56 protein-coding genes and 1 pseudogene (2 of these 57 running past the window's edge) are annotated in these 57,671 nt (G+C 38.4%); 46 read left to right on the forward strand and 11 right to left on the reverse strand.

Translation table 11 applies throughout. The annotated features are described in order from the left end of the window. From asnS to GCWU000282_RS08875, 4 genes are all read left to right on the forward strand, one after another. On the forward strand, positions 1-744 hold the 3' portion of the coding sequence (gene asnS / locus GCWU000282_RS08860) for an asparagine--tRNA ligase (protein WP_023354754.1). 648 nt of this gene lie to the left of the window's left edge; only the last 744 of its 1,392 coding nucleotides appear in the window; its start codon lies beyond the left edge, outside the window; the stop codon is at positions 742-744. A 362-nt stretch (positions 745-1,106) separates the two neighbouring features. Further along, positions 1,107-2,378, forward strand: coding sequence for a double-cubane-cluster-containing anaerobic reductase (locus GCWU000282_RS08865; protein WP_023354755.1), 1,272 nt, complete (start codon positions 1,107-1,109; stop codon positions 2,376-2,378). Between the two features lie 4 nt (positions 2,379-2,382). Next, positions 2,383-2,643, forward strand: coding sequence for a DUF3343 domain-containing protein (locus GCWU000282_RS08870; RefSeq protein ID WP_023354756.1), 261 nt, complete (start codon positions 2,383-2,385; stop codon positions 2,641-2,643). A gap of 274 nt (positions 2,644-2,917) precedes the next feature. Then, the gene (locus GCWU000282_RS08875) at positions 2,918-3,685 is read left to right on the forward strand and encodes an acyl-CoA dehydratase activase (RefSeq protein ID WP_023354757.1); all 768 of its coding nucleotides are present in this window, start codon (positions 2,918-2,920) and stop codon (positions 3,683-3,685) included. A 128-nt stretch (positions 3,686-3,813) separates the two neighbouring features. Here GCWU000282_RS08875 and GCWU000282_RS08880 read toward each other — a convergent pair whose 3' ends face one another. After that, the gene (locus GCWU000282_RS08880) at positions 3,814-4,362 is read right to left on the reverse strand and encodes a QueT transporter family protein (protein WP_023354758.1); all 549 of its coding nucleotides are present in this window, start codon (positions 4,360-4,362) and stop codon (positions 3,814-3,816) included. Positions 4,363-4,580: 218 nt separating this feature from the next. Between GCWU000282_RS08880 and GCWU000282_RS08885 the strand changes: the two genes are divergently transcribed. Further along, positions 4,581-6,929 (forward strand): transglycosylase domain-containing protein, encoded by a 2,349-nt coding sequence (locus tag GCWU000282_RS08885; RefSeq protein WP_023354759.1) that lies wholly within the window; start codon positions 4,581-4,583, stop codon positions 6,927-6,929. A gap of 103 nt (positions 6,930-7,032) precedes the next feature. Next, complete coding sequence (locus GCWU000282_RS08890) at positions 7,033-7,236, forward strand: DUF1858 domain-containing protein (RefSeq protein ID WP_023354760.1); 204 nt, start codon at positions 7,033-7,035, stop codon at positions 7,234-7,236. Positions 7,237-7,427: 191 nt separating this feature from the next. Here GCWU000282_RS08890 and GCWU000282_RS08895 read toward each other — a convergent pair whose 3' ends face one another. Beyond that, positions 7,428-8,144: an adaptor protein MecA gene (locus GCWU000282_RS08895; protein ID WP_023354761.1), complete on the reverse strand. Its 717-nt coding sequence runs from the start codon at positions 8,142-8,144 to the stop codon at positions 7,428-7,430. Positions 8,145-8,408: 264 nt separating this feature from the next. On the opposite strand from GCWU000282_RS08895, the gene GCWU000282_RS08900 reads away from it, so the two are divergent. From GCWU000282_RS08900 to GCWU000282_RS09015, 24 genes are all read left to right on the forward strand, one after another. Continuing rightward, positions 8,409-9,707 (forward strand): protein kinase domain-containing protein, encoded by a 1,299-nt coding sequence (locus GCWU000282_RS08900; RefSeq protein WP_023354762.1) that lies wholly within the window; start codon positions 8,409-8,411, stop codon positions 9,705-9,707. 14 nt (positions 9,708-9,721) lie between these two features. Then, positions 9,722-10,504: a hypothetical protein gene (locus GCWU000282_RS08905; RefSeq protein ID WP_023354763.1), complete on the forward strand. Its 783-nt coding sequence runs from the start codon at positions 9,722-9,724 to the stop codon at positions 10,502-10,504. A gap of 78 nt (positions 10,505-10,582) precedes the next feature. Beyond that, a complete protein-coding gene (locus GCWU000282_RS08910) occupies positions 10,583-10,783 on the forward strand; it encodes a hypothetical protein (RefSeq protein ID WP_023354764.1) in 201 nt (66 codons plus the stop codon). Between the two features lie 68 nt (positions 10,784-10,851). Next, positions 10,852-12,558: a glycosyl hydrolase family 18 protein gene (locus GCWU000282_RS08915; RefSeq protein WP_023354765.1), complete on the forward strand. Its 1,707-nt coding sequence runs from the start codon at positions 10,852-10,854 to the stop codon at positions 12,556-12,558. A gap of 163 nt (positions 12,559-12,721) precedes the next feature. Further along, positions 12,722-13,141, forward strand: coding sequence for a DUF4418 family protein (locus tag GCWU000282_RS08920; protein ID WP_051384165.1), 420 nt, complete (start codon positions 12,722-12,724; stop codon positions 13,139-13,141). A 39-nt stretch (positions 13,142-13,180) separates the two neighbouring features. Next, positions 13,181-14,386, forward strand: coding sequence for an ABC transporter permease (locus tag GCWU000282_RS08925; RefSeq protein WP_023354767.1), 1,206 nt, complete (start codon positions 13,181-13,183; stop codon positions 14,384-14,386). Then, positions 14,386-15,075 carry an ABC transporter ATP-binding protein gene (locus tag GCWU000282_RS08930; RefSeq protein ID WP_023354768.1) on the forward strand — a complete coding sequence of 230 codons (690 nt, stop codon included), beginning with the start codon at positions 14,386-14,388 and terminating at the stop codon, positions 15,073-15,075. Before GCWU000282_RS08925 ends, GCWU000282_RS08930 begins: the two co-directional genes overlap by 1 nt. 58 nt (positions 15,076-15,133) lie before the next feature. After that, entirely contained in the window at positions 15,134-16,663 is a 1,530-nt protein-coding gene (locus tag GCWU000282_RS08935; RefSeq protein ID WP_023354769.1) for an FTR1 family iron permease, read from the forward strand. 85 nt (positions 16,664-16,748) lie between these two features. Then, positions 16,749-17,465, forward strand: coding sequence for an iron transporter (locus GCWU000282_RS08940; protein WP_023354770.1), 717 nt, complete (start codon positions 16,749-16,751; stop codon positions 17,463-17,465). Between the two features lie 192 nt (positions 17,466-17,657). Then, a complete protein-coding gene (locus GCWU000282_RS08945; RefSeq protein ID WP_035040135.1) occupies positions 17,658-18,905 on the forward strand; it encodes a Fe-S-containing protein in 1,248 nt (415 codons plus the stop codon). A gap of 11 nt (positions 18,906-18,916) precedes the next feature. After that, complete coding sequence (locus tag GCWU000282_RS08950) at positions 18,917-20,206, forward strand: ABC transporter permease (RefSeq protein WP_023354772.1); 1,290 nt, start codon at positions 18,917-18,919, stop codon at positions 20,204-20,206. Between the two features lie 2 nt (positions 20,207-20,208). Continuing rightward, positions 20,209-21,351, forward strand: a complete 1,143-nt coding sequence (locus tag GCWU000282_RS08955) for an ABC transporter permease (protein WP_023354773.1) — start codon at positions 20,209-20,211, stop codon at positions 21,349-21,351. A gap of 2 nt (positions 21,352-21,353) precedes the next feature. Beyond that, positions 21,354-22,046 (forward strand): ABC transporter ATP-binding protein, encoded by a 693-nt coding sequence (locus GCWU000282_RS08960; protein ID WP_023354774.1) that lies wholly within the window; start codon positions 21,354-21,356, stop codon positions 22,044-22,046. A 72-nt stretch (positions 22,047-22,118) separates the two neighbouring features. Beyond that, the gene (locus GCWU000282_RS08965) at positions 22,119-22,562 is read left to right on the forward strand and encodes an FMN-binding protein (RefSeq protein WP_035040136.1); all 444 of its coding nucleotides are present in this window, start codon (positions 22,119-22,121) and stop codon (positions 22,560-22,562) included. A gap of 78 nt (positions 22,563-22,640) precedes the next feature. Continuing rightward, a complete protein-coding gene (locus GCWU000282_RS08970; protein WP_035040137.1) occupies positions 22,641-23,084 on the forward strand; it encodes a hypothetical protein in 444 nt (147 codons plus the stop codon). Beyond that, positions 23,081-23,635: a hypothetical protein gene (locus GCWU000282_RS08975; RefSeq protein ID WP_023354777.1), complete on the forward strand. Its 555-nt coding sequence runs from the start codon at positions 23,081-23,083 to the stop codon at positions 23,633-23,635. Before GCWU000282_RS08970 ends, GCWU000282_RS08975 begins: the two co-directional genes overlap by 4 nt. Positions 23,636-23,638: 3 nt before the next feature. Then, positions 23,639-25,255: an FAD-binding protein gene (locus GCWU000282_RS08980; RefSeq protein WP_023354778.1), complete on the forward strand. Its 1,617-nt coding sequence runs from the start codon at positions 23,639-23,641 to the stop codon at positions 25,253-25,255. Beyond that, on the forward strand, positions 25,239-25,955 hold the full coding sequence (locus tag GCWU000282_RS08985; RefSeq protein WP_023354779.1) for a succinate dehydrogenase/fumarate reductase iron-sulfur subunit: 717 nt from the start codon (positions 25,239-25,241) through the stop codon (positions 25,953-25,955). The genes GCWU000282_RS08980 and GCWU000282_RS08985 overlap by 17 nt, the downstream gene beginning before the upstream one ends. Positions 25,956-25,968: 13 nt before the next feature. Then, positions 25,969-26,574: a bifunctional phosphoserine phosphatase/homoserine phosphotransferase ThrH gene (thrH, locus tag GCWU000282_RS08990; RefSeq protein ID WP_023354780.1), complete on the forward strand. Its 606-nt coding sequence runs from the start codon at positions 25,969-25,971 to the stop codon at positions 26,572-26,574. Positions 26,575-26,650: 76 nt separating this feature from the next. Next, positions 26,651-27,778, forward strand: coding sequence for a hypothetical protein (locus GCWU000282_RS08995; protein WP_035040139.1), 1,128 nt, complete (start codon positions 26,651-26,653; stop codon positions 27,776-27,778). Positions 27,779-28,102: 324 nt separating this feature from the next. Then, positions 28,103-28,570: a glutathione peroxidase gene (locus GCWU000282_RS09000; protein ID WP_023354782.1), complete on the forward strand. Its 468-nt coding sequence runs from the start codon at positions 28,103-28,105 to the stop codon at positions 28,568-28,570. A gap of 20 nt (positions 28,571-28,590) precedes the next feature. Further along, positions 28,591-29,451, forward strand: a complete 861-nt coding sequence (locus GCWU000282_RS09005; protein WP_023354783.1) for an NAD(P)/FAD-dependent oxidoreductase — start codon at positions 28,591-28,593, stop codon at positions 29,449-29,451. Between the two features lie 173 nt (positions 29,452-29,624). Continuing rightward, positions 29,625-29,939, forward strand: coding sequence for a thioredoxin (gene trxA / locus GCWU000282_RS09010; protein WP_023354784.1), 315 nt, complete (start codon positions 29,625-29,627; stop codon positions 29,937-29,939). A gap of 25 nt (positions 29,940-29,964) precedes the next feature. Continuing rightward, positions 29,965-30,402, forward strand: coding sequence for a MarR family winged helix-turn-helix transcriptional regulator (locus tag GCWU000282_RS09015; protein ID WP_023354785.1), 438 nt, complete (start codon positions 29,965-29,967; stop codon positions 30,400-30,402). Positions 30,403-30,606: 204 nt separating this feature from the next. Here GCWU000282_RS09015 and GCWU000282_RS09020 read toward each other — a convergent pair whose 3' ends face one another. Further along, entirely contained in the window at positions 30,607-30,975 is a 369-nt protein-coding gene (locus GCWU000282_RS09020; RefSeq protein WP_023354786.1) for a metal-dependent transcriptional regulator, read from the reverse strand. A gap of 475 nt (positions 30,976-31,450) precedes the next feature. Between GCWU000282_RS09020 and GCWU000282_RS09025 the strand changes: the two genes are divergently transcribed. After that, positions 31,451-32,155, forward strand: coding sequence for a hypothetical protein (locus tag GCWU000282_RS09025; protein ID WP_023354787.1), 705 nt, complete (start codon positions 31,451-31,453; stop codon positions 32,153-32,155). A gap of 517 nt (positions 32,156-32,672) precedes the next feature. Next, positions 32,673-34,664 (forward strand): excinuclease ABC subunit UvrB, encoded by a 1,992-nt coding sequence (uvrB, locus tag GCWU000282_RS09030; protein WP_023354788.1) that lies wholly within the window; start codon positions 32,673-32,675, stop codon positions 34,662-34,664. Positions 34,665-34,794: 130 nt separating this feature from the next. Here the strand turns inward: uvrB and GCWU000282_RS09035 are convergent, their stop codons facing one another. Then, the gene (locus GCWU000282_RS09035) at positions 34,795-36,159 is read right to left on the reverse strand and encodes an MATE family efflux transporter (protein ID WP_023354789.1); all 1,365 of its coding nucleotides are present in this window, start codon (positions 36,157-36,159) and stop codon (positions 34,795-34,797) included. A 4-nt stretch (positions 36,160-36,163) separates the two neighbouring features. Next, the gene (locus GCWU000282_RS09040; RefSeq protein WP_023354790.1) at positions 36,164-37,510 is read right to left on the reverse strand and encodes an MATE family efflux transporter; all 1,347 of its coding nucleotides are present in this window, start codon (positions 37,508-37,510) and stop codon (positions 36,164-36,166) included. Positions 37,511-37,783: 273 nt separating this feature from the next. Between GCWU000282_RS09040 and GCWU000282_RS09045 the strand changes: the two genes are divergently transcribed. From GCWU000282_RS09045 to purD, 5 genes are all read left to right on the forward strand, one after another. Continuing rightward, the gene (locus tag GCWU000282_RS09045) at positions 37,784-38,353 is read left to right on the forward strand and encodes a YgjV family protein (RefSeq protein ID WP_023354792.1); all 570 of its coding nucleotides are present in this window, start codon (positions 37,784-37,786) and stop codon (positions 38,351-38,353) included. Positions 38,354-38,473: 120 nt separating this feature from the next. Then, the gene (purE, locus tag GCWU000282_RS09050; protein WP_023354793.1) at positions 38,474-38,986 is read left to right on the forward strand and encodes a 5-(carboxyamino)imidazole ribonucleotide mutase; all 513 of its coding nucleotides are present in this window, start codon (positions 38,474-38,476) and stop codon (positions 38,984-38,986) included. 17 nt (positions 38,987-39,003) lie between these two features. Then, a complete protein-coding gene (gene purM, locus GCWU000282_RS09055) occupies positions 39,004-40,029 on the forward strand; it encodes a phosphoribosylformylglycinamidine cyclo-ligase (RefSeq protein WP_023354794.1) in 1,026 nt (341 codons plus the stop codon). 2 nt (positions 40,030-40,031) lie between these two features. Next, the gene (purN, locus tag GCWU000282_RS09060) at positions 40,032-40,661 is read left to right on the forward strand and encodes a phosphoribosylglycinamide formyltransferase (protein WP_023354795.1); all 630 of its coding nucleotides are present in this window, start codon (positions 40,032-40,034) and stop codon (positions 40,659-40,661) included. Positions 40,662-40,730: 69 nt separating this feature from the next. Then, entirely contained in the window at positions 40,731-41,999 is a 1,269-nt protein-coding gene (gene purD, locus GCWU000282_RS09065) for a phosphoribosylamine--glycine ligase (RefSeq protein WP_023354796.1), read from the forward strand. A gap of 44 nt (positions 42,000-42,043) precedes the next feature. Here the strand turns inward: purD and GCWU000282_RS09070 are convergent, their stop codons facing one another. Next, entirely contained in the window at positions 42,044-42,322 is a 279-nt protein-coding gene (locus GCWU000282_RS09070; protein ID WP_084295367.1) for a helix-turn-helix domain-containing protein, read from the reverse strand. A gap of 265 nt (positions 42,323-42,587) precedes the next feature. Between GCWU000282_RS09070 and gpmI the strand changes: the two genes are divergently transcribed. From gpmI to GCWU000282_RS09110, 8 genes and pseudogenes are all read left to right on the forward strand, one after another. Next, a complete protein-coding gene (gene gpmI / locus GCWU000282_RS09075) occupies positions 42,588-44,129 on the forward strand; it encodes a 2,3-bisphosphoglycerate-independent phosphoglycerate mutase (RefSeq protein WP_035040140.1) in 1,542 nt (513 codons plus the stop codon). 420 nt (positions 44,130-44,549) lie between these two features. Further along, complete coding sequence (gene ppdK / locus GCWU000282_RS09080; RefSeq protein WP_023354799.1) at positions 44,550-47,186, forward strand: pyruvate, phosphate dikinase; 2,637 nt, start codon at positions 44,550-44,552, stop codon at positions 47,184-47,186. Positions 47,187-47,370: 184 nt separating this feature from the next. Next, positions 47,371-47,841, forward strand: coding sequence for an IS200/IS605 family transposase (gene tnpA / locus GCWU000282_RS09085; protein ID WP_035040144.1), 471 nt, complete (start codon positions 47,371-47,373; stop codon positions 47,839-47,841). Positions 47,842-48,276: 435 nt separating this feature from the next. Next, positions 48,277-48,780: an HD domain-containing protein gene (locus GCWU000282_RS09090; protein WP_023354801.1), complete on the forward strand. Its 504-nt coding sequence runs from the start codon at positions 48,277-48,279 to the stop codon at positions 48,778-48,780. 499 nt (positions 48,781-49,279) lie between these two features. Continuing rightward, a pseudogene (locus tag GCWU000282_RS16315) lies at positions 49,280-49,759 on the forward strand (DDE-type integrase/transposase/recombinase); the annotation flags it as partial. A 192-nt stretch (positions 49,760-49,951) separates the two neighbouring features. After that, entirely contained in the window at positions 49,952-50,461 is a 510-nt protein-coding gene (locus GCWU000282_RS09100; protein WP_035040145.1) for a helix-turn-helix domain-containing protein, read from the forward strand. Next, positions 50,431-51,102, forward strand: a complete 672-nt coding sequence (locus tag GCWU000282_RS09105; RefSeq protein WP_156913131.1) for an IS630 family transposase — start codon at positions 50,431-50,433, stop codon at positions 51,100-51,102. Before GCWU000282_RS09100 ends, GCWU000282_RS09105 begins: the two co-directional genes overlap by 31 nt. A 52-nt stretch (positions 51,103-51,154) precedes the next feature. Beyond that, on the forward strand, positions 51,155-52,774 hold the full coding sequence (locus tag GCWU000282_RS09110) for an alpha-amylase family glycosyl hydrolase (protein ID WP_023354806.1): 1,620 nt from the start codon (positions 51,155-51,157) through the stop codon (positions 52,772-52,774). Here the strand turns inward: GCWU000282_RS09110 and GCWU000282_RS09115 are convergent. After that, complete coding sequence (locus GCWU000282_RS09115) at positions 52,764-53,336, reverse strand: biotin transporter BioY (RefSeq protein ID WP_023354807.1); 573 nt, start codon at positions 53,334-53,336, stop codon at positions 52,764-52,766. The two genes, GCWU000282_RS09110 and GCWU000282_RS09115, sit on opposite strands and share 11 nt — an antisense overlap. Positions 53,337-53,702: 366 nt before the next feature. On the opposite strand from GCWU000282_RS09115, the gene GCWU000282_RS09120 reads away from it, so the two are divergent. Next, entirely contained in the window at positions 53,703-54,947 is a 1,245-nt protein-coding gene (locus GCWU000282_RS09120) for a hypothetical protein (RefSeq protein WP_023354808.1), read from the forward strand. Positions 54,948-55,148: 201 nt separating this feature from the next. Here GCWU000282_RS09120 and GCWU000282_RS09125 read toward each other — a convergent pair whose 3' ends face one another. The 4 genes from GCWU000282_RS09125 to GCWU000282_RS09140 all read right to left on the reverse strand — a co-directional run. Further along, complete coding sequence (locus tag GCWU000282_RS09125; RefSeq protein ID WP_035040147.1) at positions 55,149-56,150, reverse strand: hypothetical protein; 1,002 nt, start codon at positions 56,148-56,150, stop codon at positions 55,149-55,151. Positions 56,151-56,217: 67 nt separating this feature from the next. Next, the gene (locus tag GCWU000282_RS09130; protein ID WP_023354810.1) at positions 56,218-56,931 is read right to left on the reverse strand and encodes a tRNA threonylcarbamoyladenosine dehydratase; all 714 of its coding nucleotides are present in this window, start codon (positions 56,929-56,931) and stop codon (positions 56,218-56,220) included. 27 nt (positions 56,932-56,958) lie between these two features. Continuing rightward, on the reverse strand, positions 56,959-57,507 hold the full coding sequence (locus tag GCWU000282_RS09135) for a DJ-1 family glyoxalase III (RefSeq protein ID WP_023354811.1): 549 nt from the start codon (positions 57,505-57,507) through the stop codon (positions 56,959-56,961). 45 nt (positions 57,508-57,552) lie between these two features. Next, positions 57,553-57,671, reverse strand: the final stretch of a protein-coding gene (locus tag GCWU000282_RS09140) for a DUF1934 domain-containing protein (protein WP_023354812.1). Its footprint extends 295 nt past the window's final position; the window shows 119 of its 414 coding nt (coding positions 296-414); its start codon lies beyond the right edge, outside the window; its stop codon occupies positions 57,553-57,555.

Genomic DNA, 57,671 nt, shown 5'->3' on the forward strand with positions numbered 1-57,671 from the left:
GCGATGGCATTTAAGAATATCTATACTTTTGGCCCTACTTTTAGAGCCGAGAACTCCAATACCACAAGACATGCTGCTGAGTTCTGGATGATAGAGCCTGAGATAGCTTTTGCAGATCTTGAGGATAATATGGATCTTGCAGAGGCCATGCTTAAGTATATAATTAACTATGTACTTGAAAATGCTCCCGAAGAAATGGCTTTCTTTAATCAGTTTATAGATAAGGAGCTTATTGAAAGACTTAAAGGAGTTGCAGGTTCTGACTTTGGCCGTGTATCCTACACAGAAGCTATCGAACTCTTAAAAGAGCATAATGATGAATTTGACTATAAAGTAAGCTGGGGCTGTGATTTGCAGACTGAGCATGAGCGTTATCTTACAGAGAAAATTTTCAAACGTCCTGTGTTTGTAACCGATTACCCAAAGGATATCAAGGCGTTTTATATGAAGCTCAATGAGGATGGCAAGACTGTTGCGGCTATGGACTGTCTTGTTCCGGGGATTGGTGAGATTATCGGCGGAAGCCAGAGAGAAGAGGACTACGATTTACTTACGGGAAGAATGAAAGAGCTTGGCTTAAATGAAGCAGACTATGATTTCTATCTTGACCTTCGTAAATACGGTTCAACAAGACATGCAGGCTTTGGACTCGGTTTTGAAAGATGCGTAATGTATCTTACCGGTATGAGCAATATCAGAGATGTGATTCCTTTCCCAAGAACAGTAGGAAACTGCGAATTGTAATATAAATAACAAAGGTAACCTATGGTTCAGCTTTATTACTACGATAGTAGAATAGGCTGGCTATAGGTTATTTTCATTTACCGGGGAATTTTATTTTGCTGTCATTTGTGCAAGTTAGACAAAACTAATCATAGAAAAATTTAATAAATCAGAGTAAATATAGTATAATTTCATAAATAAACCCAATAAATATAATTGAATATTATAAAAATAGTCATATAATGAAATGTAGGCATTGTTTTATATTAAGTATTTTTAACATTTTGCCTAAATAAAATATTTGTTTATAGGATTGAACATATTAAATATAATCAAATATTGAATTTAATTAATCAAATTTAATGTATTAGGAGGGTTTATTTATGGCAGATTATGAGAAAATGTGGGAAGAGCTTGGTATGAATATGGAACTTCATGACCGGCTTTGTCAGGTGTTGCCTACAGCCTTCGGCGATGTCTATCTTTCACAGGAAAACAGACCGGAAGGTATGGGCTTCTGGGATTTTGTAGTTTCGGGTATCCATGGAATCAGGCCGGCAGAGCTTATAGAGGCTCAGAAAAACGGTCAGAAGGTATTCGGTACTTTCTGTGTTTATGTACCCGATGAAGTTGTAATTGCTGCAAAAGGTATAGTTACCGGACTTTGCGGCGGTTCTCAGTTCTGGGTGCCGGGTGGAGAAAAGGTGCTTCCAAAGGGTACCTGTCCGCTTATCAAGGCTTCTGTAGGTGCAAGATTGGATAAGACTTGTCCCTTCTTTAGAATAGCAGATATGTATGTGGGTGAAACTACCTGTGATGGTAAGAAGAAGGCCTGGGAAATCCTCGGTGAAGATGTGCCTATGCATATAATGGATATTCCTCAGATGAAACGTGAGAAAGACATAGTTAAATGGGCGGGAGAGATAGAGGAATTTAAGAAGGTTGTTGAAGATTTTACCGGAAATAAAATTACGGTTGAAAATCTTAACGAAGCCATTAAAATAATAAATAACAAGAGAAAGGCACTCGGCAGGGTATTTAATTGCAGGAAGGCTGCAAAGGTTCCTATCAGCGGTAAGGATGCCCTTCTTATGATGCAGATTGCTTTCTTTGATGATCCTGTACGTTGTGCCGAAATGTGCAATAAGCTTGCAGATGAGCTTGAAAAGAGGATTGCAGACGGAGTTTCTGTCTGTCCGGAGGGAACAAAGAGGATACTTGTCACAGGCACACCTCTTGCCATCCCTAACTGGAAGCTGCATCACATAATTGAAACAAGTGGTGCAATAGTTGTCTGTGAAGAAATGTGTACCGGAACCAGATATTTTGAAAACATGGTTGAAGAAGACTTACCTACTCTTGAAGCTCAGTATATGGCTCTTGCAAGACGTTATATGAAGACCAACTGTGCCTGCTTCACACCTAATACCGCAAGATTCGATGACATTCTTCGTATGGTTGATGAGTATAAGGTTGACGGCGTCATTGATGTAAATCTTAAGTTCTGTAACCTTTATGACACAGAGGGCTTCTTACTTGAGCGTACCCTTAAGGAGAAGGGCATACCTGTACTCGGCATTGAGACTGACTATACCGATGCGGATGCTGAACAGCTTAAGACCCGTATCGGAGCTTTTATAGAAATGTTGGGATGATTAAATGAAAAATTATTATATCTTATTCGCTAACTATACAGAAGGATTATTGTTACATGACTTGCTTAAGGCAAACGGACATAAGGCAAGAATCTCTCCTACCCCCAGAACCATACAGGGCTCGGTTCCCTGTGGTATGTCGCTACTTGTAAAGGAAGAGGATATAGAGGGAGTAAAAGCCTGTATTGAAGAGAATAAGGCGGTATACCACGACATAGTGGAAACAGAGTGTCTGATAAAATCAGACAGGAACAAGTTCTGTTAAATAATGGGTTAGTATTAAGATAAACGATAGTTAAATAAACCCAAATTATTCACGCCATAGGTCACAGACCTCTTATTCTACATAGTTCAGTAGAATAAACAGCTTTCGGTCTGTGACTATAGGGTGATATTACCAATTATCTGCAAAATATCGTAATTGGGGCTGCGGCTTGATTACTATATTTCGCAAGATGTTTGCAGATAATTTGGGATAAGTATTATATTTTTTGGGGCGGTTCGTTTTAGCAGCTCCTATAGGAGGTTAAGACTATAGTATGGCAAGGATTAATTTTGGACTTGATTTGGGCTCTACCAGTACCAAGTATGTGGTTATGCAGGATGGTAAGATTCTTTATAAACACAGGCTTCCTACAGGCTGGAGCAGTAAGGAGGCTGCTGACAATGTGAAGGCGGATCTTATAAAAAGGGGTTATTCATTTGATGATTTCCGCTGCGTATCCACAGGTTATGGCAGGGTAAGTGTAGACTATGCAAACAAAAATATAACCGAGATTACCTGTCATGCCAAGGGGGCTGAATATCTGTTTGGCGAGCAAGAGGTTGCCATTATAGATATAGGAGGTCAGGATACCAAAATTATTGTGCTTGAAAACGGGCAGGTTAAAGACTTTATTATGAATGACAAATGTTCAGCTGGTACGGGGCGTTTCTTGGAGGTTATGGCAAATGCGATGGGCTATGATCCCGCTTCTCTTTGCGAGCTTGCCAGGAAGGGCAAGGGAGTGAAAATAAGTTCTATGTGCACTGTGTTTGCGGAATCTGAGGTAATCGGACTTGCAGGTGCAGGTGCTCCCAAAGAGGATATTGCCTTTGGTATAGTTGAGTCAATTACAGAAAAAGTAGTATCCCAGTGCAGAAATGTGCCTGAGGACTTCAAGGTATTTTTAACCGGGGGGCTTTGCGGCTGCCCATACATCTTAGAATCTCTTTCTGAAAAATTAAAAAGAAAAGTGGAAACCCACGAAGATGCTATGTATGCAGGTGCAATCGGGGCAGCAGCTTTCGCAGAGAAAATGAAATAATATACTATAACGATAAAGAGACTGTATTATAAAGAAAATATTTCCAGTATTTTTCAGTATAATACAGTCTTCTTTTATACAGAAATTTATAATAATCTAAAGTATTTTGGATTTTTAAAGTTTCAAATTTATATCTTATATGGAACAATCTTATGCCAGATAGGATACAAAACAGAAAGTATTAATAATCCAAGTATTCCACAGGAAATTATCTCGCCTATGCCTACTGTTAACATAAGGAATGGGATTCCGTCAGGTACGTGATAAGCATAAGTCAGTACAAGAGGAACTATTATCATATTTGCAACAATTGGTGGAATAGGGGAAAGAAATTTAAGAAATCTGCGTTTGGTTTTCTTAAAAAGGATGCCCAAGTACCAGGTACCCATTGCACCGATAAAGGTAGCTAATGTTCCAAATATAATATCGAAGATATCAGCTCCGGTTACTATATTGGAGATAAGACAGCCTATGGTAACGCCGGGAATTCCGATAAAGCTTAAGAAAGGCAGTACAGTAAGAGCTTCTGAAATTCTCACCTGAATTACTCCGCTTGCAAGACCAAACAAATTGGCAATGAGCGTGAGAACAGTGTAGAGAGCAACTATTATAGCAGCCTGGGTGATGACGAGGGTACGTGAAATACTATGCGCCTGCATGATTTTAGAATCTTCCATTATTTTATTCTCCTTTAGTTTTTATATGAGTGGGAAGGTTTTAACACTCGGCTTTTTAGTATAGTACATTTAGTTTTTTATTTCAAGGCAAAATTTTGACAAAAATAGCCTATATAATCGAAGCTTAGCTAAAATATAAGTTAAAACTTAAAAAAATATTAGTTTAATTTTAAAGAAAATGTGGTAAAATACAATAATCTGAAAAGGAGGTAAAGGTTTTGGCTAAAAGAGAGAAGAAGCAAAAGAAATATAAAAGCCCTATGGGCAGAGCCATAGGAATTATTGTTAAAATAATAATTGCACTCTTGCTTACTATAGTAGTTGCCGGCGGAGTTTTACTATATATGAAATATGGTAAAAGAGTAATGTCTATGGAACGCGATGCTAAGAAAATAGTGGCTAAGAGCAGTCTTGATACATTCAGGCAAAATGAGACCAGTATTATATATGATGCAAACGGTACAATCATATCCAAGTTAAAGGGTGAAAAGGACGTTTACTATATAAAGTATGAGGACATTCCTAAAAAAGCGGTTGATGCGATAACAAGCATAGAAGATAAGAACTTTTTTAAACATAAAGGCTATGATTTAAAGGCCATTCTAAGGGCGGGAATAGCTTATATAAAAAATAAAGGTGTAATAACTCAGGGTGGAAGTACCATAACCCAACAGCTGGCAAGAAATATATTTCTTTCTTTTGAAGAAAGCTGGGAGCGAAAGGCAAGAGAGATATTTATAGCCATGGAGCTTGAAAAAAAGTATTCCAAAAATGAAATTATGGAATTTTATTTAAATAATGTTTATTTTGCAAACGGATATTATGGAATACAGTCAGCCAGTCTGGGATATTTTGGTAAAGGAGTTAATTCACTCTCTCTGTCTCAGATAGCCTTTCTTTTAAGTATTCCGAACAGCCCTACAAGGTATAATCCATATGAAAATATCAAGGATACACTTGGAAGAAGAAACCGTATCTTAGACCAAATGGTAAAAGATGAGAAAATAACCGAAGCAGAAGCAAATGCAGCTAAAAATGAAGAAATCAAGGTTAAGGAGCCAAAGTCTGAAAAAAGCAGCTACATGCTTACCTTTGCACTTGACAGGGCAGTTAAAAGTCTTATGAAGGCAGAAGGATTCAAATTTAGATATTCATTTTCATCAGCAGAAGATAAAGGGGAATATAATGAAAACTACAGTGAGGTGTATTCAAGTTGCCAGAGCAAGCTTTATTCTGGAGGATACAGGATCTATACCTCACTGGATCCTAAAAAACAGAAATTGTTGCAGGAAACAGTGGATAAGGGACTGAGTGTGTCTACCGAAAAAAGTAAGGCAGGAATTTATAGTTTACAGGGCTCAGCGGTTACCGTAGACAATAGCAGCGGAAGGGTTGTAGCTATTGTAGGCGGAAGAAGCCAAAAGCTTAAAGGAAGAACATTGAACAGGGCTTATCAGAGTTTCAGACAGCCCGGAAGTACAATTAAGCCGCTGATTGTCTATACTCCTGCTTTTGAACAGGGTTATACTCCTACTAGTATAGTAAGAGATGAGAAAATAGAAGGCGGTCCTGTAAATGCAGATGGAGTATTTAGCGGCAGCATGACTATACTTAATGCTCTTGCAAGGTCAAAGAATACTGTTGCCTGGAGACTTTTTACAGAAATATCTCCTACTGTCGGCATAAATAAACTTGTAGAAATGGGCTTCTCTAATATTGAAGAAACAGATTACTATCCGGCCGCTGCGCTCGGTGGTTTTACAAAGGGTGTAAGTGCCCTGGAAATGGCGGCTGCTTATGCGACAATAGAAAATGACGGAGAATTCAGAGAACCAACCTGTATTATGAAAATGACCGATTCTGAGGGGAATGACATAGTCAAAGATGGTTTTTATCAGAAAGAAACAACTAAATTTATCTATGATGAGAATGCCACGAAGATGATAACTACCTGTATGGAAGCAGTTATGGCTAAGGGTACGGGTGTGACCGGCAGACTTGCTTCTATGCCTTGTGCAGGGAAAACGGGAACTACCAATGACAGTAAGGATCTATGGTTTGTAGGTTTTACAAAGTATTATACAACCAGTGTATGGGTTGGCTATGACATACCTAGAAGCCTTGCCGGCCTGCCATATCAAGCTACACCTCTCGGTATATGGAAGACTTATATGGAAAGCCTGCATCAGGGATTGGAAGCTATGCCTTTGGATGATTATAAGTCTGTAACTACACCTGTAGAAAACAAGAACGGAAAAGGCAGAGAAAAATCAGAAGAAGAGAAGAGACTGGAAGAAGAAAAGAAGAAAGCAGAAGAGCAAAAGAGGCTTGAAGAGGAAAGAAGGAATGCGGAGGACGAGGACGACGAATCTGAAGATGATACTGATACTGTTGATGATGAAGGTGAGAATCCTGAGGATGGAACCGATACTGAAACTCCTCCTTCCGATGACGGAACGGGAACTGTAGATACCGGTGGAGGTACAACCGATGAAGGAAATGCGCCGACAGATACACCGACAGAAACGCCTACCGAATCAGAAGACGGAACTGCGGAAACACCATAATACCATTCTTGACTAACAGAGAGCTATGAATTATAATGAGAGAGTGCTGCGGTGAAAATGAAATTCCGCTTTTTAAAATAGTCTATTGAAAGAGGTAAAGTATATGTCAGAACAGAGAATAACAAAAGATATGATAATTGCTGATATAATTCAGATTGACGAGAATCTTATTCCGGTACTCCTTAATGCAGGTATGCATTGTGTGGGCTGTCCATCTTCTATGGGAGAGACGCTTGAAGAAGCAGCAGAGGTTCATGGAATAGATGCAGATGAGCTTTGTGATTTGCTTAATGAATTTATAGATTGATGAAATATAAAAAAGAACCGTACAAACGCCTATACGGTTCTTTCTTTTGTTTAATAGGAGATTTCTTCGAAATTTCCTATTAAACAAAAATCTCTCCGAGAGATGCTGGACTCGCGGTTGGGAAGTTTGCCTTGCGGCACCGCTCGCGCGCGAAGTGTGTGCAAGCACACACTTCTTTATGAAAATTCGTTTTAACTGAAAGCTGCAAGTATGGTAATTGCATCATTTCCTATTATTTTTTCACAGTGTTCGTTGATAACTGCGGTTGTGGCATAATTGCTCCGGCTCTGAGTAGAATATTCGGAAGCTATGTTGCAAATCTTACCGAAAACATCTTTATCCGAAGGATTCTTTTCCAGTATCAGAAAATACAGACCGGTCTGCGGATTCTTATATAAGGAGCTTTTTCCTGTAAATAATCCGTTTATATGGACAGCCAGTTCGGTAACTGCTTCAAGAGATTTGAAAATAAATATCCTGGTAGCAGCTTCACCGACCGAAGTTTTTTCCGTAGCTTTATCTTCAAATGATTTAACCTTTTTTTGGTGTGAGTCGCTTACATTAAGCATATCTGTAAGCGGGATGAACTCATTTTCACTATCTTCCGCAACACTTTGAAAATCAGGAGAAAATCTTGAAAATCTTGTATCAAGATCGTCTGCCGTAGGATTTTTAGTTATAAAAATAATGAGATTTCCTTTGGAGGTAGGAACAGCTTCTATAACCAAAGCGCCCTCTTCACTTTCAAAGCCAAACTCGGATATAGCCTGCTCCAGTAATTCGTTATAAAGGTCTTTTGTCTTCGGAGAACCATAAGAAAGCTCAGTAAGGGCCAGCCCTCTTATACTTAAGTCTTCGGGTGCAAGGGTTATTTTTAATTGGTTTTCATTAAGTTTTTCTATTTTCATAAACTACCCTTTCTGCTTTTAACACAGTAACTTATCTAAAACATTAGTATAGGATAAAAGGAAACTATTGTCAAATAATCAAATATAAATCCGGCCTCTTAAATTCGGAAATTCGGAAATCACAATTTCAAAATATTTTTTTTGTTTATTTCGCTGAAAATTTCTTAAATAATTTGTACAAAATGACATTGCAAAAATCCTAACCGGTAGGTACAATATAAGCACATTAATGTTTGTTTTGGAAATTTCCTAAAGTGAAAGGAGATGGTATGGATTAACCTATGGTTAGGTAAATACCATATTCTCTCAATTCTTGATTCCCTAAGTTCCAATCCGCATGTATTCCTGGCTTTTCATGTGAAATTACAGGAATATCGTGTGATCAAAAAAATTTCAAAAACTCATCCCTTTTTTAAGCAATTAAAAAATGAGGCCGAATTTCTGTCCGCATATAGTTCTGAATACATACCGAAACTGTATGATGTGGAGGAAGATGCGGATAATCTTTATTTGGTTGAAGAATATATGGAGGGTGTAAGTCTTGCATCAGAGGCTTTTTTGGAAAGCAGTCTTAAAGAAAAGGAACTTGTAAGTATAGTTACAGGATTGTTTGATTTTCTAAAATTTATAAATTCTTTGGAAGAATCTGTGCTTTACATCGATTGGAAACCCGACAATATAATACTCACAAAAGCAGGTGTAAAAATAGTAGATTTTGGCTCGGTACTGTTTTTAGAGGATAATGATGATTTTACAGGTTTGGCGACAGACGGCTTTGCAGCACCTGAACTGAAAAAGGAAGGCAGGCTTGGCAGCTATACCGATGTTTTCGGATTTGGAAGTGTGGTAAGGTATCTGGCGGGAAGAACTGAAAACAAAAAATCTGTATTCAATATGTCTGTAAAAGACAGGCTTCTAAAATTATCAGATAAATGCACAAGAGAAAATCCCGGAAACCGTCCCGATATAAAAGAGCTGGAAAGATTTATACGAAAGCTTAAATGTAAGCAACGATTGGCTTTGCAGACAAAACAGGCAGGTAGCATAATTAGGGATATCACTACCGGTCGTATAGGAGTCTGCGGAGTTTCAAACGGAGTAGGCACAACTCATATTGCGCTTTGTGTGGCAAAAGAGTTGGCAGGTTTAGGAAGAAAGGTCGCCTATGTATCTTTAGCTAGGGAAGGAGATACTGATGCGACTTTCGGAGGAAGTCCGGAAAGCTTAAAAAATGTTCATATCTGTAAAGGGGCCTATGAAGAGGATATTCCGTATTTTCAAAGAAAAGGATATGACAATATTATAATAGACTTTGGCAGAATGGAAGAGTTTTCTGCTTTGTATTACAGTTGTGATGAGAAGCTTATTGTAGTACAGAATAATTATGTCAAAGCTGCGGATACGGAAGAATTCTTAATTAACCATCAGGGTGAGATTGGAGAAAAAGGTTGGCTGGTTTTAGACAATTTAGCTGATGAAACACAGCTTGAAGCCACTAAAGCCGGACTTAAGAAGTTAGGATTTAGGACGGAATGCAAAGGAATAGGAATTAAGAGAATATGAGTTAAGGAGGAAGGATGTTTAAAAGTAAGGAAGAAACAAAACTATTATCTGATGACGATTTTGAAAGAGTTGGCAGAAGAAGGAAAACTGTAATTATTATTATAGTGTTTATAATGATAATGATGGCTGCAATACCGGCGTTTAAGCTTATAAATAAGGCTTCGGATAATAACATTAATGCAGAAAAGCAGGAAACCGGCATAGAAGTTGAAGAAAAAGTTGAGGACGAAACAACTGTTTCCGAAAAAGAAGCCGTAACCGGGTTAAGCAAAGTAGGTGAAAATCTTCCTTCTTTGGTTAACAGAAATACAGTTGTGGGTGAGAATGAGTTTATCTGTGAATATTCGGAGATTCATCTGCCTACACTGTTAAAATCCGGTGATTATGCGGATGTCAGGCTTTCATTGGCTGACGGACGTAATTATACCGTAGTTTCTGAAAAGAAAATAATGGATTTTAATAATTCTGAGGAGAAGTCTCTGATATACCTGGCACTGTGTGAAGAAGAAATCATAATTTTGGAAAGTGCTCTTGCAGACCTTAAGCTGTTTGAGGGTTCTAAGCTTTACCTGGTTATAGGCAAACAGGAAACTAAAAATAAAGTAAATTATCCTGTAAATAAAAATGCGGACAAACTCTTGCATGCGAGGAAGACTGTAAATAATCTTTCAGGTTTTGGTTATCAAGTTAAATTTGACAAAGAGCTGGAAAAAGAGAGGCTTGCAATCAGAAAAAATACCGGCCTTAGGGGGCAGGAATGGAAAGAAGCTGCTGCCTACTGGAATGAAAAGGAATAATTACATCACTACCTAAGACTTATTGAATGTCATCCGGGCTTTTCCGGTTTGAAAGCCCGGAAATATTGGAGAATAATTATGGAAAATAAAGAAGATATATTAATGATTGAGATGAAAAAATATTGGAAGAGAGGTGTCAGATTTTCTTGCGGAGAAAGGCTTTTGGAGGAATTTAGTTCTGCTGAAGCTTTAGCGGAAGATGGACGTTATATGATGGAATTCGATATAAATATGCAGGGCGAAGTAGTGGAGGTTAATTTTCAAGATATAGGTCTGTAAAAATAAAATGACAAATACCTGTAATAGTGTTATTATAAAGTGGATTAAAAATTTGGCTGGAGGTACCGATGAAGAAAAAAATAATTCCTATTACAGTTATAATCTCGCTGATTGTAATAGCGGTAATATCTGTTCTTGTTATTTTAGTGGGTAAGATAATGAAAGATGGTATACCAAATAAGACAGTAATCTCATTGACAGATTATTATAAGGTTCCTGAAGGGGAAGCAAGGCTCATTGTTGATATCAGAAAGAGCGATGAGAATGCACTGATAAGAAATGAAACTGCCTATCTTCCTTATGATGTGGCAGAGAAAATCCTGTCGAGAATATACTATGATGTAATGGATGACGTGATAGTATATACGACCGCTACAGAAAAATATATTTATCAGGCAGATGAAAAAGAGTATAAAGTAAACGGAAAGAGCAAAAAGGAAGATAATCCAAGCTTCACGGAAGAAGGCGGCAATATCTTTGTTTCCGTTGATTTTATAAAAAAATGGCATGATATGAAGGTTGATATTTTTAAAGATCCCGGACGGGTAATTATTTTTGAAAACAATAATGAAGAATATAAATTCTGTGAAGTTAAAAAGGAAACTGAATTAAGAGAAGGCGGAAGCAACAAGGATGCCATATTAAAAACATTGAATGCCGGTGATAAGGTATATCTGATTGAAGATACAACAGCAGATTATATCAGAGTATTTACCGAAGATGGTGTAACCGGTTATGCAAAGGTTGATAAGCTGGATATTGAGAATGTTGAGACTAAGAAGTATGCTTTTGACAGAGACAAGGAAGACGATGGGTATACAAGCATAACCAGAAAAGAACCTGTAGTGCTTGGTTGGCATCAGGTTACGAGTAAAGCGGCAAATGCGGGCTGGGGGAGTGCCCTTGCCAAAGCAGAGGGAGTTAATGTAGTATCTCCTACCTGGTTTAGCGTGGCTGATTCAGAGGGAGAACTTACGACCTTTGCTTCCAAAGACTATGTGGATAAAATTCACAATATAAATATAGATGTATGGCCTTTGGTAAATGATTTTAATAAGGATGTAGACTTTAAAAAGCTTTTAACAAGTACAACTTCAAGGACTAAGTTAATAAATAATATAATTTATTTTGTTGAGGAATATAATCTTGACGGAATCAACATAGATTTTGAAAGGATTAAGGCTTCTTATGCCGGAGGCTATATCCAGTTTTTAAGAGAGCTTTCTATTGAAATGAGAAGGAGAAATAAGGTACTTTCCATAGATAATTACATACCTTTGGATTTTAATTCATTTTACAATCTAAAAGAGCAGGGAGTACTTGCTGACTATATCTGTGTGATGGCTTATGACGAGCATTACTCGGGTTCTTCGGAAGCAGGCTCGGTATCAAGTCTTAACTGGGTGAAGAAGAGCATTAAAAACACTGCAGCAAGTGTTCCTATGAATAAGATTATTGTCGGTTTGCCGTTTTACACCAGAATATGGAGAGAGACTAAGGATGGAAAGCTTAAAACCAAGGCCTTAGGTATGGAAGGCGGACTTAATTTGGTTAGTGCAAATAAAGCTAAAAAAGAATGGAACAAAGAAAACGGTCAATACTATGCTGAATGGAAAGACGGAAAAGACAGGATGAGAATCTGGCTTGAAGAAGAGAAGTCTGTTGCGGCAAAGCTTAAACTGGTGGATAAGGACAAGGTTGCAGGTATAGCTTTTTGGAAGCTTGGACTTGAGAAAAAGGAAGCTTGGAACAGTGTGTTAAACTGGCTTAAATAAAAGTAAATTTTAGATAATTCTCCTATTGCCATAGTAATATTACAATGCAATAGGGGAATTGATTTTTATTATCAATTTTACTTGACGGAATATGGCACTTAGGGTAAAATATAAAACCGATAGTATTACTAGGAATAAAAATAATCAAAATAGGAGGGTATTTATGGAAAAACAGAAGAAACTTCCAATGTTACTTTCGGTGATTTTACTTGCACTAAGCCTTTGTTTGACTTTTGGGGTAAAATTTGTATTTCATGCCTGCCCTATGATGGGACATGAAATGGGTAAAGTTATGCCTTGTCATTGGGCTGAAAGAGCAGTATTTACTACAGGTGTGGTACTTGTTGTGATGTCATTATTATTGTTTGTTTTCAAGAACAAGGGTGAGAAGGCTGCTATATCGGCCTGCATGGTACCTGTGACAATAGCAGCTATGTTATTTCCGCAGACTATAATCAACCTTTGTATGAAGCCTGATATGATGTGCAGAACTCACATGCGTCCGGGAGTAATCGGTGTTACCGCAGTTTTAATAGTTGTTGAGTGTATCAGTATAATAATAAACCTGAAAAAAGATAAGTAATTAACTTCCCCTAATCAGTTTAAGAAAGTTGGAGAGAAAATGTCTGTATTTAAGAGTATTTCATACAAGAATATAGCAAGGAGACCAAGCAGAACCTTTATTTTGATATTACTGTCTGCGTTGCTATGTTTCTCTGTTACAGGTGGTTCTTTGGCAATAACAAGCCTTAAGGGAGGATTGATGTCTCTAAAGTCAAGACTTGGAGCGGATGTTATGGTTGTTCCGTATGAAGCGACAACAAAGACTAATTTTTCTAATATGATTTTGCAGGGAAACCCGGGATATTTCTACATGAATAGGAGTATTTTGGAGAAAATAAAAAAAATAGAGGGAATAAAAGAAATTTCTGAACAGTATTTTCTTGCTTCCGCAAAAGCAGGCTGTTGCTCTGCAAAGCTCCAGCTTATAGGCTTTGATCCGGCTACGGATTTTACTGTAAAGCCTTGGGTTAAAGAGTCTTATGACGGAAAACTGGGTGAGTTTGAAATGCTTGTAGGTAATGACCTCAATGCTTTTGCGGGAGACCAACTTACGTTTTACAATAAAGTATGTACTGTTAAGGGAAAACTTAAAAAAACCGGCACTTACTTGGATACAGCAGTATATATGAGTATTGATTCTGTAAAAGCCCTTCTGAAATCAGCTGAAGATTTGGGCATGGTAACCAATGGCAAGGGAAGCCCTGATGAGCTTACCTCCTGTATACTTATAAATGTAGCTGATGGTTACACTCCTCTGGAAGTAATGAGCGAAATAAATACAAAAACCCGCGGAGTAGAAGCTATACAGACAAAGGACATGATTTCGGGAGTTGCCGGACAGCTTGAATCTGCATCTAAAATCATCGGTTTCCTTATTGTTGCAATCTGGTTACTTTCAATCTTCATACTGATACTTGCATTTACAATGATTGCTAATGAAAGAAAAAAAGAGTTTGCAATACTTAGGGTTTTAGGTTCTTCAAGAAAGATGGTGGCAGGTATTATTCTTAAAGAGGCCTTTATGGTAAATCTTATGGGAAGCCTGATAGGAGCCGTAATAGCTGTGCTGGCGGTGATGCTCTTAGGCGGAATCAGTCTTAGCAGCTTTGATCTTCCGTTTTTGCTGCCGGGATTTACTGAAATGCTTTTGCTTGCTGTTATTACAATTATAGTATCTGTAATTGCCGGTTGTCTGGCTTCTTCTCTGAGTGCATTTAAGGCATCTAAAATAGATACGGCACTTATCTTAAGGGAGGGCAACTGATGAAACTTACGGCAAATAAAGTAAGTAAATGGTTTTTAAGAGCAAGAGAAGGCTCTAATAAATTTTATGCGCTAAACGAAAGCGATTTTGAACTAAATCCGGGAGAACTGACGGTATTATACGGACAGTCGGGGAGCGGTAAAAGCACCTTATTAAACATTTTGTCGGGACTTCTGACACCAAGCTCAGGTAAGGTTATGGTGGGAGAAACTGATATACATGCATTGGATGATGCAGGGGTGTCTAAGTTTAGAAATGAACATTTCGGTATTATACTTCAGGGACAGTCAGCTATAAATACTCTGACTGTAATCGAAAATGTTCTTCTTCCGTACAGTCTTTATCCAAAGTCAGGTAAAAACTGTGCGGATATGGAAGAGAGAGCCGGAGAACTTCTTAAAAAGACAGGGATAGAAGAACTTAAAAATGTTATGCCTACAGAATTATCGGGTGGTGAACTTAGGAGAATGGCTATATCAAGAGCGCTTATAAATAATCCTGAATTTATACTTGCAGATGAGCCGACTTCCGATCTTGATGATGAAAATACCGAGATAGTGTTAGAAATGTTTAAAACCCTTGCAAATGATGGAAAATCGGTGCTTGTAATAACCCATGACAAAGAAGTTTTTAAGTTTGCTGACAGAATTTTTGAAATGAAATCGGGAAATATACTTGACAAAAATTAAAATTTGGGATAGTTTATTAAGGGTTAGTTATAGCTAATTTAAAAGAGAGGCAAAGCTGATGTTTATAAAAAAGAGAAGAATATTGTTGGCAAGAATTTGGATTGTATTATTTATCTTCCTTGCCGGTTTAGGATTTAGAACTGTAGTTAAGGCAGAAGGCGAGTATTATGCAACCTGGAAAGAGTACAAGGAAAGCGGAGCACCTTCCGCTAACTGGGAAGATGTTGCCAACGCTATGGATACTGTCTTTGAACATGCAAAGGAAGTGTACAAGGCAGGAGATGCAAAAGGTGCTTATGATTCTGTAAATCATGGATATTATGGCTACTATGAGACAACCGGCTTTGAAAGACTTACACTTGGTAAGATATCGGGAGCCAGAAAGTCTGAGGTTGAATTACAGTTTGCGGCTTGTAAGGCTGTTACAAAAAATAACGGCTCTACAGATGAATTTAATAAAGAAATAGATAAGCTTAAGTCAATGATTAGAAATGATGCAGCTATTCTTGACGGAAAGAAGCCGACAGCTTCGGGCAAAGGAAATGCTAAAGCAGGAAGTGCGGATGAAGCAACCATAAGACAGGTTGTTGAGGAAGTGCTTGCTGAGCAGTCGGGCGGTTCTACCAGTGCCGCAACTGCTACCTTCATAGCCTGCTTTTCTATTATACTCAGAGAAGGCTTTGAGGCGATACTTATAGTAGGTGCCATTATTGCGTATCTGATAAAGTCATCAGGTGGCGATGCGGAAAGAAAAAAGAAACTTACAAGACCGGTTTATATCGGTTCATTAGTCGGTATAGTTGCAAGTTTTGCTTTAGCCTGGCTCTTAGATGTACTTACACTTGCAAACAGTGCTTCACAGGAAATTATAGAAGGTGTTACTGCACTTACGGCGGTTGTAGTACTGTATTATGTAAGTAACTGGATGCTTTCTAAATCTGAAAGTGATGCTTGGACAAATTATATTAAGAGTAAAACAGAGACTAATGCAAAGAGCGGAAGTACTATGGCACTTGCAATTACGGCTTTTCTTGCTGTGTTTAGAGAAGGAGCGGAGGTAGTGCTGTTCTTCCAGCCTATGCTTAAAGATGAAAACATACATATGGTATGGGCAGGTCTTATCGTCGGATTTATAGTACTTATATTTGTATACTATGCAATCAATGCATTTAGTTTAAGGATACCGCTTAAACCTTTCTTTACTGCAACAAGCATACTTATGTTTATTATGTCTATATCATTCCTGGGTGCAGGTATTAAAGAGTTTATAGAGGGTGATGTGCTTGTTATGACTTCTCCGGACTGGCTTGCAGGGCTCATACCTTCAAATGAGTTTTTTGAAGTGCTTGGTATTTATCCGATACTTGAAACTCTTATTCCTCAGTTGATACTTTTAGTTATTACTATAGTGGTTTACCTCAGCTGGAGGAAGAAAAATATTGCAATCAGGGCGGAAGCTGACAAGAAGAGAGCCGAAGAAAAAGCTAAGAAAGAAGCTCTTGCAAAGGAAGAAGAAGAGAAGAAGTTAAAGGAACTTATCAGAACTGTGGTCAAGGAAGTAATGCAGGAGAAAGAGGCTCAGGCTTAATAAGGAATTGTGTAATCAGGGTGATAAACGAATTATTTTTCGTTATCATATAAATTTTCATTTTCACATTTAATAGGAGGAGAACATGAAAAAGAAATTTTTATCACTTGCTATTGCAGCTACTTTTGCTGTAACAGCAATAACAGGATGTGGACAGAAGGCAAACAATGCTTCTACTGCAAGTAAAGCATCAAGTGCTAAGACAAGTACAGCAAGTACCAAAAGTACTGCAAGTACAGCAAGCGTACCTGCAAGCAAGGTATCCAATATTGTAGCAGACAATAAATCAGCTTCAACTACAAGTGCGGCAGCACCCGGAGATGCAGCAGGATTTACTGAATATCCGATTTTTGAAGATGAGAAGGTAGCTTTCCTTAACGTATCTGCTGTATATTTCCAGCCGGTTCCAATGTCTCCGGGTCAGGAGAAGATTGACAAGGAGAATGAGATTCATCTTGAGGCAGATATCTCAGCGCTTGAGAATAAGCTTGGTTATGGTACAGGTGACTGGGTTCCATACCTTACCATTGACTACTTAATATCTGATAAAGATGGTAAAGAAGTAGCTAAGGGAACATTTATGCCAATGAGTGCTTCTGATGGTCCACACTATGGTGCAAACATCAAGATGGGTGAGTCAGGTTCTTACAAGCTTAAATTTACTATCCATAGCCCTGCTGAAAAAGGCTACTTAATTCATAGTGATAAGGAAACAGGCCCGGGAGAGGTTCTGGAGAAATATTTTAAAGATGGCAATCTCACAGTTGAAAAAGACTGGGATTATGTAAAACAGAGCTGGTAATTTTAAGTTAATATCAGACTTTACAGACAATTTGCTGCATTGGGAGTAAAATCCCGGTGCAGCTTATTGTGGTATATTAGGATATCCCATTTTCATACAATGAACATCTGCATATAGCAGGATGTACCTTAATATCTTGCTATATTCAGGTGCTTATACAAGGATTTGGGATTAATAGATAAGGAGAAAGAAGTGCTTAAGTATTTTGTTTTATCAACAGAGCAGCTACTTCCTATGATGCTGCTTGCAGGACTTTTGATTTCGGGTGTTAAGTTTGCCGGACTTAAAGAGTATAAAAAATGTCAATATGCCTCAGTTATAGTCGGTATTATAAGTGCTGTTATTATGACTGTCTTTAAGACTACGACCAATAAAGTAGACACAGGTATGTGGAATGTCAGGATATATATGGTAAATGCGGCAGCCTTAGTTTTGTATATTCTTGTAAGTCTGCTTGCGGGAAAGGTTGAAACAATAAAGAAAATATTGCAGTCTGCTATGCTTAGTATTATGGCAGCAGCCATGTTTTTATATTTCTTACCACCGTTTTTTGAAAATCCGCATGCTATTTTGTTTGCTGAACAAAGCATACTGTCCGCAAACTTTTTATATAGCATAGTTGGTATGTTCTTTGGTCTGGTTTTAAGTTTTGTAGCAGGGCTTGCAGTTTATAAGGGTAATATAAGGCTTAAGAGCGGATTTGCGATGACTGTAATATTTATATCCGTACTTATAAATATGGTTAATGAACTTGGAGATACATTTAGTGTATTTCTTGCAAAGAGGATAATCAAAACCAATCATACTCTGTTTGTTTTTGCCGTATTTACTTCCAATAATAAAATATGGTTTACCTTGCTTATTGCAGCAGTATGCCTTGTTATTCCGGCCGTTTTACTGATTAAGAGTCGTAATGTAAACGAACCATATGAAAATAATGCAGAACATAGAAAAATAAGGGCAAAATGGAGAAATATCAAACGCTGGAGTATGACTGCGGTTGTCTGTGCCATATTTTCGTTTGTAACTCTTACAGGTCTGAGGGTATATGCAAATCAGGAAATAGAGATTTCTCCTATTGAAGAAGCCAAGGTTACAGATGACAGTGTAATTGTATCCTTTGAACAGGTGGCAGACGGTCATCTTCACAGATTTGGCTATACTACTGAAAAGGGAAAAACCATAAGGTTCATAGTAATCAAAAAACCTAATTCGAGTGCTTACGGTATAGGACTTGATGCCTGCGATATCTGTGGTGAGACCGGATATTATGAAAGAGAAGGACAGGTGGTCTGCAACCTATGCAATGTAGTTATGAACATAAACACTATAGGTTTTAAGGGGGGCTGCAATCCGATAGTGATTGATTACAAGATTCACGATGGCAGTATAATTGTGCCTATCGCTGAACTTGTTAAACATGAGGATATTTTTAAGTAAGGGAGATAAATATGTTTTTTAGAATGGTAAAAGGAACTCTTATCCGCCAATGGAAAAAAATGATTCTTATTGCCTTTACTATAGGCCTCGGTGCATCTCTTGCAACAGCCATGCTAAGTGTGGTGTTGGATGTGGGAGATAAGGTAAATAAAGAATTAAAGACATTTGGAGCAAATATAACAGTAATGCCAAAACGTCAGAGCGTGGTAAGTGACCTCTATGATGTGAGTGGAGGCAAGTCAAGCGGAGCTTATCTTAAGGAGAACGAATTAGGTAAGATTAAGACTATATTCTGGGCATTTAATATAGTTGACTATACTCCGTTTGTAAAGAGTAATGCTAAACTTTCTGACGGTTCTGATGTACAAGTGGTAGGAAGCTGGTTCAACCACCATATGAATTTGCCTACAGGTGAACAGCTTGATGCAGGCATAGCAAGTCTTAGAAGCTGGTGGGAGATTAAAGACGGTAAATGGATAGATGAGCAGGCAAATTCAAACGAAAATGATTGTATGATAGGCAGTAAGCTTGCAGAAAAGCTTGGTGTAAAAGCAGGTGACAAGGTTAAAGTAAAGGGAAGTAAGGAAGAAAGAGAATTAAATATAGTGGGTGTATTTTCCTCGGGAGGAGATGAGGATGAGCGTATATTTACAGGACTTAAGGCGGCTCAGGCTCTTAGCGGACTTGAGGGAAAGATTGATTCCATAGAAGTAAGTGCTCTTACTACTCCTGATAATGAGCTTGCGGTTAAGGCAGCTAAAGATCCTCAGTCTTTAACTGTTGCTCAGTATGAAATCTGGTATTGTACTGCTTATGTAAGCTCTATCTGTTATCAGATTCAGGAAGTTATAACCGACTCAGTAGCAGCCCCTGTAAGACAGGTGGCGGACTCGGAAGGAGCCATCCTTGACAAGACGCAGCTTCTTATGCTCCTTATAACCATACTCAGTCTCATAGGCTCGGCTCTAGGTATATGTAACCTTGTAACAGCATCAGTTATGGAGAGAAGCAGTGAAATAGGGCTTATGAAGGCAATAGGAGCTCATAATTCTGCGATTACGGGACTTGTACTTACTGAGATAATTATAACCGCGATTATAGGCGGAACAGTCGGTTTTGGGTGCGGAATAGGCTTTGCCCAGATTATCGGAGAGAGTGTGTTTGGTTCGCTTATTACACTCAGACCTATGGTTATACCTATAGTTGGGGTGCTTGTGGTAATAGTAACTCTTATAGGAAGTATACCTGCTATAAGAATGCTTCTTAAGCTTGAGCCTGAGGCAGTATTACATGGGAGATAGAAATGAAAAATAGAAGAATGTTTATTAGAATGATTACAGCCTCTCTTATGAGACGAAAGTCAAGAATGGTGATAGCTCTTTTAGCGATAGCAATCGGTGCTGCCATACTTTCAGGGCTTGTAACCATTTATTATGATGTGCCAAGGCAGATGGGAGCTGAGTTTCGTAACTATGGTGCCAATATGATACTTACCCCTACAGGCAGCAGATTTACCTATGATGAAATGAAGGCAGCAACGGATATTGTGACAGCTAATGAACTTGTGGGAGCTACACCTTTTCGGTATGAAACAGTTCGTATGCATGAACAGCCAATCCTGGCTGCGGGAACTGATATGGAGGGGGTTAAAAAGACAAGTCCGTACTGGCTTGTAGATGGAGAATGGCCTAAGGCGGAAGCTGAGCTTTTACTTGGAAAACAGATTTCGGACAGCCTTGAACTTAAAATCGGAGATAGTGTTACGGTAAGCTTTACTCCTGAAAACGTAGCTAAGGATCAGGAGGATAATACCATAGATTTCAAGGTGACAGGCATACTAAGTACTGGCGGAAGCGAAGAAGACTATGTATATATGTCAATGTCCGATATTGAAAGACTTGCTGGAGCAGAAGGAAATATTGACCTTGCAGAGGTAAGTATATCCGCTTCGGGAGATAAATTAAATAAATATGTTTCTGAGATAAATGATAAGATACCTGAGATAAGCGCCGGACTTGTAAAAAGGGTTACAGCCTCTGAAACTACAGTACTTTCAAAGCTTCAGGCTCTGGTATTTCTTGTAACTGTTATAGTGCTTGCACTCACTATGATTTGTGTGGCAACAACAATGACGGCTGTTGTTACTGAAAGAAGAAAAGAGATAGGACTCAGAAAAGCAATAGGAGCTTCTGATTCAAGCATAATCAAGGAATTTATGGGAGAAGGTATCCTTCTAGGAGGTCTTGGCGGAGTTATAGGCTCACTTATAGGTTTTGCCTTTGCTCAGACTGTCAGCGTAAATGTATTTGGAAGTTCTATTTCGTTCAGACCTTTGCTTGTACCGATTACAATTATAGTTTCAATAGTGGTTACGGGAATTGCCTGCCTTATACCGATAAGGACAACAACTAAAATAGATCCTGCCTTAGTATTAAAAGGAGAATAAAAATGAGCTTGTTAGAGTTGAAAGAAGTATATAAAATATATGGAGACCTTCATGCACTTGATAATGTAAATTTTAAGGTTGAAAAGGGTGAATGGGTATCTATAATGGGACCATCCGGCTCCGGTAAGAGTACAATGATGAATATAATCGGCTGTATGGACAAGCCTACCAAGGGCTCTGTTCTCTTAGACGGAGTGGATATAGCTAAGGAAAGTGCCAAAAACCTTACCAATATCCGCAGGGATAAGATAGGACTTATCTTCCAGCAGTTCCATCTTGTAAATTACCTTACAGCCCTTGAAAATGTTATGCTTGCACAGTATTATCACAGCATTACCGATGAAAAGGAAGCTATGGAGGCTCTTGACAGGGTAGGGCTTGCAGACAGGGCTAAGCACCTTCCAAGTCAGCTCTCAGGCGGTGAGCAGCAGCGTGTATGTGTGGCCAGGGCACTTATCAACCAGCCTGAGATTATACTTGCAGATGAACCTACAGGAAACCTGGATGATGCAAATGAAGAGGTTGTAGTTGAACTTTTCAGAAAGCTTCACAGTGAAGGTACAACCCTTATAGTGGTTACACACGATATAGAGGTTGCAGAGGTGGCACAGAGGATGATAGTGCTTCGTAACGGAAAGATATCCAAGGAAAATGTCAATAATAACTTTACAGGACATATCAGGTTTCATGAATAATAAGATTTAATTTAGTTAGATAAAGTTTAAATCGTTTACTATAGTTTATGAAAAAATATGAGGAGTGAAATAATGAAAAAATACATTAAAACGGTCAGTCTTTTCACGATAATAGCTATGTTGACTGCCTGCGGGGGAAGTACAAAGCTTGCTGACGGAAGCTATGAGGGTAAAAGCTCGGTCTATACCAATCCTGACGGCTCAGATGCGGGTAATGGTTATGGTGTGGTTAAAATCACTGTAAAAGATAATGCAATTACAGAATGCAGCTTTAAAACCTATGAGCCTGACGGTAAGGAAAAAGATTCTGAATATGGTAAAAAGCAGGGCAGTGTAGCAAACAGAGATTTCTACAACAAAGCTCAAAAAGCAGTAAAGGCCTGTGATGAGTATGCAAACAAGCTTGTTCAGAGCGGAAATCCGGATGATATTGATGCAATTTCGGGAGCAACCATTAACCATGATCAGTTTGCAGAAGCTGCCAAGATAGCTCTTGATGCGGCAAAAGCGAAATAATAAATGAAAATAACAAAATTTTTTATGCATCTCTTTTTAGTGGCAGGTGCGATATTTTTAACAGTGGGAGTCCCTTTTATGATGACAGATTATTATAAGGGGCTCTTCTCTTCTAATGAGGTGGATGCAGTGTCAAGTCCGTCTGTAGTTATAGACAAGCCTTCAGGAAATTATATAGTGCTTATCAATACAAGGCTTCACAAAGATAAAACTAATCTTGACCGGTGGATATCTTTTTTCAGCGGAGAAGAAACAGACATTATTTTTGAGGATATAGCCTGTACAGTGGCGGAGGGGGATGCCAAAGGACTTGAAATGGCACAGAGTTTTCAGTCTAAGCTTCCTGAGAATCAGATGAAGATAAAAGAGGAGGAGGCTGTGTTAGTTGTTTCAAGAGCGGAAGAAGGAAAATTTGATATTCTACTGATGTCGAAAGATTTTGCCGACTCCTACAAGCTTAGAGAGAAAAATCAGAACTATATTGAGGATATAAAGTTTACAGAGGAGAAAAAGTCTGAATGAGAAAGTTAAATGCTATTGTCAGTCTGCTGCTAATAATATTATTTTTAATTCATACTATAGCAGGTTCATTTCAGATGATGAAAATAATTCCGGGTGGAAATGAGATGATGAAAAACCTCTCCTACTTTATGCTTTTTCTGATAGGAGTGCATATTCTTATAGGAATCAAGCTTACAATTGACTCTGTTAAAATAGGGAGAAAATCAGGTAAATTTTATTTTAGGGAAAATGCAGTTTTTTGGACAAGGAGAATAACCGGCTTTACTATGGTAGTGCTTATAATCTGTCATGTAGCATTATTTACAAGTAATGGTATGGTATTTAGATTAAATGATTATAATGAAGTACAGCTTGTTTTATCCATACTTTTAGTGCTTGCTCTTCTTATACATATACTTGCCAATATAAGACCTTTACTTATATCCTTTGGGATTTCGGGTTTTAGGCTTTATGTTAAAGACATATTACTGGTGCTTGCGATAATATCACTTTTGGGAGCATTCGCTTTTGTGATTTACTATCTCAGATGGAATATAATGTGGAGGTACTAAATAGTGGTAAATATAATAGGGGCAGGACTTGCAGGACTGTCGGCGGCCATAAGCCTTGCTAAGAGCGGAATAGCCTGCAATCTCATTTCCAATTTTCCGTCTGAACGGGCACAGTCTGTTATGGCTGAAGGCGGTATAAACGGTGCACTAAATACTATGGGTGAAGAAGATAATACTGAAAATCATTTTGAAGATACTGTGAGGGCAGGCTGCAATATAGCTGATGAGGCTATGGTAAGGGGGCTTACGGAAAATGCTCCCGGTATAATCAGGTATTTGAGCAGCATAGGAGTTCCTTTTAACTTAAAGAAGAATATTATACAGCAGAGAAATTTCGGCGGTCAGAAGAAAAAACGAACAGCCTATGCAAAAAGCAGTACAGGCAAGGTAATTATGACTGCTCTCATAGATGAAGCAAGAAGATATGAGGTTTTGGGACATATAAGAAGATATGCCAACCACGAATTTTTGCACTTAAGGCTTGAAAATGACGGAAAGATCTGCAAGGGTGTGGAAATAAGGGATAGTTACACAGATAAGTATTATTATCTGGAAGGGAAAGTAATACTTGCTTCCGGCGGATTTACAGGAGTATTTAAGGGACTTACTACAGGGACTACGGCCAATACGGGAGATATTACGGCTAAGGTATTTGCTCAAGGGGTAAGACTTGGCAACCTTGAAATGATACAGTATCACCCTACTACAATAGGAATAGCGGACAAGGTCTGTCTTGTGTCAGAGGCTGCAAGGGGAGAGGGCGGAAGACTGTTCATTTACAAGAATAATGAAAAATGGTTTTTTATGGAAGAGAAATATCCTGAATTAAAGAATCTTATGCCAAGAGATGTGGTTTCAAGGGAGATGTACTTTGTAAGCAGGGATAACGAAAATGCTCAGGTTTATCTGGATATGACAGGACTTAGCAAGGAAGTCTGGACTGAAAGACTGCCTGACTTAAGGGAAGAAATCATTCATTATTTAGGTATTGATCCTAAAAAAAAGCCAATCCCTGTTAGTCCGGGCATCCATTATTTTATGGGTGGCATAGATGTAGATATAGAGCATAAGACAAATGTGGAAAACCTGTTTGCGGCAGGAGAATGTTGCCTGGCTTATCATGGAGCTAACAGGCTTGGAGGCAACTCACTTTTGGGGGCTATCTACGGTGGCAGAAAGGCTGCAGAAACTATAATTGCCTTGACACGTAAGGAAGAAAAGTCTGATAAAACCAATGAATCCGTCACAATACAGGAAATTACTACAGATGTAGAAAAATATAAAGCTGAATTTGAAAATGCTAAAGAAAGCTTTATAATAGAAGTAAGAGATATTTTATTCAAAGCTATGGGCATAGTCAGAGATGAAAAAATGTTGTCAGAGGGCTTAACTGCACTTGATAAAATATCGGAAAAAAATTTGAATGAAAGAGAAAAAGATAGGCTGAGATTTGCAAAAGCTCTTATTTTAAGTGCGATTTACAGGAAAGAAAGCAGAGGAGCTAATTACAGGGAAGATTATCCCGAAAGAAATGATGAGTATAAAGGTATGACAAGAGCTATAATTAACGGAGATACAGTGAACATAGAGATGTGGAGAACAGATGGAAGTATTAATTGAAATAAAAAGGCAGGAGACTTCAGAAAGCAAGCCATATTTTCAAAGTATCAGACTTAACTTGGAAAAAGAAAATCTCACAGTTGCAAGCCTGTTACGTGAAATCAATGCTGAACCTGAGATAAAGGACATAGAGGGGAAGCCGGTTTCACAGATAAGCTGGGAGTGCAGTTGTCTTCAGAAAAAATGCGGAGCCTGTGCCATGCTTATAAACGGAAAGCCAAGGCTTGCCTGCGATGCATTTCTAAGGGATTATGTTAAAAAAGGCAAAATAAGCCTTGCTCCCTTTAGTAAATTTCCTGTTATAAAAGATTTGATTGTGGATAGGAGTATACTGTATAATAATCTTAAAGACATAAAAAATTATCTTGATAATGAAATAAGCCTTACGGATAAAAACACCGATACGGCTTACGAGGCTTCAAGATGCCTTATGTGCGGCTGTTGTCTGGAGGTCTGTCCTAATTTTTATGTAGGTGGAGATTTTTATGGAGCGGCTTCTTTTGTACCTGCTACAAGGCTGATAACAGGATCTGAAAAAGGTGAGAATAAGGGGCTTAAAAAAGAATATAATGAGCATATTTTTAAGGGCTGTGGAAAGTCGCTTGCCTGCAAGGACATTTGCCCGGCAGGAATAGACATGGATAAGATGTTAAGCAAGTCAAATGCGGTAGCTGTATGGAAAAGGCTTATGAAAAAATAAATGGAGGGTTATTATGAATAGTATAGTTTGTCTGGATTTGGAGGGAGTTCTTATTCCTGAGATATGGATAGAGTTTGCGGAGGAGACGGGAATAGAGGAACTTAGACTTACTACAAAGGATGAGCCTGATTATGATAAACTTATGAAACGCCGTCTTCAGATACTTAAGGAAAATAATTACGGAATTAATGAGATACAGAAGGTAATAGAGCGTGTAGAACCTTACAAGGGGGCTAAGGAATTTCTTGATGAGCTTCGTACCTTTACTCAGGTACTTATTCTAAGTGATACTTATAAGGAATTTGGCCTGCCTGTAATGAAGAAGCTTGGAAGTCCTACGCTTTTTTGTCATGAACTTGAAATAGCGGAAAACGGAGAGATAACAGACTACAAGCTTAGAAAAAACGGAACTAAACTTGAAACAGTTAAGGCTTTACAAAGCGTAGGCTTTGAAACCATAGCGGCAGGGGACAGCTACAATGACCTTGGAATGATAAAGGCAAGCAAGGTGGGATTCTTATTTAGAAGCCCGGATAGGATTAAAAATGAGAATCAGGATGTACAGACAGTGGAAAGCTATGAAGAGCTGCTTGAGGAAATTAAGAGGATAACCTTGTAAAAGTGAATGAAAAAGAGTATTATATAGTCACGTCCTTATACGGATGCATAATTATAAAAGAATAGGAGCGGAAATTATGAGAAACAAGAAGAAGATTTGTATTTTACTTACGGCGGCAGTAATGCTTGGCAGCTTTACATTACCACAGGTGCCTGCGGTTGTGAAAGCGGATGAAGTAACAGTAGGAAGTGACAGTATATCTCCTTTGGGTACGGTAGAAAATCCTGCAGAAGGTAACCTTGCTGTTTCAGACAAGTTTCCGGGTAAGGATAATCTGGAAGTGTTATTTTCGCAAAAAACACAACTCAAATCAGCGTTGACTTCGTCAGATAAGGCAAAGCTTGACAATTATTTTAAGTTTACTCTGGCAGAAGATGCCTGGGTTTATCTAGGAACAGGCCTGTCCTTGAATAATCATGAAGGTGTGACTGTTAAGGTTAAATTATACAGTGATGCTGCCTTTTCTAAGGAAGTAGGTTATTTTGAGTACGGGTATTGGACCTCAAAAGCAAATAATGAATTTACTGATGTTTTAAAGGCAGGTACATACTATGGACATTTGCAGGTTAACCATGCAAACTACGGAGACTTTGACGGAAATATTAACTTAAAAGGAGTTGCCTTACCTTTAAAGAATTTAATTAAAACTGATTATAAGGTAAGTAAGAATAAAAGTAAGGCTACTGTAACCGTATCCACAGGGCTTGGAGAACTCTTTAATTTTGCACAGTTCAGAAGCGGCAAGGTAGGAAATGATGCCGATAAAAATGCGACATACTGGGGACGTAGAAACAGCTATGGCTGGCTTAATTCCGGAGACAGAAAAGCTATAGAAATTAAGTTAAATGATAATAATACAATGAAGTTTGATGTAAAGAAAAACGGATATTATACAGTCAGAGTCACTGATAAATATATGGTTGATACAATTTATGCCGAAAAGAAGGCTACAAGCTTCTCTAAGTTTTTCAAGGTGAAAGGAATAGACGATAAGGCTCCTGTAGTTAAAGGCGTTAAGAATGGCGGAAGTTATAGAAACGGTGTAAAAATAGTATTCTCAGATAAAGATACGGGCATCAAGTCTGCTAAGCTTAACGGTAGGTCTGTAAAGTCAGGAGTGACAGTGAGCACAAGAGGCAGTTATAAACTTGTAGTAAAAGATAAAGCGGGAAATTCCAGTATTATAAGTTTTAAGGTTAGATAGTATAAGCCGGGATTTCGGATAATATAGGCTACAGAACTTTATATCAGGGTTTTGTAGTCTATTTATATTTCGCTTATGCAATCTTCTGCCGGCAAATAAACCTGCAAAGCAGTATTATTTATTGTTGAAATGTTACAATTTTGGCATTTGTATGAAAACTCACTTGACAAATCTAATTGTATGCAATATAATCATACGAAAATAAATAGTTAGTTCTATAAAATAAACTTCAGTATACTGTTTATCCGACCTCACTATACAGAATAAGAGGTCGGTGACCTGTAGCGTGAATTATTGTTGGTTGTTTAAGAAGTTGAGGAAAGTATGAGTTTTTATGATTTTAAAGCAAGACTAATAAACGGCAGGGAGGTGTCGCTTGAGGAGTATAAAGACAAGGTGGTACTTGTAGTAAATACTGCCAGTAAATGTGGTTTTACACCGCAGCTTACAGGGCTTACTAAACTTTATGAAAAATATTCGGACAAAGGTTTTGTAATTCTCGGATTTCCCTGTAATCAGTTTGGAAAGCAGGATCCTGACAGTGAAACACGTAATGCATGCCTTCTGAACTATGGAGTAAGTTTTCCGATGTTTGACAAAATAGATGTAAATGGTGCTAATGCACATCCGTTATTTAATTATCTTAAGGAAGAAGCCGGTGGTATTTTAGGAAATGATATCAAATGGAATTTTACTAAGTTTCTGATAGATAGAAATGGCAAGGTTGAAAAAAGATTTTCTCCGTTAACTAAGCCGGAGAAAATAGAAACCTATATAACGGAACTCTTATAATTACTTAGAATTGAGGTTTTATGAACAGATATGATATTGCCATAGTAGGTAGCGGTCCCGGTGGGCTTGAGGCTGCTATTACAGCAAAAATCAGAAATAAAGACATAATATTATTTGGAAACAAGGACTTGAGCCTTAAAATAACAAAGGCTGCTGAGATTAAGAACTATCTCGGTTTTCCGGATATTACAGGTGAAAATCTTGCAAAGGCATATAATGAACACTTGCAAAAAATGGACATTAATATAAATTATTCCAGAATAAATGCAGTATATGCAATGGGAGATTATTTTGCCCTGCAATCCGCAGATGAGATGTTTGAAGCAAAGTCGGTTATTATTTCTACCGGAGTAGTTACAGGCAAGACTGTACCGGGTGAAAATGAAAATCTTGGCAGCGGAGTCAGCTATTGTGCAACCTGTGATGCAGCACTTTATAAAGGTAAGGAAGCCATAGTTGTGGGATATTCCTCTAAAGAAGAGGAGGAGGTTATCTTCCTTGCAGAAAAGGCAAAAAAAGTAACTTATATAGCTTTGTATAAGAATGTGCCGTTTCTTGCAGATAATATTGAGGTAGTAGAGGGATTCCTGCCACGTGAAATCATTAAAAATGAGGATAGGCTAACTTTAGTTACGAATAAAGGCTCGTATACAGCAGACGGGGTATTTTTCCTGAGAGATGCCATATCACCTGAAAAGCTTGTTCCGGGACTTCTTATAGAAGAAGGACATATTACGGTGGACAGGTCTATGCGCACCAATATTGAAGGGGTTTTTGCCTGCGGAGATATTACAGGCAAGCCGTATCAGTATATGAAGGCGGCAGGTGAAGGAAATGTGGCTGCACTTTCAGCCGTATCTTATCTTGCAGGACGAGCTTAAATGACTTTTGTTCATCATGAGATATTGTAAAAATGTTTATACCCGGATTGTTTAATGATATAGGTGTCAAAAGTATTTATCTCCAATATCATTGAATAATTTGGATTATATTATAAAATAACTCATTGAGGTTATATGATAAATTTGGGTGAAATCACCGGAAAGAGGATGTTATGGTAAAAAAAATTAATGAAGCAGAATTTTCAGAGGTTAAGAACAGTAAGTTTGCAGTTGTAGATTTTAATGCTACCTGGTGCGGACCTTGCAAGATGTTAGGACCTGTACTTGAGGAAGTATCGGAAGAACTTGGTTCTAAGGCAGCTTTCTTTGCTGTTGACGTAGATGATAACCAGAGCCTTGCTATTAAAAATAAGATTCAGAGCATACCTGCCATTGTTATTTACAAGTATGGAGAGCCTGTAGACAGACAGATAGGTTTTCTTCCAAAGGCACAGCTCGTTGATTTTATAAGCAAGAATGTAGGTTAAAAATCTCGTTAAATAAGGATGAATCATGCAAAAAGAAGATAAATATAAAATGTTAAGACTTTCCAGCCAGCTTTGTTTCCCGCTTTATGCCTGCGCCAAGGAAATAGTCAAGAAGTATAAGCCTTTTTTAGATGAACTTGACCTTACATATACCCAATACATTACAATGATGGTTATGTGGGAAAATGAAAAAGTAAATGTGAAAGAACTCGGTGAGCTTTTATATTTAGACTCAGGTACACTTACACCGGTTCTTAAGAAGCTTGAACAGAAAAAATTTATCGACCGCCATAGGGATAAGGATGATGAAAGGGTACTTAATGTAACCCTTACCGAAACCGGTAGGGAGCTTAAGGATAAGGCTTTAGACGTCCCTAAAAAAATGGGAGCCTGTCTCAGACTTACTGAGGAAGATATGTCCACCCTTCATAGGATACTTGATAAGATGCTTAGGGAATTTTAATTTTTATAAGTTATACGTAAAAAAGATTGTCGCCCATACTTCGGTGACAATCTTTTAATATAATAGGAATTATTTCTGAGAGATTATACTGCGACGGATATGTTGATGTCGCTTATGCGACCCACCGCAGGAGAAAAGTCATGAAAACAGGATTTTTTCTTTCATAAAAGTCTCTGTAAATTTTTATTAATTTGTTGCTGTCTTTTAGCTTTTAGAATTCAAATATTCCTTGATTGCAGCAAAGCTTTCTTTACTGATTACATGCTCGATTCTGCAGGCATCTTCTAAAGCGGTTTCTTTATCTACCCCGAGACTTATAAGCCATGAAGAGAAGAATTTATGCCTTTCATATATCATATCGGCAACTTCTTTTCCAAGCGGGGTAAGTCTTATATAGCCGTTTTCATCAACAACAATGTGCCCTGTGGTTCTAAGGTTTTTCATAGCCACACTTACGCTTGATTTCTTAAAGCCCATTTCGTTGGAAATATCTACAGAACGTACATTTCCAATTCTTTCGGTAAGCATAAGTATTGTCTCTAAATAATCTTCAGCAGATTCATGTATTTCCATTAACACCACCTCCAAGCTTTGTTTGTAATAAGTATAGCAAAGATTAAATATCTTAGCAAGGGTAAGTAAATTTAATCAGAATATTTGCCATTGTTTTTTTACTATAAATAATTTTTAGTTTTAAAAAGTTGCGTAGATGCTTATTTTATCATATAATTAAATAAAGAAATACGAAGGGATTAATGTAGTTTTGAATACAGAAATAAAGAATGCAGTTAATTCTGCAGGAGACAAGGCACAGTATGATGCCAGGGTTAAGAGAATACTTGCTGAGACATTAAATACTTAATGAATGCAAGCTGAAGGCGAAGTATGAATTTAGTATTTAAGTCGTTCTTTCGAACGAATGTGAGAAAGAACCTCAATAGATATAGTCACATACATTGAAGGTGAACCTAAGATAGGTATTGTACCGATTGAACCGGGACTTACTAATATAGAAAAAACAGATGAGTCAGGGCAGAGAATTAAAGGATTGAACTCGGAGAGTGTTGAAGCAAATGAAGGTCTAATAAGGTTTGACATCATATTTTATGTACGCTTAAAGAATGGACTTTCACAGATAATAGTGAATGTTGAGGCTCAGAAAGATGACCCGGTTTCATACAAGATACTTAACAGGGCAATATTCTATGTGAGCAGACTTATATCATCACAAAAGGAAAGAGATTTTGTAAATACTAATTATGACGATATAAAGCAGGTATTTAGTATCTGGGTGTGTATGAATATGAGTAAGAACAGTTTAAGTCATTTTCACATTGTAAAAGATGAGATGTTAGAGCCATACGACTGGAAGGGAAATGCAGACTTACTAAATATTGTGATGATTGGAGTTACAAACGAACTTCCAAAGCATGATGAAAAATACGAATTACACCGTCTTATTGGGGCTTTATTGTCGGATAGATTAAGAGAAAATGAGAAACTGGATATTATTGAAAAGGAATATAAAATTCCTCTCAGCAATGATTTTATAAAGGAAGTGGATACTATGTGTAATTTAGGTCAGGGAATAGAGGATAGGGTAACAGTAGAGGTAACAGCAAAGAACTTAATAGATTTTGTTATGAATATGTATAAAAATAAATTCTCGTTGGAACAAATCTCGCTTGTAACAAAAAAGAGTATAGATGAAGTAAAAAAGATAATCGAAAAAAATGATAAGGTTTTGGCATAACTATAGCAAAAATTTGTCCGCTCACAGCGAACAAAACGAACCAAAATCCAATCAAAATTAGCCCTCATGTATGACCAAAATTTAATAAAATATTAAAAAATATCAATTTATGAGCCTGGAAACCGCAAATTTCCGGGTTCCTCTTTTCTGTACTTTTTCTGTTTTTTATGCTATATTTATACTAAAATCAACCCATTTAGTGACTTATAAAATCGCCTGTACCATGCAGTATTACTGAGTTTCAGCCAGTCCCACAATATGGTTTTGGTGACCTACATTCGTATTTTACACCCTTTGTGCAAAATGACGAAGGATTTAGAGAACGCATGATTACGAATTTCTGGCGAATAGGCGAACTTTTTTGTTTAATAGGAAATTTCTTTGAAATTCCTATTAAACAAAAATATCAGAGATAGATGCGCAGCTCGCGGCAATGAAGTTTGCCTTACGGCACCGCTCGCGCGCAAAGTGTGTGCAAGCACACACTTTATAATATGACTTTTAGGAGAATTTAACCATGGATCACTTCATTTTACACAGCGAATATGCACCTACGGGAGACCAGCCACAGGCTATTGAGGAGCTTGTAGAAGGCTTCAAAGAAGGCAACCAATTCCAGACCCTGCTTGGGGTTACGGGTTCCGGCAAGACATTTACAATGGCAAATGTCATAGCCAAACTAAACCTGCCCACCCTTGTCATTTCACACAACAAAACCTTAGCGGCTCAGCTCTATGGTGAGTTCAAAGAATTCTTCCCTGAGAACGCAGTAGAATACTTTGTGTCGTACTATGACTACTATCAGCCTGAAGCTTATGTTCCCTCTTCAGATACGTATATAGAAAAAGATTCTGCAATAAATGACGAGATAGATAAACTTCGCCACTCTGCTACAGCAGCACTTTCGGAGAGAAAAGATGTGGTTGTGGTTTCAAGTGTGAGCTGTATTTACGGACTTGGAGATCCTATTGACTATGAGGATATGACACTTTCTGTACGCCCGGGACAGATTAAGGATATGGAAGAAGTTATAAGAAGACTCATAGATATCCAGTACACAAGAAATGATATGGACTTTAAGCGTGGTACATTTAGGATTCGTGGTGATGTGGTGGAAATATTTCCGGTTGCATCCACAGATAAAGCTGTAAGGCTGGAGTTTTTTGGCGATGAAATAGATAGGATTTCTGAGATAGATGTGCTTACAGGAACTACAGTAGCTGAACTAGCCCATGTGGTTATTTTTGCTGCATCTCACTATGTAGTTGCTCCTGAGAAAATGAAAGAGGCATTGTCCAGGTTGGAAGAAGAATTAGATTTGCGTGTCAAATATTTTAAAAGTGAAGATAAGCTAATCGAGGCTCAGCGAATAAAGGAAAGAACAAATTTTGACATAGAAATGATGCGTGAGACAGGGTTTTGTTCAGGAATAGAGAATTATTCGGGACCTCTTTCGGGCAGACCATCAGGAAGTATGCCGTTTACACTTATAGATTACTTTCCTGATGAATTCTTAATTATAGTGGATGAGTCGCATATTACCATACCACAGATTGGCGGAATGTATGCGGGGGACCGTTCAAGAAAGACTACACTTGTAGACTATGGATTCAGACTTCCATCTGCTCTTGACAACAGACCGCTTAATTTTACGGAATTTGAAAATAAAATAGACCGTATGCTCTTTGTATCTGCAACTCCGTCTGAATATGAGGCAAAGCATGAACTGCTTAGAACAGAGCAGATAATAAGGCCAACAGGACTTGTAGACCCTGAGATTATTGTAAAGCCTACAGCAGGACAGATAGATGATTTAATCAGTGAGGTAAAAAAGGAAACTGAAAAGAAAAATAAGGTTTTGGTAACAACACTTACCAAGAAAATGGCGGAAGACCTTACTGATTATATGAGGGAAGCCGGTATAAGGGTGCGATATCTCCATTCGGATATAGACACCCTTGAAAGGTCCGAAATTATAAGGGATATGCGTCTTGATGTATTTGATGTACTGGTAGGTATCAATCTGCTCAGAGAAGGACTTGATATACCTGAGATTACACTGGTTGCCATCCTTGATGCTGACAAGGAAGGTTTTCTACGTTCAGAGACTTCACTTATTCAGACCATAGGCAGGGCTGCAAGAAATGCAGACGGCCATGTAATAATGTATGCAGATACTATTACAGGCTCTATGAACAGGGCAATAACAGAGACTGAGAGAAGACGTGCCATCCAGATGAAATACAATGAAGAGCATGGCGTAGTGCCTCAGACTATAAAGAAGAAGGTAAGGGATTTAATAAGCATTTCAAAGAAGGTTGAAGAAGACAGCTCTAAGATTATAAAAGATGCGGAGTCTATGAGTGAGGCAGAATTAAAGGCAGTAATTAAGGAACTTACAAAGAAAATGAATCAGGCTGCGGTTGAGCTTAACTTTGAGACGGCTGCTAAACTTAGGGATGAGATTATAGAACTTAAAAAACATCTGGTGGATCTGACGGCTATGTAAATGATACAAGTGTCAAAAGTATAAAAATTCGATTGGGGCTTGCTTACAAGAGAATTTATTATCTTTTGACACCCACATTAAAATATCAAATCATACAAAAGCAGTAAATTACATATAAAACTCTCTGAAACTATATTCCCATTATCTTTCTGCGTTTTCTGAGCCAACCGCCATGCAGATAATATACAGTGAAAACAAATGAAGTCAAAAACCAAGTCACAGGGTAGACGGTTAATACAGTTCCTATATGCGGATTTGCAGGAACAATAAAGAATATCCAAAGTATTCTTAAACCACAGATTCCTACCGCAGTTATTACAGTAGGAATAAAGGAGTCGCCGGTAGCCCTTATTGCACCCGAAAGTACTTCTATCCCTACAAAGAAGATATAGTACTGACAGTAATGTCTGAACATATATACTCCTACATCTATTACAGCAGTTTCACTTGTGAAAAGGTTAAGCAACTGTTCACACCCAATGTATAAAATCAGACTTAAAAGGATGGCTGAAAGTGAAGTAAAAAGATATGTGATTCTTACACTTTTTTTTATACGGTCAAAATTCCCGGCTCCAAAGTTTTGGCCTACAAAGGTAGTAACAGATACTCCGAAGGCACCTATTACCATCCAGTAAAAATTATCATTCGTTGTAAAAACAGTCCAGGCCGCAACAGTATCAGTTCCGAAGCTGTTTACTGAAGACTGCACTATCATATTTGAAAGATAATACATTACAGCCTGAAAACCTGTAGGCAGACCTATTTTTAGCATTGCGGTCAGTTCTTTTTGGTGAAAACTGATTTTCTTTAAGTCTAACTTATAGCTAAACTCTGCTCTCATAAGCATTGTAATTACAACAGCGGCACTTATGACCTGAGCGAGCAAGGTAGCCAGTGCGGCACCGAAGATTCCCATTTTAAATACTGCAACAAAGAGGATATCAAGTACAACATTGGCAATAGTACAGACTATGAGGACATAAAGAGGACTCTTGGAATCGCCCACAGCCCTAAGTATGCTTGAACCCATATTGTATATAAGCACAGGTATTGAACCCAGAAAGTAGACCCTGAGATAGGTGGTAGAAGGTTCAATTATATCAGCGGGAGTATTCATAATTTTAAGTATCATAGGCGAGAATACTATGCCTACTATCATTATTATTACTCCGCTTACGAGGGAAAGAGCTATGGCGGTGTGGACAGAATCACTCAAATCTTTGCCCCTATTTGCCCCGTAGAACTGTGATATGATTACTGCCGCGCCTGCAGACAGACCGACAAAAAAGCCGATTAGGATATTGATGATGTAGGTGGTTGCACCTATTGCGGCAAGAGCTTCTTTATTTACATATCTACCTACAATAAGAGCATCTGTAGTACTGTAAAGCTGTTGTAAAAATGAGCCTAGTAATATAGGAAAAAAGAACATCAAAATACTTTTGCTTATTGAGCCTGTAAGTATTGAATTTTGGTTTTGTGTAGCTTTATTCATTTATTTAACCATTCTGTATTATAATTTTTTTAATTTTTTTCATAACCATAATAAATGCCGGTATCAGGAAGATATTTGCGGCTATCCAGGCTGCGGCATTGGAATAATAAATCGCATCCGCACCGAACCAGGCAAGACCGAGGAAGGCAACCGCACACCTTGCAATCATTTCCATAATTCCTGCTGCCATGGCAAACATACTATGTCCAAGTCCCTGAATACCGTATCTGAGTATTATAAGCAATCCGAGAGGGAAATAGAAGGACGCATTGGCAAAAAGGAACTTGCCTACATAGCCCAACAGTACTGTTTCGTCAGCATTTACAAAAAGGAGGGCAACATATCTTCCGCCGAAGATAATGGCAAAGAATGCAAATACAGTATATATACCCATAGCAATTATACCCTGCTTCATTCCCTTATTTATTCGGTCAAGTTTTTTTGCGCCGAGGTTCTGCCCACAAAATGTAGCCATAGCTGTTCCCAGGGTATCATAGGCCTGAGTGAAGAGTAACGATACCTTACTTCCTGCTGTAATTGCAGCAACATAAATCGAACCCAGACCGTTAACTGCTGCCTGCATTACGGTAGAACCTATAGCGGTTATGGAGTATTGCAGCCCCATAGGAATGCCCATTAAAAGAAGCCTGCTTACAAGAGCCGAGTTTAGCTGCCAGTCGCCTTTTTTCATTTTCAATATCGTATATTTTTTCTTTATAAATAAAAAGCAAAGTATACAGGATATGAACTGTGAGATATCAGTCGCAAAGGCTGCTCCGAATACTCCCATTTTAAATACAATTACAAAGAGTAAGTCCAGAGCAATATTTACAAAGGAAGAAAATATTAAAAAGTACAGAGGTGTCTTTGAATCACCGAGAGCCCTCATTATTCCTGAAAGCAGATTATAGAACATAATCCCAAGTATGCCGGCAAATATAGTGGCGATATATTCATAAGAGCCCTGAAAAATATCATCAGGAGTATTGGTAAGCCTTAACATTGCACCTGTGAAGGTAACAGTTATTATTGTAATCAAAAGTCCTACGATAAGCGAGAGCCAGGCAGCATTGGTTACATATTTTCTGAGCCTGTCAAAATCCTTTGCGCCAAAGGCTTGAGAAACAGGTATCATAAAGCCGCCGCTTACACCTATGATGAAGCCCAGTACAAGGAAATTGAGCGCACCTGTACCCCCGACAGCGGCAAGTGCATTTACGCCTATGTATTTTCCTACAATTATAGAGTCAGCCATATTATACATTTGTTGAAAAAGATTTCCAAAAAGCATAGGCACCGCAAAACCAAGAATTGCTTTGATGGGACTTCCCTTTGTCAGATCTTTAATCATCGGCTTTCACTCCTTTTCATATATTATTGTTGATAAGATTAGGCTGTCAAAGATAATAAACTCTTGTAATCAACTTTGTATCGGATTTTTATAGTTTTGACACTTGTATCTTGATAAGTAATAATAATATAAATAAGTATTTTTTTCAATGAGTAAGTTGCCATATTTAGTTGATTTCTAATGGGTAGTATTGCTATAATGAAGAGAGATTATAAACCTGTGCTAAATAGTTAAGGTTCATATATTAGTTATGCTTAAGAAAGAGGAAGAAGAATGGATTTGCAGAAAATGAATGACTGGATAACGTCAATGGGAGGAACGAAATGGCTTATAGCTCAGGTACTTAGCCTTATAGGTTATACACTTATGGTGGTGACAGGGTATATTAAAAAAGAAAAGAAGATGCTCAGAACTCAAGATGTACAGCTTCTTTTCATTATAGGAATGGGAGTGCTTCTTAATGCATTTTCAGGAATAATAATCAATACAATTCAGATTATTAAAAACGAAATATATCTGAGAGGAAAGCTGAATAAGTACTCAAAGGCAGCCATTGTGGGAGTTGGTGTGGTAATGACGCTTATATTTAATAACGGTGGAATTGCAGGCTGGCTTCCGGCAATAAATTTATTTATATTTACTTATTTCTTGGGAATGGGTGGAGCAATAGGCATAAAGATACTTATATTTATAACCACCTGTGGCTGGGGAGTATACGATTTTTCGATAAAAAACTATGTAGGTCTTATATTTGACATACTCACAATTATAAGTTGCATCTTAGGTATATTCAGACTTAAAAAGGAAGCAGGTGTAAGTAAGGAGACAGTTTTAGAAAATTAATATTTTAACCCAAATTATTCACGAAACATATTGTGAAATACTGTAATCAAGCCACAGGCTCCGAGTTACGATATTTTGCGGATGTTTGGTAATATAACACGTGTACATTAAGGAGGAATTATGAGTAAAGTAGGAATTGTAATGGGAAGTGACAGTGACCTTTCTGTAATGAAGGCGGCTATGGAAATGCTTGAAAAATTCGGAATTGAGTATGATGTAACAGTTATATCTGCTCACAGGATGCCTGATATTTTCTTTGAATACGCAAAGGCTGCAGAGAGCAAATATGATGTGCTTATAGCAGGCGCAGGCGGAGCAGCCCACCTTCCGGGAATGGCAGCAGCCGTAACTCCGATTCCTGTAATAGGTGTACCTATCCATACAAAGAGCCTTGGCGGAGTGGACTCACTTTACTCTATAGTTCAGATGCCTGCAGGCATACCGGTGGCTACAGTAGCTATAAACGGGGCTAAGAATGCCGCTATCCTTGCAGCTAAGATTATTTCCGTAAGAGAGCCTGAAATAAGACAGAAGATTAAGGACTTTGCAGAGGGGCTTAAAGACGAGGTACTTGCTAAAAAGACTAAAATAGAAAATGTAGGTTACAAAACCTATTTAGAAGAAATTAACTAAGAAAGGGAAGGTGGATAATGGATTACAAAACTTCCGGTGTAGACATTGAAGCGGGTTACAAGTCGGTTGAACTTATGAAAAAATATGTGGCTGAAACTAAGAGAGCCGAAGTACTTGGAGGTATCGGTGGTTTTTCCGGCGCATTTTCTCTTGCAGCCATTAAAAATATGGAAGATCCTGTACTGCTTTCTGGTACAGACGGAGTAGGAACCAAGATTAAGCTGGCCTTTGAGCTTGATAAACATGATACCATAGGGATTGACTGTGTGGCTATGTGTGTAAATGATGTAGTCTGTGCAGGTGGTGAACCGCTTTTCTTCCTTGATTATATAGCTTGCGGTAAGAATGAGCCCGAGAAAATAGCTTCTATAGTAAAGGGAGTTGCAGAAGGCTGTAAGCTTTCGGGTGCGGCTCTTGTTGGCGGTGAAACAGCCGAGCATCCGGGACTTATGGCTGAGGATGAGTACGACCTTGCAGGCTTTGCGGTAGGTGTGTGCGACAGGAAAGAACTTATAGACGGAAGTAGCCTTAAAGCAGGAGATGTAATCATAGGTATAGCATCCTCAGGAGTGCATAGTAACGGTTTTTCTCTTGTAAGAAGTGTATTTAAAATGGAAAAAGAAGCCCTGTTAAAATATTATGATGAGCTTGGAAAGACCTTGGGAGAGGCTCTGCTTGAGCCAACTATCATATATGTAAAGGCTCTTAAAGAAATAAAAGATTCGGGAGTAAAGATTAAAGCCTGCAGTCATATTACAGGTGGAGGTTTCTATGAAAATGTACCCCGTATGCTTAAAGAAGATACTCAAGCCATTATTAAAAAAGACTCCTATGAAGTGCCTGCTATATTTAAAATGATTGCAAAAGAGGGCGATGTTTCCGAACAGGTTATGTACAATACCTTCAATATGGGTATAGGTATGATGGTTGTAGTGGATAAGGCTGATGCCAATAATACTATGGAATCTATAATGAAGTCAGGAGAAAAGGCTTTTGTTATAGGTGAAATTAAAGAGGGAGAAAAGGGAGTAACCCTTATATAATTATGAAAAAAGTTGCGGTTTTAGTATCCGGTGGCGGAACTAATCTTCAGGCTATTATAGATGCAAAGACAAAGGGTATTATTAAAAATGCTGAGATTTCTCTTGTCATAAGCAATAATGCTTCTGCATTTGCACTTGAAAGAGCTAAAAAAGCAGGGATTGAGGCAAAATGTATAGCACCGTCTATGTTTGATACGAGAGAGCTGTTTAACAAGGCTCTTATAAAGGCCTTGGATGAGGCTGAGATTGATTTGGTGGTACTTGCAGGCTTCCTTGTTATTATTCCTGAGGAAATGGTTGCAAAGTACAGAAACAGGATAATTAATATTCATCCATCACTTATTCCTTCATTTTGCGGAACCGGTTATTATGGACTTAAAGTACATGAAAAGGCACTTGAGCGAGGAGTTAAGCTAACCGGAGCAACGGTACATTTTGTAGATGAGGGTACAGATTCAGGACCTATTATATTGCAGAAGGCTGTAGAAGTAAAAGATGATGATACTGCTGAGAGCTTGCAGTTAAGGGTGATGGAGGAAGCTGAGTGGAAGATACTTCCGGAAGCGATTGAGCTTGTTGCAAGCGGAAAAGTTCAAGTTGTAGACGGAAAGACTAAAATAATGAGATCTTAATGCGGATAATTTATAAGTTAATAAGTACTTGTTCTGGTTGCTTCTTTAAGCGGAAAATGGAGGAAAGGAATGAATGTATTAATAGTTGGCAGCGGAGGGCGTGAACATGCCATAGCCTGCAAGGTGGCTGAAAGTAAGAGAAGTAACAAAATTTATGCTGCACCCGGAAATGCGGGAATTGCTGAAGTAGCTGAATGCGTAGATATTTCTGCAATGGATTTTCCAAAACTTATAGAGTTTGCAGGGGATAAACAGGTGGATTTTGTCATAGTCGGAGCTGATGATCCCTTGGTAGCGGGGGCGATAGATGAATTTGAAAAGGCAGGCTTTAAGGCTTTCGGACCTAATGCTGCGGCAGCTATAATAGAGGGCTCTAAGGCATTTTCAAAAGATTTGATGAAAAAGTACAATATTCCTACTGCAGGATATGAAGTATTTAACTCTGCGGATAAAGCATTGGAATATCTTAAAGATGCCCGCTATCCTATTGTGCTTAAGGCGGATGGGCTGGCTCTCGGTAAGGGAGTGCTTATCTGTGAAAACAAGGATGAGGCTTTTAACGGCGTAAAGACTATAATGGAAGATAAGAAATTTGGAAATGCCGGAAATACTTTGGTTATAGAGGAATTTATGACAGGACCGGAGGTATCTGTGCTTTGTTTCTGCGACGGAGAAACTATTAAACCTATGACTTCAGCTATGGATCACAAGAGAGCAAAAGACGGTGACAAGGGCTTAAACACGGGAGGTATGGGCAATATTTCTCCAAGTCCGTTCTATACAAAGAAAGTAGAAGATTTTTGTATGGAGAATATCTACAAACCTACTATGGCGGCTATGAAAAGTGAAGGCAGACCTTTTAAGGGAGTTCTTTTTGTGGGACTTATGCTTACTCCTGATGGGGTGAAGGTACTTGAATACAATGCAAGATTCGGGGATCCTGAAGCTCAGGTGGTGCTTCCGAGAATGAAGTCTGATATTTTAGATATAATGGAAGCCTGTGTAGAGGGCAGACTTAATGAAGCGGAACTTGAATTTGAGGACAATGCTGCGGTTTGTGTAGTGCTGGCTTCTGACGGTTATCCGCTTGATTATGAAAAAGGTAAAGAAGTTGCTGTTAAAGAGGGCTTTGGCAAAAACGGACTGTATCTCTATCATGCAGGTACAAAGCTTGTGGATGGAAAAGTTGTTACGGCAGGCGGCAGGGTATTTGGCGTGACTGCGACCGGTAAAGACTTAAAGGAAGCAAGGGAAAAGGCTTATAGGGCAACAGAACTTGTGGAATTTGAAAATAAATATATGAGAACCGATATTGGTAAAAAAGCTTTGGAGGCTTAGATAAATCAAAAAATAGGGAAGTCAGGTATAATAAACCGGTTTCCCTATTTTTGCTTTTCTTGTTTGTAGGCTGAATCAGGCTGTTCAGCAACTGCATCTAATGTTTTATCTTTAGTTGAAGGTGTTTCAGGTACAAAGGTAATAATGTCTTCAACCCTGCATTGTAAAATTTGACATAATTTTTCAAGAGTTGCGGTAGTTATATGTTCGCCCTTCTTTATTCTGCTTATTTGAGAATTACTTACACCGTAATAGACCGCAAGTTTATATTGTGAAATGTTTTTGGCTTTTAAAGTTTTCCAAAAGTTATCATAAATAATCATAAATTTGACCTCAACTGATTTACTGCACCTATAGCCGATAATGCTGTACTTACTCTTTATTTTAAAATATAGTAATGCCATAAATCGGACAAGTCCAAAAATTCGGACAATGTCCATTATCGGGGGATATCGGAGGGTTGACGAAGGAGAAGATAAGCAGCTTAACCTGGTAGCACGCAAATTTTGTTTTAGAATTGAGTTTTAAATTCATTTATAGTATAATTCTTTCCGAGATATATGTTAATGCTTGAAAGGAGCAAAAAAAATGTCTAAAAAACCGGTAGTTCTTATTATAATGGACGGCTTTGGTATCAATGAAAGAGAAGATTACAATGCTATAGCACAGGCTAAAAAGCCTAACCTTGATATACTTATGAAGACCTATCCTTGCAAGAAAGGCTATGCAAGCGGACTGGCGGTAGGGCTCCCTGACGGACAGATGGGTAATTCAGAAGTAGGACATATGAATATGGGTGCGGGAAGAATTATTTATCAGGAGCTTACAAGAATTACAAAGGAGATAGAAGACGGTGATTTCTTTAAGAATGAGGCTCTTCTTTCCGCTATAGAAAACTGCAAGGCAAAGAACAGTGCATTACATATGTTCGGACTTTTATCAGACGGTGGAGTGCATAGCCACAATACCCATATGTACGGACTTTTAGAGCTTGCAAAGAGAGCGGGTCTTGAGAAGGTTTATCTGCATTGCTTCCTTGATGGAAGAGACACACCGCCAAAGAGCGGACGTGATTTTGTGGCAGCGGCTGTAGATAAAATGAATGAAATAGGTGTAGGTAGGGTTGCTTCTGTTATGGGACGTTTCTACGCTATGGACAGAGATAACCGTTGGGACAGAGTAGAGCTTGCTTATAAGGCAATGGTTTACGGTGAAGGTAACACAGCCTCTGATCCTGTAGTTGCGGTAGAAAATTCTTACGGTGCAGATGCAACCGATGAATTTGTAGTTCCTACTGTAATCGAAAAAGCCGGAAAGCCTATAGGCACAATTAAAAATGATGACAGTATAATATTTTTTAACTTCCGTCCTGACAGAGCAAGAGAAATTTCAAAAGCTTTCTGCAATGATGATTTTGACGGATTTGAGAGAAGAGGCGGAAGAGTTAAGACTAAGTTTGTCTGTTTTACCGATTATGATTCCAATATGCCAAACAAAGAGGTTGCGTTTAAGAAAGTTGAAATTAAGAATACCTTTGGTGAGTATATGTCAAAGCTTGGCAAAACTCAGCTTCGCACTGCTGAAACCGAGAAATATGCTCATGTTACCTTCTTCTTCAATGGGGGTGTAGAGGAGCCATATCCGGGCGAGGACAGAATCTTAGTTAAATCTCCGAAGGTTGCTACTTATGACTTGCAGCCTGAAATGAGTGCTTACGAAGTTTGCGACGGTCTTGTAAATGCCATTAAGAGTGGGAAATATGACACTATAATATGTAACTTTGCAAATCCTGACATGGTTGGACATACCGGAGTTATGGAAGCCGCGGTAAAGGCTATTGAAACTGTTGATACCTGTGTAGGAAGGGCGGTAGAGGCTCTTAAGGAAGTGGACGGAGCTATGTTTATCTGTGCTGACCATGGAAATGCAGAGCAGATGATTGATTATGAGACAGGAGAGCCTTGGACAGCTCATACTACCAACCCTGTTCCGTTTATTCTTGTGAATGCGGGAGACTATGATTTGGCTGAAGAAGGCAAGCTTTGTGATATCATACCTACAATGCTTGAACTTATGGGAATACCACAGCCTGAGGAAATGACAGGAAGATCACTTTTAATTAAAAAGTAAGTAATTAATACGACATATCTGCAAAAATATAAAAAGTTTGATTATTAGTCAGGGTGTTCTGAAATGCTACAAAAAGCAACCGGCGTTTTGCTTAAATATTGGCCGATAATCACCGATAAATATGTTTAAATTTGCAGAGGTGTCGTATTTTTTAATGATAAAAGATATATTTTATAGTAAAAAATACTAAAAACCGGAAAGGAATAATACATAAATATAGCATGGTTTTATGATGAAAAATAATGACATAAAGCTTAAAATGTGTTAAGATAAGCTAGAGTGTTGATAGTCAATCAACATACTTTAAGTAAGTATAAATTTATCTGAATAGGGCTTGTGCGTATGACTTAAAGTGCATAATTATATGCACTTATTTGTGTGCTTAGGTCTTATACAGAGTAACAACAGGAGGAAAATACAATGGCAAGAAAGTGGGTATATCTATTCACTGAAGGAAAAGCTGAGATGCGTGAGCTTCTTGGCGGTAAGGGTGCTAACCTTGCAGAAATGACAAATATCGGTCTTCCGGTACCTCAGGGCTTCACAGTAACAACAGAAGCTTGTACTCAGTACTATGAAGATGGTAAGAAAATTAATGATGAGATTCTTGGTCAGATAGACGAGCATATAACAAAGCTCGAAGAAATCACAGGAAAGAAATTTGGAGATCATGAAAATCCACTTCTTGTTTCAGTTCGTTCAGGTGCAAGAGCTTCCATGCCCGGTATGATGGACACAATTCTTAACCTTGGTCTTAATGAGGAAGTTGTAAAGGTTATCGCTGATAAGTCAGGAAATCCTCGTTGGGCTTGGGATTGCTATAGAAGATTTATTCAGATGTATTCTGACGTAGTTATGGAAGTTGGTAAGAAATACTTTGAAGAGCTTATCGATAAAATGAAGGAAGAGAAGGGAGTTACTCAGGACGTAGACCTTACAGCTGAGGATCTTGAAAAGCTTGCAGGTCAGTTCAAAGACGAATATAAGTCGAAGATTGGTAAAGATTTCCCAACTGATCCAAAGGAGCAGCTCTATGGAGCAATTCAGGCTGTATTCCGTTCATGGGATAACCCACGTGCAAATGTTTACCGTCGTGACAACGACATCCCTTATTCATGGGGAACAGCCGTTAACGTACAGTCTATGGCATTCGGTAACATGGGTGATGACTGTGGTACAGGTGTTGCATTTACAAGAGACCCTGCTACAGGTGCTAAGGGACTTTTCGGAGAATTCCTTACCAATGCACAGGGTGAGGACGTAGTTGCAGGTGTTCGTACACCTATGCACATCGATGAGATGGCTAACAAGTTCCCTGAGGCTTTTAAGGAGTTCAACGAAGTTTGTGCTACACTTGAGAAGCACTATAGAGACATGCAGGATATGGAGTTTACAGTTGAGCATGGTAAGCTTTATATGCTTCAGACCAGAAATGGTAAGAGAACAGCTCAGGCTGCTCTTAAGATAGCTTGTGACCTTGTAGACGAGGGAATGAGAACTGAGGAAGAGGCAGTTGCAATGATCGACCCTCGTAACCTTGATACTCTTCTTCACCCACAGTTTGATTCTAAGGCTCTTAAGGCTGCTACACCACTTGGAAAGGGACTTGGAGCTTCTCCTGGTGCAGCTTGTGGTAAGGCAGTATTTACAGCAGATGACGCTGTAGTTTGGGCAGGACGCGGTGAGAAAGTAGTTCTTGTTCGTCTTGAGACCTCTCCTGAGGATATTTCAGGTATGAAGTCTGCTCAGGGTATTCTTACAGTTCGTGGCGGTATGACATCTCACGCAGCAGTTGTTGCTCGCGGTATGGGTACTTGCTGTGTTTCCGGTTGTGGAGATATCGTTATGGATGAGGCTAACAAGAAGTTTACTCTTGGCGGCAAGACATTCCATGAGGGAGATGAAATCTCTATCGATGGTACAACAGGTAATATCTATGAAGGCTTAATCCCAACAGTTGATGCTACTATCGCAGGTGAGTTCGGTAGAATCATGGCTTGGGCTGACAAGTATAGAAGACTCAGAGTTAGAACAAATGCGGATACTCCTGCTGATGCTAAGAAGGCTCGTGAGCTTGGTGCAGAAGGTATCGGTCTTTGCCGTACTGAGCACATGTTCTTCGAGACTGACAGAATTGCAGCATTCAGAGAGATGATTTGTTCAGATACAGTAGAGGGAAGAGAAGCAGCTCTTGAGAAGATTCTTCCATATCAGCAGGGAGACTTCGAGCAGCTTTATGAGGCACTTGAGGGAACACCTGTTACTATCCGTTTCCTTGATCCACCTCTTCACGAGTTCGTTCCTACAACAGAGGAAGAGATTCAGAAGCTTGCAGATGCACAGGGCAAGAGTGTTCAGGCTATTAAGGATATAATTACAGGACTTCACGAGTTCAACCCTATGATGGGACACAGAGGACTTCGTCTTGCAGTTACCTATCCTGAAATTGCTAAGATGCAGACAAAGGCTGTTATCCGTGCAGCTATCAATGTACAGAAGAAGCATCCTGACTGGAAGGTTCTTCCTGAGATTATGATTCCTCTTACAAGTGAAGTTAAAGAGCTTAAGTTTGTTAAGAAGGTAGTTGTAGAGACAGCAGAGGCTGAGATTAAGGCAGCCGGAGCAGACCTTCATTATGAGGTTGGTACTATGATAGAGATTCCTCGTGCTTGCCTTACTGCAGATGAGATTGCTAAGGAAGCTGACTTCTTCTGCTTCGGTACTAACGATCTTACACAGATGACATTCGGTTTCTCTCGTGATGATGCAGGTAAGTTCCTTAACGCTTACTATGATACAAAGATTTTTGAGAACGATCCGTTTGCAAAGCTCGATCAGCACGGTGTTGGTAAGCTTATGGAAATGGCTATCAAGCTTGGAAAGCCTGCTAATCCTAAGCTTCACATCGGTATCTGTGGAGAGCATGGTGGAGATCCTTCATCAGTTGAGTTCTGCCACAAGATCGGTCTTGACTATGTATCCTGCTCACCATTCAGAGTACCTGTAGCAAGACTTGCAGCAGCACAGGCTGCTATCGCTGAGAAGAAGGCGAAATAATTAAATAAGATATGTTAGGTACAGAGGGCTTCGGCCCTCTGTATTTGTATATCACAATAAAAATAAACCACCGGCTATGCCGGTGAGTTCCCAAATAGCTTTAGCTTCAAGAAAAGACCTCCTGTGGTATAATAAGTACAGGTTTGGCGACCGCACAACAATAATACCACAGGAGGTATCCAAGATGGACAAGAATAGTTTAGCACATACTACATGGGAATGTAAGTATCATATTGTATTTGCACCAAAATATAGGAGAAAAATTATATATAATAAGCTGAGGGCAGATATAGGAAGAATTCTCAGCGAGTTGTGTAAGAGAAAAGGAGTTGAGATAATAGAAGCAGAAGCTTGCCCGGATCATATACACATGTTTGTAAGAATACCACCCAAGTATAGTGTTTCAGAGATAATGGGATATTTGAAAGGGAAAAGTTCTTTGATGATATTTGAAAGACATGCGCATTTAAAATACAAGTATGGCAACAGGCATTTTTGGTGCAGGGGCTACTATGTAGATACAGTAGGGAAAAATGCAAAAAAGATAGAAGAATATATCCGAAACCAATTAACAGAGGATTTGGAATATGATCAAATGTCGTTAAGTGAATATATTGACCCGTTTACGGGTGAGCCGGTAATAAAAGGCAAATAAACAGGCTCTTTAGAGCCAGCCAGAAAATGTAGTGCGGAAGTCAAACTTTTCAGTGCCCCTTTAGGGGCAGGCAGGAAAGAGCGGCTTATAGCCGCAGAGCAAACCACCAGCTAAGCTGGTGGTCATGATTAATAGGAAATCTCCTTGAAATCTTCTATAAAGGCCAGAGTGACAAAAGATAATAGATTTTCTTGCAAGAAAGACTGGTAGAATTTTATACTCTTGACACTTAAATACTTTAAATTAGAATTTCTCAGAGGTAATTGCCGTAAGGTGCTTATTGCACACAAAGTGTGCGCAGAAACAACCTTGATATTAGAATTAGTGATTATGTAATATCTGTATTGGACTAGTGTTGTAGGAAAAATATATCATAACACAGTAGAGAAGATGTAACAGTTGCCTGCCTGCTGTGAAACCACATAGGGAGATAAAATGATAAAAAATATTGAGCCAAACAATACAAGTCTTGAATGTGATGGAAATGAGAAAATAAAGGATATATCAAAAGAAGAATCTCTGCTTGAATCAGCGAGGTTATTATCGCAGAAAGCGCATAGTAATCAGGTTGATAAGGCGGGGATTAATTATTTTACCGGACATATTCAAACTGTTGTTAATTCAGTTCACACTCATAAGGAGAAGATAGTAGCCTATCTCCACGATACAGTAGAAGATATAGAAGTCATGATAGAGATGATATGCGAAGAATTTGGTGAGGAAATCGGAAGGGCAGTCGAAGCAATCACAAAGCCTAAAAAACTTGATTATACCAGGTATATCGAAGGGATTAAAGCAAACGAACTCGCTAGAGTGGTTAAAATCGCTGACATAAAGCATAATATGGATTTGTCGAGGCTGAAGGTTGTAGGGGAGAAGGATATAAAGAGGGTTAAAAAGTATAGGAAGGCGCTGGGGGTGTTGGAGGAGGAGAATTGACAATATATATAGGATGATAACTTAATACTGATAATAATACCAAATTGTATTAAAGATAAAGCTGAATATCTGTAGTGTTTACGGTGTGTTCAGCTTTTATTGTATTTCACAATAAAAATAAACCACCGGGTATGCAGTGAGTTTCTAAATGGCTTTTGCTTTATGAAAAGACCTCTCGTGTTTGGAGTTAAATAATTGTGAAGGATTGATAGAGAATAAAAATGGATAAATGCAAAATGTTACAAAAGGTTGATGAGAATGAAGAGAAATATTGAAATATAACTAAAATGATTGTGGTTTGAGGTAGATATTTTGTGGATAAATGATATAATAGGGAGTGGTTATACGATATGAATACTTGGAACCACATTATAGTGTTAAATGAGGAGGTGAAAAATAGGATTTTAATATGCTTTAATTGACTTTGGTGAATATGAGGTGTATTGAAGTAGGATTTATCATTCACACAGATGAAGATGGGAAAAAGATTGCTCACTAATATCTGGTGTGTAAAGGTTATAAGATAGCGATTAGCTGTTCATAAATATATGAACATTGAGATGCAGTTATTTTCTGCTTCAAGGAAAAAAGCCGTTATAACAGACCGCAATATAACCGCAGATTTTGCCCACAGGACACTACAAAAGGAAATTGAATTACAGTCTAAGATTGACCTAACCAAGCTACTAATCCATTCAGACCAAGGAAGTCAGTACACTCCTAAAGAGTACACAGAATTTTGCGAAAAACTTGGAATAGCAAGGAGTATGAGTAAAGCAGGTTATCCATACAAAATGCTCCGATGGAAAGGTACTTCAATACGCTAAAAACAGACCAAATTTATCAGCATCGCTATCATACTGAAAAAGAGCTTTATGCTGCAATTGAGGAATTTGCTTATGTTCATTATAACCATGTCAGACCACATGCTTATAATAAATATAAAACGCCTTACGAGGCTCGTTATGGGGTTAAATAATCCCGTAACTAATTTTAGGTTATGGTGTTACAAAAATGCTTGACCACAACAATATTAGGAGAAGAACATTATGAGATTTGATAAAGAAGCATTGTTTCAGAAACTAGTGTATTGACATATTGATATTTAACAAAATATTTCTGGCTATTTTTGCCGTTTTATGATAAAATAAAAGAAACGGCGGTGATTTATATGGCAAGACCAAAAAAGTATAAAATCGAACTTACGGATAACGAATTAAAAATCTTAAAATCTGTCATCCGAAAAAACAAAACATCCAAAACAATTCGATGCAGATGCCAGATCATTATTGATTTGGATGAAGTACATGGGAAAGTATTTACCTATGAACAATCTGCAAAATCAATTGGTGTATGTCTGGCAACAGTAACCAATACCGTGAAAAAGTATTTTGAAGGCGGTATTGATGCAGTGACTGAGTTTAAACGTAATGTTAATTCCGATAATGCAAGGCGTGTGCTTGATGGACGTGCTGAAGCACGTATAATCGAACTCGCCTGTGGCCCGGTACCGGAAGGGCATTCAAGGTGGACCATCCGGTTGCTGGCAGAGAAATCAAAAATTGTTCTTGATACTCCTGTCAGCCGTGAGGCAATCCGCAGAGCCTTAAAAAAAACGAACTTCGACCTCACAAAAACGACTACTGGTGCATCCCCGCAAAAGATGATGCCGAATTTGTAGCATGTATGGAAGATGTTCTTGATGTATATGAGTCCCCATACAATCCTGAAAGACCGGTTGTCTGCATGGATGAAAAGCCCTACCAGTTATTGGGTGATGTAAGGGAACCACTGCCCATGTGTCCGGGCAGTAATCAGAAAATAGATTCTGAATATGTCCGAAATGGCACCTGCAGTATATTTGCTTTTGTCGAACCACTTGGCGGTACACATCATGTCAGTGTTCGAGAACACCGTACTGCCTTTGACTGGGCAGAAGAGATAAAATATCTCGTTGATGTCATGTATCCTGATGTGGAAAAAATAATCCTTGTAATGGATAACCTGAACACCCATAAACCGGCGTCCTTGTACAAAAGGTATCCGGCGGATGAAGCAAGAAGGATTATCAAGCGTCTGGAAATTCACTATACTCCCAAGCATGGAAGTTGGCTTGACATCGCAGAAATAGAACTTAATGTGATGACCAGACAGTGTCTGTCACGAAGGATTAAAAACATTACCAATCTTCGCGAAGAATTAGCAGCCTGGGAGGTAGAGCGAAATATTTTTGCAGCAAAGGTCAATTGGCAATTTCGAACTGTTGATGCCAGAGTAAAATTGAATTCATTGTATCCTAAGTTCACAACAGCTTCCAGATAGGAAGTTGTTGTAATACTAAATATCAATATGCCAGTACACTAGGAGGTAAAACATGAAATTTAATAAAATATTAAAGCCTCTCGCTGTATCACTTCCGCTAACCCTTTCGCTTACAGGCTGTAATGCGCCATTAAGCAAAAGACCTGTAAAACTGATAGAAGACAGTTATCGTGTCGCATACGAAATCTTTGTTTCTTCATTTTATGACAGTAACGGAGATGGGATAGGAGATTTGGAAGGAATAAGGAAGAAACTTGACTATATAAATGATGGTAAGGCGGAAAAAGGCAGTTCCCTGCTTGCAAACGAAATCTGGCTCACCCCTGTTTCCCCTTCCCTCTCTTACCATAAATATGATGTTATGGATTATAAAAACATAGACAAGGATTTTGGTACTCTTGAGGATTTTAAAGCTCTTGTGGAAGATTGCCACAAAAGAAATATCAAGGTGCTTTTTGACCTTGTTATGAATCACTCCTCTTCAGACCATCCTTGGTTTTTAGAAGCCGTTAAATACCTCAAAGGGCTTAAGAAGGGTGAAAAACCTGATTTTAATGCCTGTCCTTATGTTAATTATTATAATTTTACAAAAGAACAACAGGATGGCTATGCCCCTGTCGAAGGCACCGACTGGTACTATGAAGCCAGATTCAGCCCCAGAATGCCGGATTTCAACCTCGAAAATGAGGCTGTAAGAAATGAATTTAAGGATATTTTCAAATTCTGGCTGGACATCGGTGTAGACGGATTCAGACTTGATGCTGTTACTTATTATGTAACGGGAAGCATTACCAAAAACACCGAAATACTTGCCTGGCTTAATAAAACAGTTAAAGAAATAAAACCTGATGCCTATATAGTGGGAGAAGCCTGGTCTACGGAAAGCGAATACGGAGCTTACTATGCAAGCGGAGTTGACAGCTTCTTTGACTTTGAATTCTCCGGAAGTGACGGAGTCATAGCAAATATACTTAAAGGAATGAAGCCTGCAGGTAATTTTGCAGAAAGAATGATTAAAGCAGATGAACTTTTTTCCGGAAATAATCCGAACTATATAAATGCACCTTTTTATACAAATCATGACATACCACGTTCGGCCGGATATTACTCAGGCGATCACAGGGTAGACCAGATTAAGCTTGCAGGTGCTATGAACCTGCTTATGACAGGAAATGCCTTTATTTACTATGGAGAAGAACTTGGAATGAAGGGTTCCGGAAGGGACGAGAACAAGAGAGCCCCTATGCAGTGGGCAAAAGACGGCAGTGCAACCGGAATGTGTAAAGGTCCGAAAGATATGGAAGAGTTTGAAATGATGTACGGCACTCTTGAAGAACAGGCCGAGGACAATAATTCCATTTATAATTATTATAAAGACGCTATTAAATTAAGACATAGCTTCCCTGTCATAGCAAGAGGAAAAACCAAGCTTTATGACGGATTTGAAAACCTTGATTCCGATACTGTTTCAGCCTTTACAAGAAATATGGCAGATGACAGCTATGAATCTGTATTGGTTGTCATAAATACTTCTGAAAATAGTATAAGTCTTAAACCGGGTAAAGACTATACCAAACTTGGAAGTTCCCTTGTTACCGGAGAGGAAGAGGTAACAATAAAGGACGGAATGCTTAACATCCCATCCTTCGGTATTGCAATACTTACACATTAATCTTGTTTAATGCCTGCTTAAGTGCATTTCCTAAAATTACGGAAATAACTATTTTTGCCACATCAAAAGGTATAAACGGATATACACAGTAGCCAAGAGCCTGTGTGAAGTTTATGCCTTTTGTGTTTACTGTTGTAAACCAAACAGTTCCAAAAAGGTAGCAAACCATAAGTCCTAAAAGCAAGCCTATTACCTGAAAATAAATCTTTTTAACTCCAAATCTTTCTATAAAAAGCCCGCTTATAAATGCCATGAAAATAAATCCTATAATATAACCGCCGGTAGCCCCGAATAATGCAGCCATGCCGCCTGATGCACCCGCAAATACCGGAAGCCCTACGAAACCTAACAATACATATACAAAGACTGCAAGTGCTCCCTTCTTAGCCCCAAGCACATAAGAACAAAGGCAAACCGCTATTATCTGTAAAGAAATAGGTACAGGTCCGATAGGAATCTGCCAAGGACCGAGCACGCAGCAAACAGCCGCCATTATACCTATAAGAGCTATGTTTTTTACGTCCGGTTTTGATTTAACTGCTACATTTTCATTTGATGACATTTTCTTTCTCCTTTATCTTATACAAAAATACTGCCTGACGGATATAGTAATTACAACTGAATTTCTGTATGGACTTTCGTATAAATACAATATCCGAACCGGGACAGCTATATGTCTGAGGTTCGGATATTATAATACATTAAATTTTGATGATTGTAAACCTTTTTTTGCGTTAAGGTTTACAATATTAAGTATTTTAATGCTGTACAAATTGACATTTAAATGTAAATGGCATTATAATACCGTTTACTATGACTAATATAGTATATATACTCCTATTAATAATTAACATTAATCAATTATTTAACAAAGGAGAAAAAAAGCTAAAATAATCGGGCATGCAAATATAGAATAAGGAGCAGTACTATGAAAACTAACAGGCAGATAAAATACTTAATAGCAGTAGCGGCAGTAATAATCATTATTGCAATTTTAGGCTATATAACTGTTTCAGTAAACAGATCAAACGGTAATCCCGGCAATGATTCTGCCGCTGATACAAAGAGTAATATCTCCGGCAAACAAACAGATGATTTAAATAATCAGGTTGAATCATTTACGCTTGATGATGACTTAAGAACGGCGATAACAGAGCTTGCGGGCTCTGATGAGTATCTTAATAAAAAATCCGTAACATCTGATGAAAAACACTGGAAGGAGCAGTTTATCAGCGACTTTATTCAGAATTCCAGATTATCTTTCTCATATCTTGACAAAATTTCTAAGGAAAATGATGGTATGGTAAGTGTTAAAGAGCTGAATTATATGCAGAGCTCCCTTACCGGAGTTGAGCTGGATTTTTCTGATATTGTGGATAAGGCAGTTGATGCAAACCGGTCTTCCAGCAAGTTAAATCAGGGAACTCTGTCAAATTATGTATATGAGTCTGCAAGTGACGGCATAGACCTTACTGCCATACTTGATATAGAGAGCGAACCCATAGGTCAGGATTTCTGGATAGCAAAAAGAATAGTTACAGTACATTTAATCAAAAATCCCAAAAGCTGTTTTGACGGTTACACCATAACTTCTCTGACTTCAACAGACTTGGGAAACAGTACCGGGGAATATCAAAAAGACATATTAAAAGATGGGCGGATTAAAGCATTTTTACTTGGAAATGATATAAAATCAGCCATAATAAAGCTTGCAACCTCCAACGAATATTTTAACGGAAAAGATATAAAAGTCGGTGAAAAAGCTTGGAAGGAGCAGTTCGTCAGCGATTTTATCCAGAATTCCGGGAAATCTTTCTCATATTTAACCAAAATATCTAAAGAAAATAATGGTATGATAGATGTTAAAGAAATAAATTATATGCAGAAATCCCTTACCGGGGTTGAGCTGGATTTTTCTGATGTTGTAGACAAAACGGTTGATATTAAGCAGGCTTCAGATAATTTAAGCTCCGCAACTTTGTCAGGGTATAAATATGAGCCTGTCGAAAACGGTGCAGTCATTACCGGAATACTTGACACCGGGATAAAAAATGAAGATGAGGGCCCTTGGAGCGGAAGAAGAAAAGTTAAAGTATATTTAGTAAAAAATCCGGAAAGCTGCTTTGATGCTTTTACGATAAGTTCCCTGTCTTCTATTAACATAGAAAATTAAAGTGATATGTGTAATAAGAGCTGTTGCGTTAAAAATGAAATATAATCAGATGTATTTGTTTTCATTTACTGCAGCAGCCCCTTTTTATTACAGGTCTTACAGATATGACTTATTCAAAATCATTAACAAAGTATATCTAAAATGATGTGATTAAACCGTAACCCGAAAGTTACCATATTTTGCAGATATTTGACTAGCATACTACAATTTCATAAACAAATCCGACTTTTCATGCAGATTCTTCTTGTCTTTAACCTTTTCCATACTCTCCACAAAGTCCAGTACCAGCGGTCTGCTGTACTTTCCTGACCAGTGACCTCTTATAGGAGGTTCTCCTCCTACTTTCCCCTCTGAAAAATGCTCCTCAAACTTCTTTACCTTACTCCAAGGACCGATAAAGTAACTTTCTCCGCCGGAAGAAAGCATAAGCAGTCCATATTTTTCAGTCTCTACCAGGCGGTCAAATACTGCCGCCGGTTTGGCTTCAAACATATCTACCACAGTTACGCTGCCAATAAGATAGGACTTCATTACCGCTCTCTCCGCCTGTAACTCCTGTTCCTGTGTAATCCCCTGTGCAGCCCGGTCTTTCCTTCTTATCTCCTTTATTACGAGGCCTATTCCTGCCCTATAAGCTTCGGGAATTTTCTCCATCCCTGCCTCACCTGAGTCATAGACCTTTTGTTTATAATCCTCTAAATCATAATCTGTAATACCGGCATCTTTTAATATACTCTTATACTTGCTTCTTGCACCAAAACCTTTCAGTAAGGCTTCTGCCTCTTCACGCATAGCATAAATTACTCCCCTGCTGTTTGCTCCGATAAGTTTATAAAAAGGCGGTACCTCCTTTTTGATTGCAAGTAATAACTGTTCTATAGGAGACAGAGGTCTGTCTTCTTCATCCCCGTCATGCCACATAGAAGCAATAGAGAGTATGGCCTCAGGCATATTTCCTTTTATGCAAAGGCTGATAACCCGCCTTCCGCTCAGTATTATTTCATTGACTTTTTCTTTAATATCCTCAGGAACTTCTTCCCAAAACGGAGATTCATGCGTTAATTTTACGCTTTCAAATTCTTTCTTTTCTTTTTTCAAAAAATTGCAGATTTCTTCTCCCTCTATATCACTTACACCTACAAGTATGAAGGGATTATTCTTTAATACCTCTCTGATTTTGCCAATATAATCGTCTTTCCTCATAGCCCCTGTTCCTTTCATATTTCAAAACATCATACTTAGATACAATATATCACAAGTAGGTAAAAATTTAAACCCGGTCAAACTTAGCTGATAATTCCTTCACAATCTCACCTGCAATTATAAGCCCCATCACAGAAGGTACAAAGGACACACTTCCGGGAACCACCTCTTCTCCTTCCGCAAATGAAGGTTTTATGGGCTCTTCTTTGGAATAGACCACCTTAAGTCTGTCTACCCCTCTTTTTTTAAGTTCTCTTCTCATAACTCTTGCAAGAGGGCATACATTGGTTTTGTATATGTCAGCCACCTGAAATGCTGTCGGATCTAACTTATTGCCGGCTCCCATAGCTGAAATTATAGGCACTCCTGCATCTTTAGCTTTTAATACAAGCTCTATCTTGCCTGTAACAGTGTCTATGGCATCCACCACATAATCATATTTCTCAAATTCAAAACTATCCGAGGTTTCCGGCAGAAAAAAACATTTGTATTTATTTACAATCAAATCTTTATTTATATCCTTAAGACGTGCTTCAAGGACATCCACCTTATTCATGCCTACCGTGCTGTGAAGAGCTATGAGCTGTCTGTTCAGGTTACTTATATCTACAGTATCCTTGTCTATAATATCAATTATTCCTATACCCGAACGCACAAGCCCTTCGCAGACAAAGCCGCCTACTCCTCCTACACCAAAAACCGCAACCCGTTTTTTGGCTAAATTCTCTACCGACTTTTTTCCTAAAAGTAATTCAGTCCTTGAAAACTGATTTTCTTCCATATACTTCCTTCCTGATTAAAAGCTCTTTTATCTTCCCGTCACCTTATCCCAAAGTGTTCCTTTTATCTGCTCATCCGCATTTACCCCTAAAACTTCCGCTATAATGAAAGCAAATTCCATACTGGTGGCAGGTCCTCTTGAAGTAATTACATTACCGTCTTTTACTACAAGTTCCTCCCTAAACTTACCGCCCTTTATATTCTCGCCTACTCCGGGATAAGCCGTAAATTCTTTCCCCTCAAGCACTCCTGCTCTTTCAAGGGCTATAGGAGCAGCACAGATAGCAGCAACGATTTTTCCTTCATTATTCATTTCTTTAAGAATAGTTATTACCTTGTCATCATCTCTGAGATTGGTAGCCCCGGGAAGTCCACCCGGAAGGATTACGGCATTATATTCCTCTGATTTAATCTCTTCTAAAAGCCTATCCGATTTTATAGTTATGTTATGAGCCCCTGTCACCTCAGAAGTCTTACCTACTATATCACAGGTAATATCAAGCCTTCTAAGCATATCAACTACCGTAAGTCCCTCAACTTCTTCAAATCCGTTCATAAAAATTACTGCTGCTCTCATTGTTCTACCTTCCTTTCTGTAATTGTTAAACTCCGATTATTCACATCAAAACATAAGCTCTATATATATCTTGCAGTCTGCCACAAATTCACCGTCTATGGCAAGTTTATATTCCAGATTTATAAAGATATTTTTCTTTCCTATTTTAACATCCAGCTTTTTTG

The organism is Catonella morbi ATCC 51271, from assembly GCF_000160035.2.
In the GTDB taxonomy this organism is placed as follows: domain Bacteria; phylum Bacillota; class Clostridia; order Lachnospirales; family Lachnospiraceae; genus Catonella; species Catonella morbi.

Excerpts from the sequence above, each read along its gene's own strand:
- gpmI (WP_035040140.1), top strand. The coding sequence starts at position 42,588 with ATGTCTAAAAAACCGGTAGTTCTTATTATAATGGACGGCTTTGGTATC.
- GCWU000282_RS09015 (WP_023354785.1), top strand. The coding sequence starts at position 29,965 with ATGCAAAAAGAAGATAAATATAAAATGTTAAGACTTTCCAGCCAGCTT.
- GCWU000282_RS08950 (WP_023354772.1), top strand. The coding sequence starts at position 18,917 with ATGTTTTTTAGAATGGTAAAAGGAACTCTTATCCGCCAATGGAAAAAA.
- GCWU000282_RS09125 (WP_035040147.1), bottom strand. The coding sequence starts at position 56,150 with ATGAGGAAAGACGATTATATTGGCAAAATCAGAGAGGTATTAAAGAAT.
- GCWU000282_RS09100 (WP_035040145.1), top strand. The coding sequence starts at position 49,952 with ATGGCAAGACCAAAAAAGTATAAAATCGAACTTACGGATAACGAATTA.
- uvrB (WP_023354788.1), top strand. The coding sequence starts at position 32,673 with ATGGATCACTTCATTTTACACAGCGAATATGCACCTACGGGAGACCAG.
- GCWU000282_RS08960 (WP_023354774.1), top strand. The coding sequence starts at position 21,354 with ATGAGCTTGTTAGAGTTGAAAGAAGTATATAAAATATATGGAGACCTT.
- GCWU000282_RS08965 (WP_035040136.1), top strand. The coding sequence starts at position 22,119 with ATGAAAAAATACATTAAAACGGTCAGTCTTTTCACGATAATAGCTATG.
- trxA (WP_023354784.1), top strand. The coding sequence starts at position 29,625 with ATGGTAAAAAAAATTAATGAAGCAGAATTTTCAGAGGTTAAGAACAGT.
- GCWU000282_RS08910 (WP_023354764.1), top strand. The coding sequence starts at position 10,583 with ATGGAAAATAAAGAAGATATATTAATGATTGAGATGAAAAAATATTGG.
- GCWU000282_RS08895 (WP_023354761.1), bottom strand. The coding sequence starts at position 8,144 with ATGAAAATAGAAAAACTTAATGAAAACCAATTAAAAATAACCCTTGCA.
- GCWU000282_RS08940 (WP_023354770.1), top strand. The coding sequence starts at position 16,749 with ATGAAAAAGAAATTTTTATCACTTGCTATTGCAGCTACTTTTGCTGTA.
- GCWU000282_RS08880 (WP_023354758.1), bottom strand. The coding sequence starts at position 4,362 with ATGGAAGATTCTAAAATCATGCAGGCGCATAGTATTTCACGTACCCTC.
- GCWU000282_RS08905 (WP_023354763.1), top strand. The coding sequence starts at position 9,722 with ATGTTTAAAAGTAAGGAAGAAACAAAACTATTATCTGATGACGATTTT.
- GCWU000282_RS08930 (WP_023354768.1), top strand. The coding sequence starts at position 14,386 with ATGAAACTTACGGCAAATAAAGTAAGTAAATGGTTTTTAAGAGCAAGA.
- GCWU000282_RS08920 (WP_051384165.1), top strand. The coding sequence starts at position 12,722 with ATGGAAAAACAGAAGAAACTTCCAATGTTACTTTCGGTGATTTTACTT.
- GCWU000282_RS09110 (WP_023354806.1), top strand. The coding sequence starts at position 51,155 with ATGAAATTTAATAAAATATTAAAGCCTCTCGCTGTATCACTTCCGCTA.
- purN (WP_023354795.1), top strand. The coding sequence starts at position 40,032 with ATGAAAAAAGTTGCGGTTTTAGTATCCGGTGGCGGAACTAATCTTCAG.
- GCWU000282_RS09070 (WP_084295367.1), bottom strand. The coding sequence starts at position 42,322 with ATGATTATTTATGATAACTTTTGGAAAACTTTAAAAGCCAAAAACATT.
- GCWU000282_RS09005 (WP_023354783.1), top strand. The coding sequence starts at position 28,591 with ATGAACAGATATGATATTGCCATAGTAGGTAGCGGTCCCGGTGGGCTT.
- GCWU000282_RS09115 (WP_023354807.1), bottom strand. The coding sequence starts at position 53,336 with ATGTCATCAAATGAAAATGTAGCAGTTAAATCAAAACCGGACGTAAAA.
- GCWU000282_RS08995 (WP_035040139.1), top strand. The coding sequence starts at position 26,651 with ATGAGAAACAAGAAGAAGATTTGTATTTTACTTACGGCGGCAGTAATG.
- GCWU000282_RS08970 (WP_035040137.1), top strand. The coding sequence starts at position 22,641 with ATGATGACAGATTATTATAAGGGGCTCTTCTCTTCTAATGAGGTGGAT.
- tnpA (WP_035040144.1), top strand. The coding sequence starts at position 47,371 with ATGGACAAGAATAGTTTAGCACATACTACATGGGAATGTAAGTATCAT.
- GCWU000282_RS08915 (WP_023354765.1), top strand. The coding sequence starts at position 10,852 with ATGAAGAAAAAAATAATTCCTATTACAGTTATAATCTCGCTGATTGTA.
- GCWU000282_RS09130 (WP_023354810.1), bottom strand. The coding sequence starts at position 56,931 with ATGGAAGAAAATCAGTTTTCAAGGACTGAATTACTTTTAGGAAAAAAG.
- purE (WP_023354793.1), top strand. The coding sequence starts at position 38,474 with ATGAGTAAAGTAGGAATTGTAATGGGAAGTGACAGTGACCTTTCTGTA.
- GCWU000282_RS08870 (WP_023354756.1), top strand. The coding sequence starts at position 2,383 with ATGAAAAATTATTATATCTTATTCGCTAACTATACAGAAGGATTATTG.
- GCWU000282_RS08865 (WP_023354755.1), top strand. The coding sequence starts at position 1,107 with ATGGCAGATTATGAGAAAATGTGGGAAGAGCTTGGTATGAATATGGAA.
- ppdK (WP_023354799.1), top strand. The coding sequence starts at position 44,550 with ATGGCAAGAAAGTGGGTATATCTATTCACTGAAGGAAAAGCTGAGATG.
- GCWU000282_RS08935 (WP_023354769.1), top strand. The coding sequence starts at position 15,134 with ATGTTTATAAAAAAGAGAAGAATATTGTTGGCAAGAATTTGGATTGTA.
- GCWU000282_RS09020 (WP_023354786.1), bottom strand. The coding sequence starts at position 30,975 with ATGGAAATACATGAATCTGCTGAAGATTATTTAGAGACAATACTTATG.
- GCWU000282_RS09040 (WP_023354790.1), bottom strand. The coding sequence starts at position 37,510 with ATGATTAAAGATCTGACAAAGGGAAGTCCCATCAAAGCAATTCTTGGT.
- GCWU000282_RS08955 (WP_023354773.1), top strand. The coding sequence starts at position 20,209 with ATGAAAAATAGAAGAATGTTTATTAGAATGATTACAGCCTCTCTTATG.
- purM (WP_023354794.1), top strand. The coding sequence starts at position 39,004 with ATGGATTACAAAACTTCCGGTGTAGACATTGAAGCGGGTTACAAGTCG.
- GCWU000282_RS09120 (WP_023354808.1), top strand. The coding sequence starts at position 53,703 with ATGAAAACTAACAGGCAGATAAAATACTTAATAGCAGTAGCGGCAGTA.
- GCWU000282_RS09090 (WP_023354801.1), top strand. The coding sequence starts at position 48,277 with ATGATAAAAAATATTGAGCCAAACAATACAAGTCTTGAATGTGATGGA.
- GCWU000282_RS08890 (WP_023354760.1), top strand. The coding sequence starts at position 7,033 with ATGTCAGAACAGAGAATAACAAAAGATATGATAATTGCTGATATAATT.
- purD (WP_023354796.1), top strand. The coding sequence starts at position 40,731 with ATGAATGTATTAATAGTTGGCAGCGGAGGGCGTGAACATGCCATAGCC.
- GCWU000282_RS08925 (WP_023354767.1), top strand. The coding sequence starts at position 13,181 with ATGTCTGTATTTAAGAGTATTTCATACAAGAATATAGCAAGGAGACCA.
- thrH (WP_023354780.1), top strand. The coding sequence starts at position 25,969 with ATGAATAGTATAGTTTGTCTGGATTTGGAGGGAGTTCTTATTCCTGAG.
- GCWU000282_RS09045 (WP_023354792.1), top strand. The coding sequence starts at position 37,784 with ATGGATTTGCAGAAAATGAATGACTGGATAACGTCAATGGGAGGAACG.
- GCWU000282_RS08875 (WP_023354757.1), top strand. The coding sequence starts at position 2,918 with ATGGCAAGGATTAATTTTGGACTTGATTTGGGCTCTACCAGTACCAAG.
- GCWU000282_RS08975 (WP_023354777.1), top strand. The coding sequence starts at position 23,081 with ATGAGAAAGTTAAATGCTATTGTCAGTCTGCTGCTAATAATATTATTT.
- GCWU000282_RS09035 (WP_023354789.1), bottom strand. The coding sequence starts at position 36,159 with ATGAATAAAGCTACACAAAACCAAAATTCAATACTTACAGGCTCAATA.
- GCWU000282_RS09000 (WP_023354782.1), top strand. The coding sequence starts at position 28,103 with ATGAGTTTTTATGATTTTAAAGCAAGACTAATAAACGGCAGGGAGGTG.
- GCWU000282_RS08985 (WP_023354779.1), top strand. The coding sequence starts at position 25,239 with ATGGAAGTATTAATTGAAATAAAAAGGCAGGAGACTTCAGAAAGCAAG.
- GCWU000282_RS09135 (WP_023354811.1), bottom strand. The coding sequence starts at position 57,507 with ATGAGAGCAGCAGTAATTTTTATGAACGGATTTGAAGAAGTTGAGGGA.
- GCWU000282_RS08900 (WP_023354762.1), top strand. The coding sequence starts at position 8,409 with ATGGTATGGATTAACCTATGGTTAGGTAAATACCATATTCTCTCAATT.